This is a genomic window from Cobetia sp. 3AK (assembly GCF_029846335.1).
In the GTDB taxonomy this organism is placed as follows: Bacteria; Pseudomonadota; Gammaproteobacteria; order Pseudomonadales; family Halomonadaceae; genus Cobetia; species Cobetia marina.
Map to the genome: position 1 here is coordinate 230687 of NZ_JARWKR010000006.1, position 55089 is coordinate 285775.

The window sequence follows — 55089 nt, forward strand, 5'->3', positions numbered from 1 at the left end:
CCATTGTGCCAGCAGTGAATTGTCCGGCCCGATGGGCGTCAGGTGCTGCAGCGTCCAACCGGTAGCCGCGACCAGAAGGCCCAGCTGAATCGACAGGTGAGCGGTGACCAGCACACGGCGGGGCAGTGGGCGGCGCATCAGGAGCAGATCGCGCATCGAGACATCTCCGGAACAGAGCAAAAGAGTGAGAGGGCGAGAAAGAGGACAGAGCGGGCCCTGTGTGCAGCGGATGTTAGCACGCACTTCGCCAGCCGCGTCATGTCCGGGAGTGGCGACGGCCATGTCGTCATGTCGGCAATTCTCCTCGCTTGGGTGTGGAAAAATTACCCCCACAGTCCGGCAAGGGTTGAATGTTCACTCCGCTGCCAGCATGTCCTCTGATGAACGCAGAAGATGATCGTCAATATCTGATCAACGACGCCTCACGAGAGACAGGGAGTGTGTAAATGGTTACTTACATCGTTGCTGCTGATGCCGCCCGCGCTCGTATCTTTGCCCGTGCTGCCGGCAAGGTCACTGAAGTGGACAGCCTCGTACATCCTGAAAGCCGTCAGCATACCGGTGACTTGAGAACCGGTGGCAAGGGCGAGTCCAGTGGCGGGCACGGTAGCCTGCATCAGACGGGAGATGATGGCGCGACCTCGGACAAGCATCAGGACTTCTTCGCCAAGGAAGTGGCGCAATATCTCAAGCAGGCGGCCAACGACGGCAAGTTTGATCAGCTGATCATCGCTGCCGCACCCAAGTTCCTCGGTGCGCTGCGTGACAAGCTCGACAAGCCGGTGGCCAAGCTGGTCAGCGAGACCGTCGACAAGGATCTCTCCCATGAGAGTGCCGACGACATCAAGCAGCGCTTCACTGGCCTGAATCACTGAAGTCGGTGACATGACGGCAGGGCGTTACACGGCCTGCTGTATCTGAAAGCACCGTCAGCGGACTCGCTGGCGGTGCTTGTGCGTTGGCGTCATGCAATATGGAGGGTAAGTGAGTGCTTGCGTACCTGCGGCCATGCTGCTTCATGGTCACGGTACCTGATGCATCTCGATCTCGTCGCTGCGTGAGGCGGAGCCACTCAGGGTGCGGCAGCTCGTCACGAACTCGCGCATGGCCTGGGTAATGAAGCGGTCGCGATGATGGACGAAGCGATAGGCGCGAGTCAGTTCCAGCCATGGGGTGGGCAGCTCGACCAGGCTACCGCGCCGGAAGGCGTCTCGTAGCGCCAGTCGTGAAACGCAGCCGATTCCCAGGCCGGCCTCCACCGCGCGCTTTATCCCCTCGGTGTGCTCCAGTTCCATCATGATGTCGAGTCGCTGGGCCACGCTGTCCGAGGGGCTCTCGAGGTGTGGGCGCAGTGCCTGCTCGAAGGTGCTGCGGGTGCCAGAGCCCCGTTCACGCATGATCCAGCGCGCCTCCAGCAGGCGTGCGAGCGTCACCTCTCCTCGGGCCAGAGGATGCGAGGGAGCGCAGAAGATGCTCAGGCGATCACTTACCCAGTGCGTGGCTTCCAGTAATGGGTGCTCCACCTCGCCTTCCACCAGCCCGATATCGAGCTCGAAATGCGCCAGCTTCTCGATCAGCTGGTGGGTGTTGAGGACATGCAGCTCCACACGGCTGGCCGGATGATGCTCAAGGAAGCTGCCGACGATCTGGGGAGCCAGGTAGTTGCCGATGGTCAGGGTGGCGCCGATTTCCAGTGAACCGGTGGCATCCTGCTGGCCGAGCAGCTGCTCGAGTTCTTCCGCCTGATCCAGCAAGGCGATGGCCTTGGGAAGCAGTTCGCGGCCAAGGCCATTGAGGCGCAGGCGTTTGCCATGCCGGTCGAACAGGCGACAGTCGAACTGGCGCTCCAGTTCGGCCAAGGCCGTGCTGGCGGCGGACTGTGACATCGCGAGGCTTTCGGCTGCCAGCGAGACGTTGTCGTGGCGTGCCACGGCAACGAAGACCGCCAGTTGTCGCAGGCTGTAACGCATTCCGCCTCCTTGTGCATGCAGGCAGTGTCGAGAGGAGCTCGCTGGCCAGCGCAACACCCGGTTCGCGCTGCAATGTGAAGCAGGCCATTGCCGGGCTTGTAATGCGATTCATTCGCAATCAATATTGATAGTCTGGATAACCTATATCCAGATAAACCATTTAACGCATAACCCAACAGTGACTACAATCGCTGCATAGTTCATTGGGTCATAAGCTGTTATTTGCTTATTCCATAATAGAATGCTTGATTTCAAGGGGCGCGACCCCGGGAGGCCACCAGGTGAGCAGTCTGACCACTACCGAAGTCATCGACGTCCATCATTGGAACGACTCGCTGTTCAGCTTCCGCACCCAGCGGGAAAACAGCCTGCGCTTCAAGAATGGCCAGTTCGTGATGATCGGCCTGGAAGTCGAAGGCAAGCCGCTGATGCGCGCCTACTCGATCGCCAGCCCGAACTACGAAGAGCATCTGGAGTTCTTCTCCATCAAGGTGCAGGACGGCCCGCTGACCTCACGCCTTCAGCACCTCAAGCCGGGTGACCAGATCATGGTCTCGCGCAAGCCCACCGGAACGCTGGTGCTGGACGATCTGCTGCCGGGCGAGAATCTTTACCTGTTCTCCACCGGAACTGGCCTGGCGCCCTTCCTGAGCGTGATTCAGGACCCGGAGACCTATGAGCGCTATGACAAGATCATCCTGATGCACGGTGTGCGCCATGTCTCAGAGCTGGCCTATGCCGACATGATCGCGGAAGAGCTGCCCAAGCACGAGTATCTTGGGGAAGAGATCGCCGAGAAGCTGATCTACTACCCGACCGTGACGCGCGAGGAGTTCCGCAACCAGGGCCGCATCACGGATCTGGTCGAGAATGGCAAGCTGTTCGAGGACATCGGCCTGCCGCCGCTGGACCCGAAGCGTGACCGCGCGATGATCTGCGGCTCGCCGGCGATGCTCGACGATATCAGCGCCATGCTGGATGCCCGTGGCTTCGCCATCTCGCCGAAGATGGGTGTGCCGGGTGACTATGTGATCGAGCGTGCCTTTGTCGAGAAGTGAGCGTGTTGAGAAGTGAGCGTGTCGAGACGTAAGCATGTCGAGAAGTGATGCCCTGAGCATGAACCACGAGCATCACGCATGAACGGCACGTGCTGAAACGAAAAAACCGCAGGCCAATGGCCTGCGGTTTTTTGTGTGCTCATGTCACCCGTCGGGGCAGCACGTCATCGCCAGGGCTTGCACCAGGGGCTTAGACGGCGTCCTTGCCGGTCTCGCCGGTACGGATGCGAATGACCTGCTCCAGCGGCGAGACGAAGATCTTGCCGTCACCGATCTTGCCGGTGTTGGCGACATTGGTGATCGCCTCGATCACGGAATCGATCATGGCGTCATCCACGGCGACCTCGAGCTTCACCTTGGGAAGGAAGTCGACCACATACTCGGCACCCCGATACAGCTCCGTGTGGCCCTTCTGGCGGCCAAAACCCTTGACCTCGGTCACGGTGATACCCTGGACGCCAATCTCGGACAGGGATTCGCGTACGTCGTCGAGCTTGAATGGCTTGATGATGGCAGTGACCAGTTTCATCGTCTCTCTCCTTGGGTGATGGTGCGGGTGGCGTTGCTGCTCGCCACGCCAGCCCCTATTGCTCAAGCATACACCGCTTATCCGGTCAGGAAAAAAGACTCCCGCCAGGTGGCGGGAGTCTTTGGGTGTCGCGTGAGTCTCGATCCTTGATTACTTGCGGCTGGAGGTGAATTCCGGATACGCCTCCATGCCACATTCCGCCAGATCGACGCCTTCGTACTCTTCCTCTTCGCTGACGCGCAGTCCCATGATGGTCTTGATGACCAGCCAGACCACGAAGCTTGCGATGAATACCCAGGCGAAGATGGACACGGCGCCCAGCAGCTGTGCGGAGAAGGTGGCATCGTCATTGGTCAGCGGCACTGCCATCAGGCCCCAGAGACCGACCACACCGTGGACGGAGATGGCACCGACCGGGTCGTCGAGCTTGAGCTTGTCGAGGCCGACGATGGAGAACACCACCAGCAGGCCACCGACGGCGCCGATCAGGGTGGCAGCACCGACACTTGGTGCCAGCGGACCAGCGGTGATGGCGACCAGGCCAGCCAGGGCGCCGTTGAGGGCCATGGTCAGGTCAGCCTTGCGGAACCACAGGCGGGCGAGGATCAGGGCGGCGATGACACCCCCGCAGGCAGCGGCGTTGGTGTTGACGAAGACCTGAGCGACCGCGTTGGCTTCATCGATGTTGGACAGCACCAGCTCGGAGCCGCCGTTGAAGCCCAGCCATCCCAGCCATAGGATGAAGGTGCCCAGGGTCGCCAGCGGCAGATTGGAGCCCGGGATGGCGTTGATCTCACCGTTCTTGCCGTACTTGCCCTTGCGAGCCCCCAGCAGCAGCACGCCAGCCAGTGCGGCGGAAGCGCCTGCCATGTGCACGATGCCGGAGCCGGCGAAGTCACTGAAGCCCGCTTCGCTCAGGAAGCCGCCACCCCAGGTCCAGTAACCCTGGACCGGGTAGATGACGCCCGTCATGACCACGGCGAAGGCCAGGAAGGCCCACAGCTTCATGCGCTCGGCGACTGCACCGGAGACGATGGACATGGCGGTCGCCACGAACACCACCTGGAAGAAGAAGTCGGAACGCGCGCTGTAGTAGATGTCGCCACCGGAAGCGAGCGCTTCCTCAGCGGTATTCTCGGCGCCGATCAAGAAGCCCAGGCTCGGCAGGAAGCCGCCTTCGGCGCTTGAGTACATGATGTGGTAACCGACCACCATGTACATGGTGCAGGCGATGGCGAACAGCGCCACGTTCTTGGTCAGGATCTCGGTAGTGTTCTTGGCGCGTACCAGGCCAGCTTCCAGCATGGCAAAGCCGGCAGCCATCCACAGCACCAGGGCGCCACAGACCAGGAAATAGAAGGTATCAAGTGCGTACTTGACCTCGATGATCTCGTTCATGCGGGATTCTCCTTTATTATTGTGCGCGGGGCTCAGACAGCATCGGCGCCGCGTTCACCGGTACGGATACGGATCACGTCATCCAGCGGGGTGACGAACAGCTTGCCGTCGCCGATCTTGCCGCTGTTGGCTGCCTGGGTGATGGCGTCCAGCACCGTTTCCACACTGCTGTCATCAACAGCCACTTCAATCTTGACCTTGGGAAGGAAGTCGACGACATACTCGGCGCCGCGATACAGCTCGGTGTGGCCCTTCTGTCGCCCGAAGCCCTTCACTTCCGTGACCGTGATGCCTTGCACGCCGTTGTCGGCCAGCGCTTCACGCACGTCGTCCAGCTTGAAGGGTTTGATGATGGCGGTGATCAGTTTCATGTGCTGCCCCCGTTTGCTACCGCAATGATCTGTCATGTTGAGTGCGGCCAATCAGACACTGCTGGTGGCCTGTTCCTGACAAGTGCATCGCACGAGGTATGCCATGAGGTTAAAAAATCTTTAAATTCATCTAGTTGTGCTGAGGGAAAAAGCAGCTCCGCAGCAAGGCCAAAAATGACGGCAAGGAGAACGCCATGGCGATGCACCGCTTTGGTGCCTGAATTGCGGCTTTCGAGGTAGGAGATAGCGCTAATATGGTGCACAAGGTCCGTGCCTGCCGTCAGTGGCGAGAGATTCGGGGTCGAGACATGCGTCAGGCCAGCGGGTTGCGTATCCTTGCAACATGACATGATGTCCCCCACGTTTCGGGGAGATCCTTTTCTCTGACCGACAGCCCCATGATGGGCCCGTCGGCTTGCAATGGCTGAGGTGGAGCATGTTCAAGAACGACGTCATCGGGCGTATGGCCCAGCAGATCGGTGAGCGCCTCCAGGACGCCTCGCACGGCCCGGAAGAGCTGCAGAAGTCCGTACAGGGCGTGATGCGCAGCGCCTTTGATCGCATGGAACTGGTGTCGCGCGAGGACTTCGACATCATGATGGATGTGCTGACGCGGACTCGCGGGCGTGTGGAGTCGCTGGAGAAGCAGGTCATCGCACTTGAGGCGCTGCTGGAGAAGCAGGGACTGGTGGCGGGTGCTGCGTCGACCACCGAGCCTGCCGTGGCGGTGGACGATGAGGGAGAGACCGCGCTGGCAAAGCGGGAAGCCGCCAGCCACGCTGAGGAGATCGAGCGTCAACGCGACGCCTGAATGACATGCTGCCAAAAAAACCGCCACACCCGTCGAGGTGTGGCGGTTTTTTTGTGTCCGTCGCATGAGGCGGGTGCCGGGCAGGTCAGACCGTCTGTGGACGAGACCCCATCAACCAGCGAACCAGGCCCACCAGAGATGCCACGATCCAGAACACCTCGATCACGAAGCTGGCGAGATTGAAGTTGATGCACAGGCTGATCAACAAGAGGATCGCCCCGCTCAGATTCATGAGGTTGTAGGTCAGGCTACGTGCATCGAGTCTGCCAATCTGCAGCAGAAAGAAGGCACCGACCACCAGAGAGGTGCCGAGCATGCCGATGATGTCCGCCATGGGTGCCAGCGAGGCAAGCATGTCTTGCATGAGGTGTTACTCCTGAAACAAGCCGAAGTCGTCCTGAATGGCTGGCCCTTTCCGTGGGTTGGACGATTCTCTGCCACCCTTGGGTGGCCTCCTTGAGACAGCTTGGCGGTTGTATCAGCAGGGCCGAGACAACCGATCAAATATACCAGCAGTCCCCCTCTGAGGCACTCCTGTAGCGCCTGGAGCACCGCCTTGCATGTTCCATGAGCACTCTTCTGGTGCAGGCCCGAGGGCTTGTGATCAGCCAGGTGTTCCATGCCGCCAACTTCGTGAAATATCTGCTAGAACGCGCGTTATTTCATGGAAAAAGCCGGTTGATGGGCTATTTTCAACGTTCAGTCCGCATGAATGTCTCGAGCTGAACAGACACGGCAGCCAGTCCGGCGCATCGAAGGAGGCTGGCATTGGGTGGGGCCTGCGTGACTCTCGGGAAAGGCACTCCCTTCCCGCGCCTCTTCTCTTGAGCCCAGCCTCCTGAGTCATGCCAGGGCGTTTCTCCATTCACTTCTTCATGAACTTCTCCGTGAACTACTTCGTGAAGCTCTTCATGAAATTCATGCCGCGATGTCGACGGGAAACGCTGCCGTTGGTTCATCGTGCGGGTGTCTTGCCCGTTCCGGGTGACGATATTGCCTCTCTGCCGCCTGTTTCGCCGGTCTGGCCGGGTGCTGGAGGAGGGCTGATGTCGCCCTCAAGTGTTGATTCAGAGTGTAATGCGTCACGCTTCGATGAGGTGGTGCGGATCGGTGTCCATATCGATAGGGTTTGGCGTTGCCAGATGATGGATATTTGAGCGCTGGGAAATGCCCTGTCGAGGGGTTTATGTAATGTTATCCGCAGTCGGTATTTTCCTTACGTATCCAGTAACTATAGGGGTTGGTGGCGTAATGAAAATTATGAAACGGGTGGCTGGAATCGCTGATAATACCGTTGCGGTGCAGTGAGGACATGCCGTGTCCGGCAGCGCGAGTGACATTTGAGGAGTGCCGCATCGCCAAGCGTTGAGTCGTGTGCACGCTGGCAGGTATGAGATTTGCCATGCTGGAGGAGATGGCACCGGTATCGTGCCCTCGCGCTCATGGCAGGCGGGTGCCTGCTCCGATTGCGCCGTGCAGCAGAGAGGCGGCATCACGCAGGGAAGACTCATGTCATTGGCAATGTTGCGCACGCGCGCATCTCTTGGTCTTGAAGCTCCGGAGGTGCAGGTAGAGGTACACCTCTCCAACGGGCTGCCGGGGCTCTCCATCGTTGGCTTGCCGGAAGCGGCGGTGAAGGAAAGTCGTGAGCGAGTGCGCAGCGCATTGCTCAATGCAGGCTTCGAGTTTCCAGCGCGCCGAATCACCCTCAATCTGGCCCCGGCTGACCTGCCCAAGGAGGGTGGGCGCTTTGATCTGCCGATCGCACTGGGCATCCTGGTGGCATCCGGTCAGGTGCCGGAAGAGGCCGTGGCGCAGATCGAGTGTCTGGGCGAGTTGGCACTCGATGGCAGCATTCGCTCCGTTACTGGCGTGCTGCCTGCTGCGCTCTGCTGTCGCAAGGCCGGGCGCACCCTGGTGGTGCCGCGTGGCAATGCCGATGAGGCCGCGCTGGCGGAACAGCTGGATGTGCTGTCCGTGGGCCATCTGCTGGAGTTGGTGGCGCACCTTCTCGGGCGTGAGAGGATCACGCCGCATGTCTGTTCCGTCACTCCTCAGGCGCGACTCCCGGAGCCGGACCTGAGCGAGGTGCGTGGCCAGCATCAGGCGCGGCGTGCGCTGGAGATTGCCGCTGCGGGAGGCCACAACCTGCTGTTCGCGGGGCCGCCGGGTACGGGCAAGACGATGCTGGCCAGTCGCCTCTCCGGCATTCTGCCGCCGCTGGGGGAGGCCGAGGCCCTGGAAGTCGCGGCGGTACGCTCGGTCTGCGGGATGCCGATCATGGAGCGCTGGGGCCAGCGGCCCTTCCGGGCGCCGCATCATACCGCCAGTGGTGTCGCGCTGGTCGGGGGTGGCTCCAGACCGCGTCCGGGAGAGGTGTCGCTGGCCCATCATGGCGTGCTGTTTCTGGACGAGCTGGCGGAATTTGATCGTGGTGTGCTGGAAGTGATGCGTGAGCCGCTGGAGAGCGGCCGCATCCTCATCTCGCGTGCCAGCCACCAGCGGCGCTTTCCGGCACGTTTCCAGCTGGTGGCGGCGATGAACCCCTGCCCGTGCGGCTATCTTGGTGACAGCCGTCGCAACTGCAGTTGCACGCCGGCCCAGATCCAGCGCTATCAGGCGCGCCTGTCCGGCCCGCTGCTGGACCGTATCGATCTGCAGGTCGAGGTACCGGGACTGCCTGCCGAGGAGCTGACGTCCGCGACCCCCGGTGAGGCCTCGGACGCAGTGCGCGAACGGGTGCTGGCAGCCCGCGCTCGTCAATTGGCCCGCGGCGGGCTCAATGCCCATCTCGACACCCATGCCCTGGAAGCCGCCTGCCAGCTGGAGGACGGCGAGCGTCAGTGGCTGGCCGGCGTGCTGTCGCGTCTCAATCTTTCGGCGCGTGCCTATCACCGGGTCTTGCGTGTCGCGCTGACGTTGAGCGATCTCATTGCGCAGGATGGCGTGCAGCGGCCCCAGCTGATGGAAGCCATCGGCTATCGTCAGCTGGACCGAATGATGGGGAGAGACCCGGCCCGCCCGGGAGCGGAACAGCGCAGCGCCTGAGCACTGCCTGTCGGGCCGCGTCGCCCGTTCAGAAGGACGGGCTGTCCGCGCCGGGGATGCCCTCACGGATCAGGCGCGAGAAGTCGCCGTCCGGGTGCTCGTCGGCGGCGATGGCGGCAGGGTTGATCAGACTTCTGGCCTTGAGCTCGGCGAAGGGCGCGGCGTCACTGAGCGCATCCTGGTCCGCGACATATTCCGGCAGATAGCCGGAGAGCAGCAGTCGATAGTCCAGCGGCAGGCCGTCGGTGAGGCGCGTCATCATCGCGTAGACGAGGGTGGTGCAGTTGCTGGTGGCGGTGTTGTAGAAGCGTGGCTGAGTGCGCAATGTCTCGGCTTCGTCGACGTAGGCCAGCAGCAATTCGCGGATCAGTTCGCGCGGCATCTGCACCCGATAGAGATGCACCTGCTCCCCGCGCACGTTGCTGCGCACGCGGATGATGTCGCGCTCGTCAGCGGCGATCACCGCCAGTTCGTACTCCTTGAACATCCCGCCCAGTGTCGAGAAGGCCTCGTCACGCTCCTTGCGGATTTCCACCGAGAAGGCCAGATGGCGTCCATCGGCGAAACCGAAGCTGACCAGCGTATGAGCGATCTGCGGCCCCATCCAGTGACTGGTCAACAGATCCACCGAGGTCAGTTGATCCAGAGGATAGTCCCGCCTCTCCCAGCGCGGCGTGTAATCCTCAGGCGTGCGCCACTTGAAGTTGCGCACCTGTTCGAGGTGCAGGATGTCATCTTGGCTGAGGCTCCCCTCGACCAGATGTTCGACCTCCGGCGCCCAGTCGCGGTCCGCACGCGGGGTGATGCTGTTCCACCAGCCGAGGCTGGCGACCAACAGCATCAGGTAGCTGCCCGCCAGTCGCCAGCGAATCGCATGGAGTTGCGGCCACCACAGCGCAATGACACAGATGAGGCTCAGCGCACCCGCGAGGGCGGCCAGTGTCGTGCGAAGCCCCTCCGGTCCCGGCAGGCGGAACCACAGGGCAGGCATCAGCCACAGGCTCGCCCCCAGCAAGGCAAGGCTGGTGACGCTGCGGAGCACGATGCTGGTCAGGCTCATCGGCCGGCACTCATGCGCGATTCTCTTCGACGATGGCCTGCTCGAGGCGCGCCAGTCGACCCGGTACCAGGCTGTCCTCCAGGGTCGAGATGCGCAGGATATGGCCGAGCGCCGGGTGAGGGGAGCGGGTGATCAGCACGCCCTGCGCCATCAGTTGCTGCTGAACCTGAGCGGCCCGCTCGGCGCTCTTGAGGCGCACGCAGAGGAAGTTGGTGGCACTGGGGAGGACGTCAGCCCCCAGCGAGCGCAGGTGCTCGGCAAGCTGATCACGACACTGGATGACCGCGGCGACGTGAGTCGCGGCTTCTTCGGGATGCTCCAGCAGCAGCTCGCCGGCTGCCAGTGCCGGCGCGCTGACGGCATAGTGGATCCGAACCTTGGTCAGAAGGGCGAGATCCTCACGCTCGGCGATCATGAAGCCGAGACGCAGGCCCGCCAGTCCATAAGCCTTGGAGAAGGTGCGCAGCCGGAAGGTACGAGCCATCGGGGCATTGTCGGCCTGCGCCGCATCGGGGCGGAAGTCGTGATAGGCCTCGTCCAGCAGCAGGCTGCAGTCCGCTGGGAGCGCATCACGCAGTGCTCGGACATCCTCATCCGAGTGCAGGTGCCCGCTGGGGTTGTCCGGGTTGGCGAGATAGACGACACGGGCCGCATGCTGTCTTGCCGCCGCGGCGAGTGCGGCGAGATCCGGTGCCAGCTGGGCAGAGTGGGGGGCATCGTCAGAGGCATGGGCTTCGGTATATGGCACTTCAACGACCTCAGCACCGAGACCGCGCGCAAAGTACGCCAGTGTGGGGTAGGTGCCGGCACTGGTGATCACGCGCTCTCCCGCACAGATGGTGGCGCGCATCACCAGCGCCAGCAGGCTGTCGGCGCCGGCGTCGACCAGCAGCGTCTCGTAGGCGACGCCCAGGCGCTCGGCCAGTTGATGGCGCAGTTGCCAGGCATCGGCGTCCGCGTAGCTGCGGCTCAGGTCTGCCAGGGCATGGCCCAGCTCGCCGCCGAGTACCGCGTGGGGCATGTCGAGCCCTTCATTGGAGCCGTACTGATGCGGCAGCGCATGTCCCAGTCTGCGTTCCAGCGCCTTGATGCCGGGGAACGGGTTGTGCGGTCCCTCCTGATAAAGGTGGGCCAGGAAACGGCGGGGAGTGGCGGTAGTCATCTTGGCTCCAGAGGCGGTAACGGATGACGCCGGGAGGCAGGAGGTGGCCATGCGGCGTCAGAGAGTGAGTCGAGGAGACAGTGGGCGCTCAGGAGGCAGGTCGCGCACTGGCAAGGGCGTCAAGCGCAGCCTGATCGAAGGCGCCGCTGAGCGTGAATGTCCGGGTCTGCTGGCGCTCCGCGCTGAGACGGCGCACCAGCTCCAGTGTCAGCTGGTAGGGCTGCAGGGTGCGGTCGGAGAGCCTCAGGGGGCCACCGCTGGTATCCAGGCGTGCCACGAGGCGCCATTGCAGACTGTCGATGCCGGGGCGATCGTTGCTCCAGTTGAGCACCTGCGGGCCATCCTTGAGCGCCAGCAGGGCACGTGTCAGCGCTTCATTGAGTGCGCCGGGCTGCACCTCGAGACTGGCATCCACTTCAGGAGGTGCCAGCAGCAGGACCTGCTCGCCCAGTGGCGGGGTCCAGCTCTGCTCATCCAGCAGGCGGGCAGCACTCTGGCCCAGGCCATAGATGGGGTCGCGCTCCGCGCGTGGCACCTGATCCAGTCCCATGCAGCCGGTCAGACCGGTGATCAACATCAGGCTCGCCAGTGTTCGCAGCCCGCGACTCATTCGTGACATGCCGGGGCGCCTCCCCTGCCATCAGGGGCCTCAAGTTCCGGGCGCGGCGACAGCGCATCGAGGAAGGCATCCAGCTCGGCGAACAAGGCCGTGCGAATCGGCTCGGCCTCATTGACCAGATGATGCTGCGCCTCGGGGTGGCGATGAATCCGCGCGTTGGGGAACTTGCTGGCCAGCACGTCGAGATTCCACTGCCAGTCCACCGTGGTGTCCTGTTCGCCCTGCAGTATCAGGGTGGGTAGCGAGCAGGGCGGGAGGGCCTGCAGGCGTGGAATCCAGGCGCGCATGGCCGAGACCCACTTCACGGCGAGTCGATCCGCCTGAAGCGGGTCGTTGGTGCTCAGGAACTCGTAGAACGCCGCGTCATTGGTATTCGCGCGGTACTTGCGCGGAATGGAGTCGATGAAGGGGCGCGCCATGCTATGCAGCCAGCGGGACTGCGGCCACCCCCAGGGGCGAACCAGCGGGGCGAGCAGCGCGATTCCCTGCCAGCGCGAGTCACTGCCACGCATCAGGGCGTCGGTGGCCAGCACGGAGCCGCCGGTGCTCTGACCGATCCCGAACCAGGGGTGCGGCGCCAGGTCGTGGACTTCCAGATACTCCTGAAACGCCTGCAGGCAGCCGACATAGTCACCGAAGTCATCGATGGAAGCCGGCTCGCCGGAGGACAGGCCATGCCCCGGCAGGTCCCACAGCGCGACCTGCCAGCCCTGTTTCAGCAGGTGGGCCAGCAGGTGCCGATACAGCGCGAGGTGATCGAAATATCCATGCACCACGAAGATGGTGCCGCGCGGACTCGGCGGAGTCCACAGCTGTGCCCACAGGCGAAAATCGCCAGCATCGAGGTGTCCGGCATGTACGGTGACATGTGCGCTGCGCAGTTCATCCAGGCCATAGTGGCTCAGGTAACAGGCCAGCGGGCTGGTCGTCTGACCGGGCAGACACTCAGGCAGACGAATGAAAGGGCCATAATCGAGCAGTGCGCTGAAGTCGGGCATGGTGATCTCCATAATGCTGCCATGCTAGCGGCTGGAGCTGTCGTGAGCCATAGGAAAAAACAGTGTTTCTTCATGCAAGGGCTGCGTGTCGCGAACTGCCAGCATTCGTCATGCCATTTCCAGAACACGGTAATCCGGTTTCAGCCTCTTGTTCATTGGTCAAAGCCCCGCTTCCGCCAGCCACGGCATCGGGTATGGTGAAGTGATCCACAACCGCCCGGCAGATGATTCATTCCACGTACGGTTCGTCAGTTGATATTCGTTTCCAGGGAGAGCACACGCATGACCGATCGCATTCAACTTGAACGTCTGGCCATTGATGCCGGACTGCACCGCTTCATCGAGGAGGAAGCGTTGCCCGGTTCCGGTATCGCCTCGGCCGACTTCTGGTCCGGCGTCGATGCGTTGCTGCACGAGCTGGCGCCACGCAATCGCGAGCTGCTGGAAACGCGCGAACAGCTGCAGGCCAGCATCGACCAGTGGCACCGTGAGCATCCCGGCAAGGTCGAACTGCCCGCCTACAAGGCCTTCCTGAAGGAGATCGGCTACCTGGAAGACGAGCCGGCCAGTGTCGAGGCCACCACCGCCAACGTGGACAGCGAGATCTGCCAGCAGGCAGGACCGCAGCTGGTCGTGCCGGTGATGAATGCCCGTTACGCCCTGAACGCCGCCAATGCGCGCTGGGGCTCACTCTATGACGCCCTCTACGGCACCGACGCGATCAGTGATGACGATGGCGCCGAGCGCGGCAAGGACTACAACCCGGTGCGGGGTGCCAAGGTGGTGGCCTACGCACGTCAGGTGCTGGATACCATCGCGCCGCTGGCTGGCGGTACGCACCATGACAGCGAGGGGTACTCCATTCGTGACGGCCACCTGCTGGTGCGGGTCGGCGGACGTGACCTGAGCCTCAAGTCGCCGGAACGCTTCCTCGGCTATCGCGGCGACGAAAGCGCGCCAAGCGCGATCATCTTCGCGCACAACGGGCTGCACGCGGAGCTCGTGATCGATGCCGAGCACCCCATCGGCAAGACCGACCCCGCCAACGTCAGTGACCTGATCATGGAGGCTGCGCTCTCCACCATCATGGACTGCGAGGACTCGGTGGCCGCGGTGGATGCCGACGACAAGGTGGCCGTCTATCGCAACTGGCTGGGCCTGATGAAGGGCGATCTGACCGAGACGCTGGAGAAGAAGGGTCGCCAGATGACGCGCAGGCTGAACGCGGACCGTGAATACACCGGCGCCGATGGCACCACCCGCGTGCTGCATGGTCGCTCGTTGATGCTGATCCGCAACGTGGGCCATCTGATGACCAACCCGGCCATCCTGCTGGAAGATGGCAGCGAGGCGCCGGAAGGCATCATGGATGCCATCTTCACCAGTCTGATCGCGCTGCACGATCTCAAGGGTGACAAGGACAGCCGTGGCGGTATCTGCAACTCGCGCACCGGCTCCGTCTACATCGTCAAGCCCAAGATGCACGGTCCGTCCGAGGTCGCCTTCGCTGACGAGCTGTTCTCGCGTGTCGAGCAGCTGCTGGGCCTGCCGGACTCCACGCTCAAGATGGGCATCATGGACGAGGAGCGTCGTACCACCGTCAACCTCAAGGCCTGCATCGCCGCGGCCAGCTCCCGTGTGGCCTTCATCAATACCGGCTTCCTGGATCGCACCGGTGACGAGATGCACACCTCGATGGAAGCTGGTCCGATGCTGCGCAAGGGCGACATGAAGGGGGCGGCCTGGATTCAGGCCTACGAGAAGTGGAACGTGGATATCGGGCTGGAATGCGGTCTGCGGGGGCGCGCCCAGATCGGCAAGGGCATGTGGGCGATGCCGGACCTGATGGCGGCGATGCTGGAGCAGAAGATCGGCCATCCCCGCGCCGGTGCCAATACCGCCTGGGTCCCGTCACCGACCGCGGCCGTGCTGCATGCGCTGCATTATCACCAGGTCTCGGTGAAGGACGTGCAACATGACCTGCTCAGTCGCCCGCGCGCCAGTCTCGATGACCTGCTGACCATTCCGCTGGAGCTTGATCCCCAGTGGAGTGCCGAGGAGATCCAGGCCGAGCTGGACAACAACGCCCAGGGGATTCTCGGCTATGTGGTGCGCTGGATCGATCACGGCACCGGTTGCTCCAAGGTGCCGGACATCCACGATGTCGGCCTGATGGAAGACCGCGCCACGCTGCGCATCTCCAGTCAGCACATCGCCAACTGGCTGCATCATGGCATCGTCGACAACGCCCAGGTGCAGGACACGCTGGAGCGCATGGCGGGCGTGGTGGATCGTCAGAACGCTGCGGATCCCAGCTATCAGGCGATGACGGCGGATCTCGAGGGCTCCATCGCCTTCCAGGCTGCCTGCGAGCTGGTGTTCCAGGGACGAGTGCAGCCGAGTGGCTATACCGAGCCGGTACTGCATCGCCGCCGCCTTGAGAAGAAGCAGCAGGCTCACTGAGGCAGCGTCAGCGCTGCGCCATGAGCGTGGCACTGCGGATGCGGATCTTGGACATGCACGACGGCGGCTCTCGAGCCGTCGTCGTGCTTTCTGGCGATGCCATATTTCCCGAGGCGGCATTTGACGCTAGCCTTGCCCCCAGTAGCGCGCAACCGTACGATCAGCGCCCGCTCAGCCACTGCAGCGCCTGAAACGCGATGGTGTGGCGATCCCTGGTCACCACGCCTGTGCGTGTCGGTGCCACCAATCTGTCGTAGTCATCCTGTTGAGGAGAACGTCATGCCCGTCATGCACGCTGCTGCCATCGAGGACTTTCTCGATGATGTCTTCCCCCAGCGCCTGGGCACCATAGAAGCCGTGGGGGATGGCTGGGCCACCATGGGACTGGCCATCGAGGACGAGCATCTGCGTCCCGGAGGCAGCGTCTCCGGTCCGGCGATGATGGCGTTGGCCGATGTCTGTCTGTATGTCGCGATCCTGGGGGAGATCGGCCCGGAGCCGATGGCCGTGACCAGTGATCTCAACATCCATTTCCTGCGCCGTGCCCGCGGTGACCGGGATCTGATGGCCACCGCACGCCTCCGCAAGCTCGGGCGGCGTCTCGCCGTGGGCGAGATCGAACTGTTCAGCCATGGCGACACGGACCCGGTCGCTCTCGTGACCGCAACCTATGCCTTGCCGGATCGCGATGACTAGCGGCAGGTGGTGGGGGTGATCGCCCCGCTACAGCTTGTTGGCATCCTTTTCCTCGCTGCCGCGCTGACGCCAGCCGGTGATGGCCAGGCTCAGCCAGCCTGCGATCAGCAGCAAGCCACCGATGGGCGTGATGATGCCCAGCTGGGTGCGCGCCGTGGTGGCCAGCGCATACAGTGAACCGGAAAACAGCAGCATCCCGGCCGCCCACAGCCCCAGCGTCAGCATCTGCCCGCGCAGGGGCTGCACCGAGCGCCAGGCCAGCACGCCGACCGCCGCCAGCACGTGCCACATCTGATAGCGCACGCCGGTCTCGAAGACGCGCAGCATGTCCGCGCTCAGAGTGCCGCGCAGGCCATGACTGGCGAAGGCGCCCAGCGCGATGGTGGACATGCCGGCCAGGCCCATGGCCAGCCACCAGTGGCGGGAGTGGGAGTCGTTGTGACGCATAGAGAGAAAATTCCTTGAGGGCAGGTGGCGAGGGCATATCGTACCGACGATGTTGTGCCTACGCCTGTCCACGTAAAGCCGCTACAATGGCGGCCTCTTTTCGCGGGAGGACAGCATGCAGATACAGCTAAACGGTGAAGATCATGTGGTGGCGGATGCCATGACAGTCGCCGCTCTGGTCGAGAGTCTCGGACTTCAGGGCCGCCGCCTGGCAGTCGAGCGCAACGAGGACATCGTGCCACGTAGCGCTCACGCCGACACCCTTCTGCAGGCCGGTGATCGCATCGAGATCGTCCACGCCATCGGTGGTGGTTGAACGTCCCGCTGCCAGGGTCGATAGCTTTCACTTCACGCTCGCTCACGTCCAGCTCGATGAGGTCATCATGACAGACAGTTCTGCCCAGACGCTTAACGCCCCCGTCACCCAGGTCGCCGGTGACAGTCCGCTGGTCGTCGCCGGTCGCGAGTTCTCCTCGCGCCTGCTGGTCGGCACCGGCAAGTACAAGGACATGGATGAGACCCGTTCCGCCATCGAGACCTCCGGCGCGGAAGTGGTCACCTTCGCGGTGCGTCGCACCAATCTGGGCCAGAATGCCGATGAGCCGAATCTGCTCGACGTGCTGTCGCCCAGTCGCTATACCTTCCTGCCCAATACCGCCGGTTGCTACAACGCGCGTGACGCGGTGCGTACCTGCAAGCTGGCGCGTGAACTGCTGGATGGCCACAATCTGGTCAAGCTGGAAGTGCTGGGCGATCAGGACACGCTGTATCCCAATATCGTCGAGACCCTCAAGGCCGCCGAGGAGCTGGTGGCCGATGGCTTCGACGTGATGGTGTATACCTCCGACGACCCCATCGTCGCCCGTCAGCTCGAGGAAATCGGCTGCTGCGCCATCATGCCGCTGGGCTCGCTGATCGGCTCCGGCCTCGGCATCCTCAACCCGCATACCCTGTCGCTGATCATCGAGCGCGCCAACGTGCCGGTGCTGGTGGATGCCGGGCTGGGCACGGCGTCCGAGGCGGCCTTCGCGATGGAGCTCGGCTGTGATGGCGTGCTGATGAACAGCGCCATCGCCCATGCTCGCCAACCGCTGCTGATGGCGGACGCCATGCGCCAGGCCGTGATCTCCGGCCGTGGTGCCTTCCTGGCGGGACGCATGCCGACTCGCCTGACGGCGCGCGCTTCCTCGCCGGGGGCCGGCCTGATCACCGGCTGACCTCCTGAATCATTCGAATCCGATGCTCGCGCATCGCTCATGCAAAGACCAAGACGACCCCATGACTGACGAGACTTCCAAGCCGCAGGACGACACGTCCACTTCTGCTCCTGCTGACGATGCGCAGCAAGAGAGCGTGCAGAACGAGAGCGTGCAGAACGAAAGCGCGCAAGCGACCCCTTCCGTGGCGGATGAAGCCGTCGCCCGCAAGCGTGGCATCAAGAGCTACGTGATCCGCGGTGGGCGCATGACACAGGCCCAGACCCGCGGGCTCGAAGAGGTCTTCCCGCGCCTTGGTCTGCGTCACGAGCAGGGCGAGCTGGACCTCGAGGCGCTGTTCGGTCGCCGTGCGCCGCTGGTGATCGAGGTCGGCTTCGGCATGGGCAAGTCGCTGTGCGAGCAGGCTCAGGCCAATCCGGGCACCGACTTCATCGGGATCGAGGTGCATGCCCCGGGTGTCGGCAAGCTGCTGGATGATGTCGACAAGCTGGGTCTGACCAATCTGCGCGTCTATCGTCACGATGCATTGGAAGTGCTGGCTGACTGCGTGCCGGCAGGGTGTGCCGACACCTTCCAGCTGTTCTTCCCGGACCCGTGGCCGAAGAAGAAACACCACAAGCGTCGCATCGTGCAGCCGGCCTTCGTCGAGCTGGTGCGTCGTGTGCTCAAGCCGGGCGGTCACTTCCACATGGCCACCGACTGGGAGAACTACGCCGAGGCCATGGCCGAAGAGATGGCCGAGGCACCGGGCTTCGTCAACACGGCTCCGGCCGAGAGCGCCCCCTATGTGCCGCGTCCGGATTTCCGTCCGCTGACCAAGTTCGAGCAGCGCGGTGAGCGCCTCGGTCACGGCGTGTGGGATCTGATCTTCGTCAAGCAGGACTGATTCGCGCCTCGTGCGCAGTGGCGGCATCATCACGATGCTGCATCGCGGCCGCCTTCGGGTGGCCGCTTGCGTCTGAGACCCGCCGCTTTTGCCTTTCTCTTCCCACCTCGTCCCGAGAGCTGATGACCATGACGACGCCCACCCCTGAGCCGGCTGACCGGCCGACCATGACGCCACTGACGACCCTGACCTGCCCACTGGATGCCCAGCGGCTGATGCGAGATGGCCAGAGCTGGTGCTGCGCCGATGGTCATCGCTTCGATATCGCGCGTCAGGGGCACGTCAATCTGCTGCCGGTGCAGCGCAAGCGCAGTCTGGACCCCGGTGACAGCAAGGCGATGGTCAGCGCTCGCCAGCGGCTGTTCGCCCTCGGTGGCTATCAGCCTCTCGCCTCGGCGCTGGCACGACGAGTGCTGGCGCTGGCAGGGCAGGCAAGTGCGCTGGCCGTGCTGGATGCCGGCTGTGGGGAAGGCTTCTATCTGCGTCAGCTGGCAGGCGCTGCCGATGAGCAGCAGCTCTCGCTGACGGCGGCGGGACTGGATATCTCCAAGCACGCGGTGCTGGCGGCAGCGAAGCAGTCACGCGATGCCGCCTGGCTGGTGGGCACCAACGCGGCACTGCCGTTGGAAGACGCCTGTGTGGATGTGGTGATCTGCGCCTTCGGCTTCCCCGTCTGGCAGGAGTTCGCGCGTGTGCTCAAACCCGGGGGCCATGTGGTGCTGCTGGAGGCGGGAGCCGAGCACCTGCTGGCGTTGCGCAGAATTCTCTACCGGGAGCTGAAGCCCGCGCGTGGCGAGGCCGGGGTGATGGCCGCCGAAGCCGCAGGTTTCGTGGTGGAGGGGGAGGTCGAGCATCTGCATGCAGGGCTTTCATTGACCAGCAATGAGCAGATCCGGGATCTGCTGACCATGACCCCGCATCTGTATCGTGCCGAGCGTGATGGTCTGGCACGAGCCGAAGCCATGACGGCCTTGGCGGTCGAGCTGCACGCGGAACTGAGGGTGTTCACGCGAGAGGAGGCACAAGGCGCGGCGTAAATAGAAATTCTTCGCATTTGGCTTGCAAAAGCAAATGAGAATGATTATCTTGTCTGTGCGGTGTCCGGGCAGACATCGCAGGGCGCAAGCCCATCCGCGGCGGCGGAGTCAGGCCCCCGCTGCGGAGTTTCTCCTCATCAAGCTAGTCACGGTCTTGGGCATCCTCATCTGGGATGCCCTTTTTCTTGTGTGCGGTTCATGCCGAGAGCCCTCAGGTCGCGAGCCGCGACGGAGCCTCCGTCAGGTCGCCAGCCACAGGGGCAGGGTCAGCATCGCCAGCAGCGTCTGCGCGGTGATCAGCGCCGCCATCAGTTCGGCATTGCCACCCAGCTGGCGCGCCAGAATGTAGGCTGACGTAGCAGTGGGCAGCGCGGCAAACAGGATGGCGACATCGCGTGCCACGCCAGTCAGGCCAACGCCGGCGCACAGCCCCACCACCAATGCCGGCATCGCCAGCAGCTTCAGCAGACTCGCCAGCCATGCCACGCTGCCACTGTTCATCAGTACTCGTGGTCGCAGCGCCACGCCTACCGCCACCAACCCCAGTGGCAACGCCGCGCGCCCCAGCAATGTCAGCGCATCGCCGCTCCAGCCCGGCAGGCCGATGCCGCTGAGATTGAGCGCCGTTCCCGCCAGACAGGCCAGCACCAGAGGGTTGCGGGTCAGCGCCTTGAGTGAGCGCAGCAGTCCGCCGTCACCCAGAGTGCCGGCACCGATGAACGCCAATACGCACAGGAGGTTGGCCGCTGGCACCATCAGGGCCAGCGCCACCGCCGCGACGGTCGCACCGGCACTGCCATGCAGCGCTGCCGCGCCGGCCACGCCGACGTAGCTGTTGAAGCGGATGCTGCCCTGGAAGAGTGAGGTGAAGGACGCGGCATCGCCCAGCTGGCGGCTCAGCCAGTCGGGGGCATGACGCCACCCCAGCCACAGCGCGGCAGCGAACAGCAGCATCGAGCCCAGCATCACGCAGGCCAGAGGGATGACCGGGACGCTGGCCATGTCAGCGCGCGCCAGGGTGGACATCAGCATGGCAGGGAACAGCACGTAATAGATGAGGCGTTCCAGCTCGCTCCAGAACCCCTCGCCCGGGAAGCGCTTCCAGCCCAGCAAGGCGCCCGCGACGATGAGCAGGAAGAGAGGACCGAGCGCCTGTTGTACACTTGCCATTCTGTCTCCTGGACGTGCTCACGGTGCGGATGGGGCGTCGTGGCCAAGAACGTCTCGTGCCTCGACGTGACACGATGTCTCGGCGGCTGCGCCCGCCGGGGGGCCTGATAAGCTTGTCATGAGTGGCTCACCTGCGCATTCATTCATGTGTCTTAGCCTGTCGGCCTGTTTGCCACGCGACTGTCTCCTCCTGTTCCGGCGTGCTGCCGGATTGTCATCGGAACCGCCATGTATCGCGCCGAAGAAGAAAATGCCCGCCCGCCCTTGCTCAACCTGCTGATCATGGTGACGCTGCTCACCATCGTCGTATCGCTCTATTACCTGATCGACTACTACCTTGTACGTGACGGCAGCAACGGCAAGGTCACCTGGTTCGCCCCCAACCAGTCCTGCGAACTCAGCCATGCGCCCTGCAGTGCCGAGCTGGGGCGCTTCGGGCGTATCACGCTCGCACTCGATGGTGACATCAGCCCGCTGACGCCGCTGGGTATCCGGGTGATCACGGAAGATGTGGCACCCGAGGGCGTGGAGGTCGATTTCATCGGTCGCCACATGGACATGGGGGTCAAGCGCAGTCTGCTGACCACCCGGGATGCGCCGACGCAGGCACGTCAGCACTGGTCGGGGGAAGGACAGCTCGGTTTCTGCAGCAGTGCCACCATGGCATGGCGAGCACAGGTGATCGTGACCACTGAACGTGGCCGCCTGGGCAGCTGGTTCGACTTTGACAGCCATCCGCCTGCCTCCACGGCGGAGCAGCTCGAAAGCTCGGTCAACCAGCTGTTCTCCCCTGACGAAAGAAGCGTCCGGCGAGACAGCTAGCGCGCGGCGAGGCGTGAGGCGTCTGACCGGCAGGCCACCACTGACAAGGAGTCCAGGCATGCAGGAGGAGAACAGGCAGACCCTGCGCTGGCTGATGCTGGGCGTGGTGGGTGTCGTGGCACTGGTGGGCGCGGGGGTGACATGGCAGGCCCTTCACCGACCGTCGGCGCCGGTGTCCGGCATGCAGGCGTGGGCGAGCCTTGGCGGGCCCATCCAGTTGACATCGGCACGGGGCGACTTCCGGCTCGCCGAGGTCAGCATGGGGGAGGCCGCACCACCGGATGCCACGCCGGTGGTGGCACTCTATTTCGGCTATACCCAATGTCCGGATGTCTGCCCGATGACGCTGGCGGCCCTGCGCCAGGTGCTGACCGAGTTGCCGGCGTCGGCGGCCGCTCGCGTGGTACCGGTGCTTGTCTCTCTGGACCCTGAGCGTGATACGCCAGCACGTCTTGCCACCTATGCCGGGCACTTTGGTCCGCGTTTCATCGGGGTCACGGGCAGCGATACCGAACTGGCCGAGATCGCGCGTCGCTACGGGGTCAGTCATCGGCGTGTCGATGCCCCGGATTCCGCGCTGGGCTATACCGTGGATCATGGTGCGGCGCTGTATCTCGTCTCCGCGCAGGGGCGCATCTACGATCGCATTCCCTTCACGCCAGGCGCGGCCGGCATTCGGGCCGGCCTGACTCGCGTGCTGAGCGAGACCGCTCCCTGACGTCTCCTTGTCGTGCTGTCATGTGCGTCTCGGACACGAGGGAAATACACATTGTCCACAAGTTGGCAAGAGCCTGTGACGAGAATTGTGGATAATCATTCCGCCATCTTTCAGCAACCTGCTGTTTTTGAAGGTAGACTTTTGTATTTCAACAAAATCAACAAGTTAAGGCGTACATTGCCGATTTCGGGAGTCAGTGTTCACTTTGCCGCCACCCCTGACGGCCGCTGAGTTGCCATGTATCACGGCCGGTTGTCAACCTGTGGTCAATAGCTTTCCCACAGAATTATCCACAGGCAGATCGCTCACCTGGAGGCCCGTTTCACGCTGCCTGACCCGTCGCGGGATGCCTCCTGTACAATGAAAAAGCCGCCCCTGAGGGCGGCTTTTTTCTGGCTGACGGCGCGCATTCGCGCGTCAGGGATTACTTCGCGGCATCTGCCTTGGTCACGTCGAGCAGCTCGACCTTGAAGGTCAGCGTCTCGTTCGGGCCGATCGGGCCGCCAGTGCCAGCCTTGCCGTAGGCGAGGTCGGCCGGGATGTAGAGCATCCAGGTATCCCCGACGCTCATTTCCTGCAGCGCTTCCTGCCAGCCCTTGATGACCTGGTTGACCTTGAAGCTGACCGGCTCGCCACGCTGGTAGGAGCTGTCGAAGACGGTGCCGTCCAGCAGCTTGCCTTCATAGTTCACCTTGACGGTGTCTTCCGCGTCCGGGCTCTCGCCGTCACCGGATTTCAGCACCTTGTACTGCAGGCCGGAATCCAGGGTCTTCACGCCATCCTGCTTGGCGTTCTCGGCGAGGAACTTGTCACCGGCCGCCTTGTTGTCGGCCGCCTGCTGTTCGGCCATCTGCTGCTGCTCTTCCATCTTCTTCTGCTGGAACTTCGAGAGCGCATCGGCAATTTCCTGATCGCTCATCTTCATGTCGCCCTTGGCATAGACGTCACGCACGGCTTGCGTGAAGGCATCCAGGTCAAGATCAGTGATGTCCTGAGACAGGCTCTTGCCCAGTGTCGCACCGATGCCGTAGCTGAGCTGTGCCTGGTCGTCAGAGAGGCTGTCGTCGGCGGCAAAGCTGAACGGGGTAACCAGGAGGGCGCCGAGCGCGACGGCACTAACCAGCTGTTTCATGAAAACTCCTTCAGGATGGGATGGGCCTGAGACGGGCCCGAAACGCATATGCGGCACGCAGCGTGGCATGACCATGCTGATGCTCCGGTGCTACTGGGACTCTAACAGTCGCGTACAAGTTCCGCATCTGCCATTAGGGTTGAGACGAGCTTCGCCCGGCGCGGCTCGTGGCCAGCAGGTGCAGGGCACGTGCGATGCTGTCGTCGCCCTCGTCGAGCGACGCCTGACCGGTAAGCTGTCGCAGCGACTGCAGGAAGGCGCGTCGGGGGTCATGACATGACATGAACGGTGGCGTGGGAGCATGGGCCGGAGGGCTGAGGGCTTCCAGGCGTGCCAGCGCTTCCTGCTCCGCCGACAGTTCACAGGCCTTCAATTGCTGATACAGCGTTTCCAGCCGGCGTGTGGTGGCCGCGCTTCGCGTGTCGGTTGGCTCCGTCAGGTGCTGCTTGAGCTGTCGGCGACGCTCGCGCAGTGTCACGGTCATCCCGCGTTGCCAGTCACGCACCTCACCGAGCAGCAGGCACGGCGAGGCACCCAGCGCCACACCGCGTGCGGCCAGCCAGTGAATCCATAGAAGCTCGCAGACATCGAGACCGGCCTCGTCCTGCAACAGCAGACAGGCGCTCATCACGTCAGTCGGCCCTGCGCCATCTTCCTGGTCGTAGGGCAGGCCCTGAGGAGCAGGCTGTGCGTAGAGGGACAGCGCGTAGTCCCACAATCCGGTAGAATGTGCGCCCATCAAGTCGGCTTTCCTGTGGTTCATGGCGGTCATGCCTGTGGTTCACGGCGGTCATGCATGCTGCGCGCGGGAGCCGACGCCCCCGGATTTTCTGATCGAGGTTGTCATGATTGCACTGCGCCAGCTCGCCCTGCAACGCGGCGGAGCCCCGCTGATCGACGAAGCGGACCTGACGTTGCATGCCGGTCACAAGGCGGGCATCGTCGGCCCCAACGGAGCCGGCAAGTCCAGCCTGTTCGGGCTGATTCTCGGTGAGCTGATCCCCGACAGCGGCAGCGTCTCGCTGGCCGGTGGCGTGCGGGTCGCGCACATGGCACAGGAAATCGATGCGCTGGAGCGTCCGATCGTTGACTACGTCATGGACGGGGATCATGCGCTGCGCGAGACGGAGCGGGCTCTGGCCGCCGCCGAAGAAAGCGGCGAGCATCAGCGTCAGGCCGAGCTGCACGCTCACTTCGACACCCTCGATGGCTACACCGCGCGTGCGCGTGCCGAGCAGCTGCTGGTCGGGCTCGGTTTCCGCCAGGCCCAGCTCAGTCAGCCGCTGGCGGCCTTCTCGGGGGGCTGGCGGATGCGGGCCAATCTGGCGCGCACCCTCTTCACGCCGTCTGACCTGCTGCTGCTGGATGAGCCGACCAACCACCTGGATCTCGATGCGCTGCTGTGGCTGGAACAATGGCTGGCACGCTACCCCGGTGCGCTGCTGCTGATCTCCCATGACCGTGACTTCCTCGATGCGGTGTGTGATCACATCATCCACTTCGATCGTCGCAAGCTGGTGGTCTACAAGGGCAACTACAGCCGCTTCGAGCGAACGCGTTCCGAGCGCCTGGTGCGTGAGCAGGCCGAGCACGAGAAGACCATGGCGCGTCGCGCCGAGATCGAGGACTTCGTGCGTCGCTTCAAGGCCAAGGCCACCAAGGCACGCCAGGCCCAGAGTCGCCTGAAGATGCTGGAGCGCATGGAGGAGACGGCGGCGGTGAAGGCCGATTCGCCGTTCCACTTCACGATTCCCTGCTCCGACAAGATCTCCCATCCGCTGCTGGGACTGGACCGGGCGGTGATCGGCTATCCCGGTCAGCCGCCACAGCTGTCCGGGGTGCGCTTCTCGCTGCTGCCGGGCCAGCGCATCGGCCTGCTCGGCCCCAACGGCGCGGGCAAGTCGACCCTGATCAAGGCGCTCACCGGTGAACTGGCTCTGGTCGAAGGCCAGCGCACCGCCGGCGAGCATCTGGCCATCGGCTACTTCGCCCAGCACCAGGTCGATGGGCTCGACCTGACCTCGACTCCCTTCAATCATGTGCTGCGTCTCTCGCCGGGGGCCGGGGATCTGGAGATCCGCACCTTCCTCGGCAGCTTCGGCTTCCATGGGGATGAAGTGTACGCTTCGGTGGAATCGTTCTCCGGTGGCGAGAAGGCACGCCTGGCGCTGTCGCTGATCGCGTGGCAGAAGCCCAATCTGCTGCTGCTGGATGAGCCGACCAACCACCTGGATCTCGACATGCGCGAGGCGCTCACCGATGCGCTGGCGACCTTCGAAGGCACCGTGATTCTGGTCTCCCACGACCGCCACCTGCTGCGCGCCTGCGTGGATGAATTCTGGTGCATCGCCGATGGCCGCGTGACGCCCTTCGATGGCGATCTCGACGACTATCGTGCCTGGCTCAAGGCGCGGGTCGAGGGCGAGCGGCGTGAGGCGCGCGCCCAGAAGGATGCCGAGGCTGGCAGCGAGGGCACGCGCACGCCGGACCGCAAGGAAGCGCGTCGTCAGGCCGCCGAGCTGCGCGAGAAGCTGCGCCCGCTCAAGAAGCTCAGCGACAAGGCCGAGCAGAAGATGAGCAAGGCGCAGGGGGAGCTGGACAAGGTCGAGGAAGCGCTGGGCGATGCCACGCTCTATGAGGCGGACCGCAAGAGCGAACTGACCCGGCTGCTGGCCAGTCAGGGCGAGATCAAGGGACGTCTCGAGGACGCCGAAGCCGAATGGTTCGAGGCCCAGGAAGCGCTGGAAGAGATGGAAGCCCAGCTCAAGGCGGCGGACTGAAGCATGCGGCTGGATCGCTGGCTGACGCGCCAGCCGCAGCTCAATCGCCGCCTGGCGTTGCGTGCGCTGGCGGCGGGGCGTGTGCGGATCAATGGCCAGACGGCCCGCGATCCGCTGCACGAGGTCGGTCCCTTTGATGCCATCGCGCTGACAGCCGATACGCTGGCGGACAATGACGCGACGCCAGGCGAGATACGCCTGCAGGCGCCACGTCGTCCACGCCATGTGCTGCTCAACAAGCCTGCCGGGGTCGTGACGGCCTGTCATGACCCGGAACATCCCACCGTCATCGATGTGCTGCGTGATTCGCTTGAATCACGTGGAGAGGATGACGGCTGGCTCGAGGAAATCCATCACGTCGGACGACTGGATCGTGCCACAACCGGCGCCTTGCTGCTGACCAATGACGGTGATGTCTCGTCACGCATCAGCGATGCCGGACTGGATGGGCCCGCCAAGCGCTACCGCATGGGGCTGGAGCAACCGTTGTCGGAGGCGGCGCAGGCCGAGGCGATCTCGCGGGTGGCGCAGGGCGTCCTGCTCGCCAATGACGCTCGGCCGACGCTGCCCGCGCGGCTCGAGTTTCTGGCCGCGGACGAGGCGCGCCTGACGTTGCATGAAGGGCGCCACCATCACGTCAAGCGACTGTGGCGCACTCTGGGCAATCGCGTGGTGTGGCTGCACCGTGAGTCGGTGGCGGGGCTGAGTGTCGCCGGACTCGCGGTGGGGGACTGGCGGGAGCTGACGCGTGACGAGTGCCTGCGGCTCGGCGCGGCGCTGGCACATGAGTGAGGCCGCTGCCTCAGCGGCCGCTGGCCTGGCTCGGCAGACCCTCATCCTCCTCTTCGCTCTCCGTCGGGGGGACATCCGGGGCTGGCAGGCTGATCAGCTCACCCCGCGAGTTGCGGGTGAAGTTGCGGACGATGACCCCGATGTTGCGCGGCAGGGGATCGAACTGCTCGCAGCGGTTCAGCACCTCATGCATGTCCCCATAGCCGCTGCGACGACGTGAATCGATGGTCGCACGCGAGAAATCGATATCCTTGAGTGAGGTCTCGTCGGGGCGGGCCGCCGCCAGCAGACGCACGACATTGATGGACGGTTGCTGGGTCATGGCCAGGATGTCGTGTATTTCCTGAGACTGACGCAGGTCTTCCGGCAGCAGGTCGGCCAGGTGCTCCAGGCCCATGCGCAGTGCCTGATTCTCTTCCATCAGATGCAGATGCTCACCGGCGCGGCTGGAGTACTGGATGTCCTTTTCGCGTAGCTGGGCTTCCTGCAAGGTTTCCGGCACCTTCCCGTAGGCGCTCCACAGGTCGATGACGTAGCAGTTGACGATCGTCTCGCTGTGCGCGCGCTCCGACAGCACCCAGCTGATCGGCGTGTTGGAGTAAAGGCCGCCATCCCAGTAAGCCTGACCGTCGATCCACACCGGCGGGAATGCCGGCGGCAGGGCACCACTGGCCAGTATGTGGCGGTGATCCAGCGCCTCTTGTGACGAATCGAAGTAACGCAATGCGCCGCTGCCGATATTGACCGCCCCGACCGATAGCCGCACGTTCTCCGGGTGACGGGCGTCGAGGCGCTCGAAGTCCACCAGGCGATTGAGGGTGTCTCCCAGCGGTTCGGTGTCGTAGAGACTGGGCGGTTCGCCGAAGAAGCTCTGCCAGATGGGAACTGTCCACAGGGGGCGCGGACGGAAGAAGCCCGGGATACCCCACAGCATGGCGGAGGAGCGCGCGACGCTGCGCTCCCAGGGGTGGAAGGCCGGCCCGAGGCTGTTGGCCGGTTGCGCGATGCCATACCAGAACGCTTCGAGGGCCTTGAGGCGCTCGCCATCCGGATTGCCCGCGATCAGTGCGCCATTGATGGCACCGACCGAGGTCCCGACGACCCAATTGGGCTGGATGCCGGCCTCTGCCAGTGCCTCGAACACGCCGATCTGGTAGGCGCCAAGGGCACCGCCGCCTTGCAGGACCAGAATATTGAGCGCGTCAGCGCAGAAGTCGCAGGATGTATCACGCATGAAACCTTCTCCTTTCCGGTAGCGCCACGCTGATGGCCTGCACGGCCTCGGCTACCTGATTGGCAGGTGATCGGCTTGTGGCAATGAAAGCGAACACGAATTGTGCAGTGCAGCATAGCAGCTGTCAGCATAGCACGCTCCTGTGGCTCCTGTGGCTCCTGTGGCTCGCGCATGGGCGGCCTGCGCGCGTGGCCTGACGGGTGATTCACGTACACCAGGGGGTCAGCCAGTGGTCCGCGATCACCAGCAGCAGGGCGTAGCGGCCGCCCTTGGCGACCAGGATCAACAGTACGCTCTTCCACCAGGGCAGGCGGAAGACGCCTGCGAGCACCGTCAAGGGGTCACCGATCACGGGGGCCCAGCTGAGCAGCAGGCTCCAGGCACCGATGCGGCGATACCACAGCGTGCCGCGCGCCAGCGCTCGCCGCGAGACCGGGAACCAGCGACGAGTCCGCAGACGCCGTGCGCCGCGTCCCAGGGCGACATTGATCAGGCTGCCCAGCGTGTTGCCAAGCGTTGCGGCAAGCCATAGCGCCCATGGGGCGACCCCCTCGCACCACAGCCCCGCCAATGCGGCTTCCGACCCGCCCGGCAGCAGCGTGGCGCTGGCCAGTGCTATCAGGCCCAGCGACAGCAGGGCGACCACGTCATCCATGCCGCGATTTTCCTGATCCGCAGGGGCCGAGCCGAGGGTGAAGCAGCTGGGTGGCTTTCTTCCCCTCGCCGCTCGGGTATGCTGTTGGCAAATTCATGTCATTTTCCGGGAGTCTCGTGCATGCATATTCCGTGCGTCCTGACGATTGCCGGCTCAGACCCATCGGGCGGGGCCGGCATTCAGGCGGATCTCAAGACATTCTCCGCGCTGGGGGCGTATGGAGCCAGCGTGATTACGGCACTGACCGCCCAGAATACCTGTGGCGTGCGCAGCGTCGAGCCGGTGTCGTGCGCCTTCATCGGAGCACAGCTGGATGCCGTGCTGGATGATCTCGATATCATCGCCATCAAGATCGGCATGGTCGCGGACCCGGCTGTCGTGGAGCTGCTGGCGGACAGGCTCCGTCAGCGTCGCCCGCGCTGGATCGTGCTCGACCCGGTGCTGGTGGCCAAGAGCGGCGATGCGCTGGTCAATGACGCGGCCATCCAGGCGGTGGCAGAGCATCTGGTGCCATTGGCGGACATCATCACGCCCAATCTGCATGAAGCGGCGGTGCTGCTGGGCGAGCGTCGTCTGATCGGGCGGGAGGACATGCCTCAGGTCGCGCGTGAGTTGCGCGCACGCGGTGCCAATGCTGTCCTGATCAAGGGGGGCGCACTGGAGGGCCAGGCCTGCGATGACCTGCTGGTCAGTGATGCCGGTGAGCAATGGCTGTGCGCGCCACGGATCGAGACCGACAACCTGCACGGCACCGGCTGCTCGATGTCCTCGGCGATCACGGCGCGCCTGGCGCAGGGGCTGTCACTGACGAGAGCCGTGGAGGAATCGCGGGAATGGCTGCTGGGGGCGCTGCGTGCCTCGGATCAGCTGAATGTCGGCAAGGGGCGTGGCCCCGTGCACCACTTTCACGCACTCTGGTGAGACCGTGCGTCGCGAGAGCCTGAGCTGACCCCTCGCGCGTGAGAGGAACGCCTCCCTGTCACTTCCTTGAAGAGTCGATGCCATGTCCCGCTCCCGGATTTGCCTGCCCTTGCCAAGGGCTTTCTCGTCTCGATGGTTGCGCACCAGCCTGATGGCTGGAGTGCTTGCCATGCTTCCCTCCTGGGCGTTTGCCGCCGAGATAAAGGGAGTGACCTTCGCGGATCAGGCCGAGACGCAAGGCGGCCAGCCGCTTGAGCTGATCGGTACCGGGCTGTTTACCTATCTGGTATGGGACGCCTACGTCGGTGGCTATTATCAGGATGCCCGGCGGCCGCGGCCTGCACCACTCAGCGATGTCTCGCGACGTCTGGTGCTGGAGTATTTCCATGCCATCGAGGCGGCTGACTTCGCCAAGGCGACCACCAGGGGCGTGCGCCAGAATCTTTCCGAAGCGAATTTCGCGGCGATCGAGGCGGAGCTGTCGCGCTTCAATGCAGTCTATCGGGACGTGTCGCCGGGAGATCGCTATGCGCTGGAATGGCAGGCAGAGGAGGGTGGCAAGGGACGGCTGACGCTGGCGCTCAACGATACCTTGCTCTTCGAGAGCGCTTCGCTGGCATTGGCCAACGGGGTGTTCGCGATCTGGCTTGGCGACTCCCCCGCGCGCGACGACTTTCGTTCACAACTGCTGGGGCGTTAGCCGTCAGCCTCTGAACTTCCGGGCGGCTCGCGCCCATGGCGAGCCCTGCCTCATCAAGACGCCCCTGCCGGTTACCCGGCAGGGGCGTCTTGTCATCTGACACGGCCATCGTTGCCGTCAGGAAGGTCTCCCGTGGCAACTCGCTGGCCAATGCTGCGGCTTACTTGGCTTCTGCCGCCTTGATGTCGGCCTGCAGCGTGTCGAGGATCTTGCTGCCGCGCTCGCCGGCCTGCTCCCGGAAGACCTCCCAGCCTTTCTCGCCGACCGGACGGAAGGCTTCACGCTGCTCGTCGTTCAGCGTGATGATCTTGATGTCGCTGTCCTGCTTGATCTTCTCGAGACGGTCCGCGTTGTACTCCTCCTGCTTCTCGAAGATATACGGGCGCATCTCGTTGGTGACCTTGTCGAGCATCTGCTGCTGCTCGTCATCCAGACCGGAATAGAAATCGCTGGAGGCCACCAGCGTGGTGATGAACTGCGCCTGCTTGGCCTGGATCATGTAGTCCTGAACTTCATAGAAGCTCATTTCTTGAATGGCGAACACCGGGTTCACCTGGCCGTCTATCTGCCCCAGCTGCAGGCCGGAATAGACCTCCGAATACGGCAGCGGCGTCGGGTTGGCGCCATAGGCGCGATAGCTCTCCACCAGAATCGGTGACGTCATGGTGCGAATCTTGAAGCCTTTCATGTCCTCAGGCGTCTCGATGTCACGGTTGCCGGTCCAGACCATCCAGCCCTCCGGAATCACGCCCAGCAGCTGAAGGTTCTGCTCGGTGTAGGCCTCGGACAGCATGTCGATGGCCTTGGAGTTGCCGAGCACCTCTTCATTGACGGCGTTGTCGTCGGAGAACAGGAAGTGCAGCGTGAAGACGCCTGATTCAGGAATCACCGAGGCCAGGTGACCCGGTGACGCAAAGGTCAGCTGGATGGCGTCGCTCTGCACCAGTTCGGTGAGCTGTGAGGAGGTACCCAGCGCGCCGTAGGGGTAGATCTCGACATCGATGTCACCGCCGGAGGCCTCTTCGATGCGTTTCTTGAATTCCTGAGCGTAGGCATCCTGCACGCTGCCGGAGACTTCCTCCAGCGCGAAACGCCAGGTGTCAGCCTGTACGCCCGCGGAGGCCAGTGCCGCCATGCCGAGGCCGGCCGTGAGGGCGCCTCCCTTGAGGAGCGCGGCAAGACGAGAAAGGTGAACAGGAGTTCTGGGCGTCTCGCGATTCTGCTCGGGTGACGGGTTCCATTGCATCGTCATCTTGTTCTCCTTGTGTGATTTCCATCAGCGCCGGGTGGTATGGGGCGAACCCGGCGTGCAACTTGCATCATTTAGATAATATTGCCATTCTTAATATAATAAAAAAATTACCAAATCGGATAGTGTGATTAGAATTTATTATGAATAGGCTGAGCCTGTCCGCATGAGATTCTGGTACTCGATGACCCCTGCTCCGGGTCGGTGCCATGCCCTGCCAGATGGCTCGGTAGAGGTAGGCCGCGTGCTGGTTCGTAGTGTCGCTAATAAAGGGTGCCGTCAATAAAGCTAGATCATGACTCACCAAAGTGAAAATCACGGCGGTGTCTCGGAAAATTTCAATGGATCGTACTGGCAAATGCAGACGGCGTGGCGCAAATCGCTGTGCTTGCGTCGCCTGACAGAAAGCCTGCCTGGCAGGAAGCCACATCAACAGGAAGCCGCTTCATGAATTCGCCCCCCTCCAAGTCTCCCCCCGCTGATGAGACCCGGCCCACCCCGGCCGAGGCGCAAGGCGCTCAGGATCCCCTCGCACATCTGCCTGCACCGCTGCGCCGCCTGGCGGCGATATTCGAACGCGGTGATCAGGGCCTGGCTCACGTCGAACGCTGGCTGATCGCGCTGTGCGTGCTGGGCATGGCGACGGCCAGCATCGCCAATGTGATCGGGCGCAACGTCTTCAACTACAGCCTGCCGTTCACCGAAGAGCTGATGCAGATCCTGCAGCTGTGGCTGACCTTTCTCGGCATCAGCTATGGCGCGCGCGCCGGACGCCATATCCGCGTGACGGCACTGCTGGACTTCATGCCGCCGTGGTTGCGCAAGGTGCTGTTGATCGCCGGACAGGTCATCACCTGTGCGCTGCTGGCCTACCTGGCCTGGCTGGCGGTGGATTATCTGCAGAGCCTGGCCAGGTCAGGGCGTGTCACGCCGTCGTTGCGCTGGTCGCTGGCGGCACTCTATGCCGTGGTCCCGCTGGGGCTGGCGCTGGGCGCCCTCCAGTATCTGATGGCGATTCTGCGCAATCTGCTGGCACAAGGTGCCTGGCTGTCGTGGCGTACGGCGGAGATAGACGAGAACGAGGAAGTCGACGGCAGCGGTGCGCTCTAGCACGTCTCTTCCACTTCGGATGCGAGCCTGTAGCGCGGGAGTGAAGGCAAGAGATGCCTTGGCTGATGCGTGTTGCAGGGCTCGTGATTGATCACACTACATTGACCCAGGGACGGAAGCTGCGATGTGGATTCTGCTCGTGATGGTGGGGCTGCTGTTGCTTGGGGTACCCATGATGGTGCCATTGAGTGTCGGCACCTTCTTCTTGTTGTTCAGCGATTTCCCTTTTCTCAAGCCAGAGCTGGTGATCCAGCAGATGATCGGTGGCCTGCAACCGGTGGTACTGACGGCGGTCCCGATGTTCATTCTGGCGGCCGATATCATGCTCAAGGGCTCCACCGCCCAGCGTCTGCTGGATGTGGTCGAGCGTTTCGTCGGTCACTGGCGTGGCGGTCTGCCGGTGACCACCGCGCTGGGCTGTACCCTGTTCGGCGCGGTGTCCGGCTCCACCCAGGCCACGGTGGTGGCGATGGGGCGCCCGCTGCGTCCGCGGCTGCTGGAAGCCGGTTACAGCGACAAGTTCACCATCGCGTTGATCATCAATGCCTCTGACATCGCGCTGCTGATTCCGCCGTCCATCGGCATGATCATCTATGGCGTCGCCACCGGTACCTCGGTGGGGGATCTGTTCATCGCCGGTATCGGTCCGGGGCTGATGATCCTGGTGCTGTTCTCGCTCTACTGCATGTGGAAGTCGTGGAAGCTGGGCATCGCGCCGCAGCCCAAGGCGGACTGGCCTGCGCGCCTCAAGGCATTGAAGCGCGCCAGTCTGCCCGCCGGCTTCCCGGTGATCATCATCGGCGGCATCTACTCGGGGATGTTCTCGCCGACGGAGGCCGCCACGGTCTCGGTGATCTATGCGCTGATTCTCGAGATGCTCATCTACCGTGGCGTCACGCTCAAGGACCTGCCCGGCGTGGCCTTCTCCACCGGTCTGATCACCGCGGTGGTATTCATTCTGGTGGCGGCGGGCGCCGGCTTCTCGTGGATGATCTCGTTCGCCAAGATTCCGGATGCCATTCTCGGCGGGTACATCCCGTACCTGTCAGAACACGCCCTGGCGCTGCTGGCGGTGATCGCGGTGGCCTATTTTGTCGGTTGCATGTTCGTCGATCCCATCGTGGTGATCCTGATTCTGGCGCCGGTATTTGCCCCGGCCGTCGATGCCGCCGGACTGGACCCGGTGCTGGTCGGTACCCTCGTCACCCTGCAGGCGGCGATCGGTTCGGCGACGCCACCCTTCGGCTGTGACATCTTCACGGCGGTGGCGGTGTTCCGGAAGCCTTACATGGAGGTCATCCGTGGCACGCCACCCTTCATTGCCCTGCTGTTGCTGGCGACGGTGCTGCTGATGCTGTTCCCGCAGATCGCGCTCTTCCTGCCCGGCCTGGCCAGCTAGCCACCGATACGGCTCGTTGGACATGCGCATCACGAACGCCCCGCAGACTCGGTCTGCGGGGCGTTCGCGTCTGGTATGCTCCTGCTCATCATCATTCATCTCTTGAAGGAGCAAGTGGCATGCGAGCATTGATCCAGCGCGTCACCCAGGCACAGGTCGTGGTGGAGAACGAGACGGTCGGCGCCATCGCGGGCGGTCTGCTGGTGCTGGTGGGGGTCGAGAAGGGCGATGATGAGGCGCGCGCCGACAAGCTGCTGCACAAGCTGCTGCACTACCGTGTCTTTGGCGACGAGAACGACAAGATGAATTTCAACGTCCAGCAGGCGGGTGGCAGTCTGCTGCTGGTCTCGCAGTTCACGCTGGCGGCGGACACCGGCAGTGGCATGCGTCCCAGTTTCTCCTCGGCAGCGCCACCGGCGGAAGGCGAGCGGCTGTTCGCGTATCTGGTCGACAAGGCGCGTGAACGCGGGGAGGAGCTTGGCGTGGGAATCGAGACCGGACGCTTCGGGGCCAACATGCAGGTCTCGCTGCTCAATGATGGACCGGTGACCTTCCTGCTCGAGAGCTGATCTCGCGGCAGATAGTCGGCTCACGCACCTTGCAGGCCCAAAAAAGCCGCTCCCGAAGGAGCGGCTGCAAGCATTGGATGACAGGCCTGCGCCGTCTCGCACGGGAGAGCGGCGCAGGTAAAGCAGGGACTCGTTACTGAATGCCTTCCGGATTACGGGCGTTCAGGAAGGCCTGTTCGGAGACTTCGTGCCACTTCTCGACCTTGCCTTCGAAGGTGGTGTAGGACTCGTAGATGCGGCCTGCCAGCTCATTGGAGTCGCCGAGTTTCTTGACCACTTCGCCTGACAGTTCACGTGCCTTGTCGAGCACGTCCTGCGGGTAGCGACGCAGCTCGACCTTGTGCTCGTTGAGCAGTGTCTCGAGGGCATCGTTGTTGCGCGCGGTGTACTCGTCGAGCATGTCCTGGTTCACGTCACGTACCGCGGAGCGCAGGATGGCCTGCAGGTCCTTGGGCAGCTCGGCCATGGCGTCGTCATTGACGATGGCCTCGAAGGTGACGGTCGGCTCGTGCCAGCCCGGATAGTAGTAGTACTTGGCGGCCTGATAGAGACCGAAGGCCAGGTCGTTGTACGGCCCGATCCATTCGGTGGCATCGATGGCGCCGGACTGCAGCGAGGTGAAGATCTCGCCGCCCGGCATGCTGACGGTCGCCACGCCCATCTGCTGCATGACATCGCCACCCAGTCCCGGCATGCGCATCTTCAGGCCGTCGAGATCGGCAACCGAGTTGATCTCCTTGTTGAACCAGCCGCCCATCTGCACGCCCGAGGCACCACCGGCCATGACTTCGACACCGAACTTGTCATAGACCTCGTTCCAGAGCTCCAGACCCCCGCCGTAATGCAGCCAGGCGTTCATTTCCTGTGCGGTCATGCCGAAGGGGACGGCGGCGAAGAACTGGGCTTCCGGCGCCTTGCCTTTCCAGTAGTAGGAGGCCGAGTGGCCGATCTGCGCCGTACCGGAAGAGACGGTATCGAGCACCTCGAAGCCCGGCACCAGCTGTCCGGCGCCGTAGACCTTGATCTTGAGGCGTCCATCAGACATCTCATCGACGAGACGCGCGAGGCGCTCGGGACCCTGGCCTACGCCCGGGAAGTTCTTCGGCCACGAGGTGACCATCTTCCAGGTGTAGGTATCCGCGGCATTGGCGATGGCCGGCAGGGTGCCCATGGCGGTCATGGTGCCGACGGCGATGCCGAAGGCGAGTTTGTTGAGTTGCATGGCATGCTCCTTGAAGTGCCCGATTGTTGTTGTGCACCGGTCAGGGACTGGCGCTGGGCAAGAGGTGGGCCGCGAACGGCTCCCGTGCATCTGCATGAGCCGACTGGCGGCTCTCCCATCAGCTGGCGGGGCGAGCCCCGCCAATTCAGTTGCTGCTCTGTATTTGTTCTGTCCGTGTTCTGTTCTTGTACTGTCTCGTCAGTCGTGGCCTAGAACTGGGCCGGCAGCCAGGTGGCCAGGCCCGGGAAGGCGGCCAGTGCCCCCAGCATGCACAGCTGGATCAGGATGAACGGAATGACGCCCTTGTAGATCTGCTTGGTGCTGACTTCCTTGGGCGCGACGCCGCGCAGATAGAACAGCGCGAAACCGAAGGGCGGCGTCAGGAAGGAGGTCTGCAGGTTGATGGCGATCATGATGCCCAGCCAGATCGGGTCGAGGCCCATGGCCAGCAGCACCGGGCCGACGATCGGCACCACCACGAAGGTGATCTCGATGAAGTCGAGGATGAAGCCGAGCAGGAAGATCACCAGCATCACCACCAGGGTGGCACCGATGACGCCACCGGGCATGTTCTCGAAGATCTCGGTGACGACCTCTTCGCCGCCGAAACCACGGAACACCAGCGAGAACAGCGCCGCACCGATCAGGATCAGGAAGACCATCGTGGTGACGTTGGTGGTGGAGCGCACGACTTCCGTCAGCGTCTTGAAGCTCAGCTTGCGGTTGGCGACGGCCAGCATCAGCGCGCCGAAGGCACCCACGGCAGAGGCTTCTGTCGGCGTGGCCAGTCCGCCGAGAATCGAGCCCAGTACGCAGACGATCAGCACGATCGGCGGCACCAGTCCCTTGAGGAGCAGCCAGCCGATGCCACCGGTGTGGCCCAGCTCCTTCATCAGCGCATCACGGTCCACGGCCGGCGCCTTCTCGGGCTTGAGCCAGGCGATGATGGCGATGTAGACGATATAGGCGACCACCAGGATCAGGCCCGGCACCAGGGCGCCGATGAACAGGTCGCCCACCGAGACGGTCTTCGGGCTCCAGATGCCCATCGACAATTGCGCCTGCTGATAGGCGGAAGACAGTACGTCGCCCAGCAGAACGAGTGCGATGGACGGCGGAATGATCTGTCCCAGGGTGCCGGTGGCACAGATGGCGCCAGTGGCAAGCGACGGGTCATAGCCACGCTTGAGCATGGTGGGCAGTGACAGCAGGCCCATGGTCACGACGGTCGCGCCGACGATACCGGTGGAGGCCGCCAGCAACATGCCGACGATGGTCACGGAGATGCCCAGGCCGCCACGCAGTGAGCCGAACATCAGCGCCATGGCGTCGAGCAGCGTCTCGGCGACCTTCGATTTTTCCAGCAGCACGCCCATCAATACGAACAATGGCACGGCCAGCAACGTCTGATTGGTCATGGTGCCGTAGAGGCGATTGGGCATCGCCGACAGGAAGCTGGCATCGAATACGCCCTGGGTAATGCCCAGCGCGTCCAGCCCCATGCCCAGCCCGGCGAAGGCCAGCGCGGTACCGGCAAGCGACAGCGCCACCGGATAGCCCAGCATGAGAACGACACAGATACACACGAACAGCAGCAGCGGCATGATCTCGAGCATTACACCAGCTCCTCATCGTGATCAGGGGTGTCATCGCTCGCATGCGGCGACGGCAGCCGCCCGCACAGGAACAGGAGGTGGCGACCAGCTTCAGCGACACCTTGCAGCATCATCAGGATGGCGACCGCGGGGATCAGGCTCTTGAGCAGATAGACGCCAGGCAGGCCACCGGATTCGGGGGAGGCTTCCTTGATGCTCCATGAGTCGCCGACATAACCCAGGCTCGAGAGCAGGATGAAGATCATCACCGGGAACAGCAGGAACAGTGTGCCGCCGAGGTCGATCCACGACTTCCCGCGATGGGACATGCGCTGGTAGAAGATATCCACGCGGACATGGTTGTCATGCTTGAGCGTGTAGCTGGCAGCGAGCAGGAAGACGGTCGCGTGCATGTACATCACGGATTCCTGCATCGGAATGCTGTTGATGTTGAAGGCGTAGCGCAGCATCACGATGGCGAATTCGACCAGCATCATGATGACGACCAGCCAGGACACGCAGCGTCCCAGCCCTTCGGTCATGCGGTCGAGCCCTGTGAGCCAGCCGGGGGTAGAGGCAGTGGCAGACATGGAATCCCCTTGGCCTGCGGGTAGCAGGTGATATTTGTTGGCGTTGTTGTTGCCGAGTCTGGCGTTGCGTGTGCCGTCATCGTAGTCGGGGCGATCTCGTGTGCACGCTGACGATCGTCACATCAGTTCAGGCTTTGCTCATGTTGTAGCTTTGATGAGACGTCGGCAATCCGGCAATCGTCGTTTCAGACAACGCTATTCCACGCTGGTGGATGGCAGATACCAGTGAGGCCATGCAGGCTCTCGGCAGTCATCAGCGTTGCTTTCACGATTAATCCACGCCCTCGGACAGGCCAAGAGTAGCGAGTGGCTGGCCAGTGACAAATGGATCATTGGTCTGACAGGCGAGATATATCTTTCGATTCAGTCACTTGGATTGAAAAATCCATACAGGACGGGAACGGGAAGGTGGCAATCAAGGTGACGGACAGGCGGGTCCCGGCGGATATCGAGGGTGATATCCAGGCACCCGTGAGAGGACTGAGAATTGAGGTGAGGGCGTGTCAGGCCAGACCAAGCGCCTTCTGACAGGCCACGGGGAGGTGCACTTCCACCGCAAGAGGCAGATGGTCGGAGAAGAGGTGGGACAAGGTGCTGGGGTGCTCGATGTGCAGGGTGGAGGAGGCCAGAATATGGTCCAGACCCCGCCGTGGCTGCCAGGCAGGATAGCTGTTGATCGCCTTGCTGGGCCGCGAGTCGAGCGCCTCGCAGAATCCCTTGTGCTGGCGCAGTTGTGCCAGGGTGCAGTTCAGGTCGCCCATCACGATGACGTGCTTGAGCGGTGCGATCAGCTCTCCGAGATAATCGAGCTGCTTGCGCTGGATTCGCGCGCCAAGTGCCAGATGCGTGACGAAGACATGCAGTGCATGCTCCCCCTCGCCGAAGCGAGCATGGATGGCGCCGCGTCCCGGCAGGGTGCCGGGCAGGCTGTGCTCTTCGAGATGGCTGATCGGCAGGCGCGACAACAGGCCGTTGCTGTGCTGTGCCAGCCGGCCGAGGTTGCGATTGAGCTGCTGATAGCGATGCGGGAAGTGAGCCGTCTCGGCCAGCGCGTCCACCTGATTGACGTTGCCGGAGCGGAAGCTGCCGCCGTCGACTTCCTGCAGCCCGACGATGTCGTAAGGCGTGATGGCCCCGGCAATCAGTTCCAGGCGGCGGTGGCGCTTGGGATGCGGCAGCAGATGTTGCCAACCGCGGGTGACATAGTGATGCCACGCCGCGGTATGGATACCGACCTGCATGTTGAAGGTCAGCAGACGCAGCGGCGAACCCGACAATCCATGCCCGGTATCATCCGCTGCGTCGGCGGCCACTGGGGAGTCGTCAGCGGCCTCTGCCATCAGGCGGCGTCCTTGTCGCCAGCCTTCTCTTCACGCACCTGCTCGACCAGCTCATCGGTGATCTTGAGCATGTTCTTGAGCGAGCCAGCCGTGCTCGGAGAGACGACATAGCGACCGTCGACGATCAGTGCGGGGACACCCATGATCTTGTAGGCGCGCATCTGTGCGTGTGCCTGATTGACCTGGCTCTTCACGCCGAAGGAGGTCAGGGACTTCTCGGCGTCTTCTTCGCTGACACCGTAGTCGCTGTAGAAGGCGGCGATGTCTTCCGGGTCGGTGAGACGCTGGTGGTCCTTGTGGATGGCATCGAAGAAGGCCTTGTGGGTCTGATCGAGAATGCCCAGATCCTTGGCGGCATAGAAGGCATAGGCGTGCTTGACCCAGTCCTGCCCCATGGTGGCCGGCAGACGATGGAAGGTCACGTCACCAGGCAGTTCATCGACCCAGGGCTCGAGGCTGGATTCCAGTGCGTAGCAGTGTGGGCAGCCATACCAGAATGCCTCGACCACTTCGACGTTGCCGGCCGGTGCATCGGTCTTCACCGGTTCGTCGAGTACCTGATAGTCCTTGCCAGCTTCAGCGGCGAACACGCTTGCTGACAGGCCAAGGCCCGCCACCAGAGTCAGTAGGGGTTTCCACTTCATGGAACATCTCCATCGGGTTGAGGCATGCCCGGGCATGAGACCCGGCAACATTAGTGATGCATCGAGTATGCGTGTCAGCCACCACCGCTGTCGAGACTGCCGGGCGGGACACGGCGGATCACTGTCTGGCCAGCCTAGCGTGACAAGGTTGACCGCTGGATGAACGCCGTTCGACCACGTTGCCGTGCAGAGCACGCCACGCCGTGCCGGAGCCGGTCGCCATCGCAGATGTCATACGTGACATCAGCCTGACTGGATGCCTCAGCGCAGGCCGTGAAGATACTCGGCGACCTGCTGCATGTCGCTGTCGCTCATGCGTGCGGCGATGCTGCTCATGATGTCATTGGGGTCGTTGTCACGCGTGCCGTCACGAAAGGCCGTCAGCGAGGTGATGGTGTAGGCGGGGAATTGCCCAGCCAGCGCAGGATAGCCTGCTGAATCAATCCCCTCGCCGCGAGGGCCGTGGCAGGCGGTACAGGCCGCGATACCTCGCTCAAGCGAGCCGGCCCGGTACAGCACCTCACCTGCTTTCGCGGCGTCGGGCTCTGCCTGGCCGCGGTTGGCGGGTTGCTCGGCATAATAGGCCGCGATATCGGCAATGTCCTGATCGCTCAGGGTGTCGGTGAGGCCTGCCATCTGGGGAACCGGGCGACGACCCTCGCGGATATCCGTGATCTGCTTGCGCAGATAATGGGCCTGCTGTCCGGCGAGGTGCGGGAAGGCGGAGGCTGGGGACACGCCCTGCGCGCCATGGCAGGCAGCACAGACGGCTGCCTTGGCCTGGCCGGCGCTGGCATCCGCGGTGATCTCGTCTGCGCCAGCGCGGGGCGAGAGGCCGAGCGTCAGCAGGGCGCTCAAGGTGGCGAAAATCGTCGTGGCAAGTACGCCCCAGCTCGAGCTCTGCGGCCCTTCACGGTGCTGCGGTGATCTCATCAGCTTGTTCATGTCACTGGTCCCTGTTTGCGCAAATCCCGCAGTGGAGTCATCCCGGCGCTGGTGGCAAGCATCACCCGAGGAGAAGTACGTCAGACGCCTCGCAGCCCGTGAGAGCTGGGTGGTACACTAGCGCATCATGAGCGTGATGCTTGTCATTTCGGCAGTATAGCGAATCCCCTTCAGGGCGCGTTAATGTGCCTGCCGCCTGCCTGTCGAGCTGACAGCGCCAGTGGTGCTCTATTCCGTTTCACCGGCCGTTTCTTCTGCTCTCACGTGATGTCGCGCGGGCGAGACGTCCGCCATCAACAGGTATTCAGATTCTCATGGCCGAGTCAGCCACTCCGTCCCCCAAGCTTCACTATCGTCAGGCACGCTTCTTGATCAGCGCCGCCACCCTGGCCCAGTGCCCGACGGATGTCGGTGCCGAGGTGGCCTTTGCCGGTCGCTCCAACGCCGGAAAGTCGAGCGCCATCAATGCCCTGACGTCCCAGAAGGCGTTGGCGCGTACCTCCAAGACGCCTGGTCGCACTCAGCTGATCAACTACTTCACCATCGGTGAAACGGGCCGCCATCTGGTGGATCTGCCCGGCTATGGCTATGCCAAGGTGCCGGACAAGGTGAAGCGTGAGTGGCAGTCCCATCTGTCCAACTACCTGCGCAACCGCCAGTCGCTGCGCGGCCTGGTGCTGCTGATGGATGTGCGTCACCCGCTGTCCGAATTCGACCAGATGATGCTGGGCTGGGCCGATGAGGCACAGATGCCGGTGCATATCCTGCTGACCAAGGCGGACAAGCTGAAGCGTGGACCGGCAGCGGCGAGCCTCCAGAAGGTACGGCACGCCCTCAAGGAGTGGGAAGACCTCGTCACCGTGCAGCTGTTCTCGTCGCTCAAGTATTCGGGAGTCGAGCAGGTGCACGCCAAGCTCGATGAGTGGCTGGCGGACCCGGCGGTGATGGAAGGTGTCACGGAGGGGGAGGCCGATGAAGCCCCCCAGGACCCGTTCGACGACTGAGTCGTCCGTGTCATGACATGTGCTGCTGCACAAAAAGAGACGCCGATCACCCTTGGGTGACCGGCGTCTCTTTTGTGGGGCGTCCAGTTATGGGGCGTCCAGATCTCTGCCCTAGCGGGGTCGGTCACCGTTCATCACTGCTTACATGAACAGGCTGGGAGTGGCGTTTTCTGACAGCAGTCGCTGAGGGACCTGCGGCATCGCAGCCTGGCTCGCCCGCACCTCGAAACGTGTCAGGTGGCCACCCTGGGAGCTGTCGACAGGGGCATTCATGCTGCGTGCCCGTGGATCACCGCCCGACATGTCGATGATCGCTGCCGGTACCGAGGTCACGCCTCGCGTGGCGTTTTCCATGCTGGTTCGCGCACTGTAGACCGCCAGTACGATCAGCATGGCGCAGAGCACGACCTGTCCTGTGCCGATCAACACTCCCTGCCAGGCACTGGCATGCGGCAGGGCCAGCGGACCGGGATCCTGCTGGAATCTCTCGATGATGTCGGTGGCGTCGCGGGACTCGGCGTCGTCACTGATGGCGCGGGAATATTGCCAAGTCTGGCAGATGACACGCCGAGATGATGATTGAGTGCTCATGCTGTCCTCTCCAGTCGCGACGACATCGTACGTGAGTTCTCGGATGACCCTGGCAGGCCCGTGGAAGGCTGGGTCGTCAGGCACGAGAAACTTGTACAACAAATATGGTCTCCGCCATAAAGTTGTACAAGTTTTAATTTGTGTATCGCTTTTCTGGAACGTCAGTCCAGGTGACAGCAGGTAACCGACGGTCAGGTCTGGAGGGTCAGAAGCGCTGTCGTTTCATCGTGATGCATGCAGGTGCCGCAACAGTTCCGGAAGCTCCCGGACATGCGAGATGACATGGACTCCGGCGGGAACCGGCTCCGGCGCGCCACGCCCCTTCACGTCGATCCATGCCGCCTGCATGCCGAGACGTACTGCCGGCAGGGCATCTTCCTTCCATGAGTCGCCGACATGCAGCGTGGTGGAGGGGCGGCTGCCCAGACGTGCCATGGCGGCGAGGAAGGGGCGTGCATCCGGCTTGGGCGCCAGCCATTCGCCGGCGGCGATGCTGAACTCGAAATGATGGTCCAGCGTCAGGCGTGTCAGGTCGACATTGCCATTGGTGATGGCGCCGAGGCGGTAATGCCGGGCCAGTGAGTCGAGCAGCTCACTGGCTTCCGGAAAGGGCTGCAATTCGTGGCGCAATGCCAGGAAGCGTTCGACGGCCGCATGTGACCAGTGATGGGCCTCCTTTTCGCCATGGCCGGCATCGCGCAGCATGATGCGCATGGCTTCACGGCGCAGCCAGGTGAAGTCACCACGCCGCAAGGGGTGTTCCAGCCCGAGTGCCATGCGGCGACGGGTATATTCCTCGAGGGGAAAATCAGTGGCATGACCGATCTCACCGTCCAGCCAGGCGTAGTGTTCCGTCTCGGCGCGCTCCATGATCGGGCGATTGGCCCACAGGGTGTCATCGAGATCGAAGGTCAATGCGGTCAGCGAAGGCGTCGTTGCGGGCATCACAGGGGATCATCCTTGAGCGGAACATCAGCAGGGGAGGCGGCGTCAATGTCAGCCGGCGTTGCCTCTTCTGGCCCACGCTGGCGACGTGCACGCGGGTGAGCCTGGTCGTAGGCGCTGGCCAGCTGTTGCCAGTCGAGTCGGGTATACACCTGGGTCGTGGAGAGATGGGCATGGCCCAGCAACTCCTGCACGGCGCGCAGATCGCCACTGGATTCCAGCAGATGGCTGGCGAAGGAATGGCGGAGTCGGTGGGGGTGCAGGTGCTCCGGCAGGCCGCGTGTCTTCGCTTGCGTCACCAGACGAAGCTGCACGCCGCGTTGTCCCAGCCGCTGGCCTCGCTGGCCGACGAACAGGGCAGTCTCGTCAGCAGGCGCGAGTTGGCTACGTACCTTCAGCCAGGCATCCAGCGCCTGACGCGCCCGCGAGCCGATGGGCAGCTGGCGAGGCTTGTTGCCCTTGCCGCGCACGCGCAGGCGGCGTATCTCCAGCATGTCGAGGTCGAGACTGACCAGTTCCGAGAGTCGCAGCCCCGAGCCGTAGAGCAGCTCCAGCATGGCCTGATCGCGGATCGCCAGCGGCGTGCCGTCGTGCGGGCAGTCGAGAAAGCGTGACAGGCTGTCGATGTCCACTGGACGAGGCAGGTGGTCCGGCAGGCGCGGTGTCTGTACCAGGCCCGCCGGGTTGTGCGCCAGAATGCCGTGATCGACCAGCCAGCCACAGAAACGACTGATCGCCGCGCGACGTCGGGCCAGTGAACGGGGGGCGAGCCCACGACTGCGTTCAGCGCCCAGGAAGCGACGCAGTGTCGGCACATCCAGGGCCTGCCAGTCTGCAGGAGACCGAGCGGTGGTGCTGGTGTCGGCATCCACCGTGGTCTCGGCCGGTGAGGGGCGCAACATGAAGTGGATCAGTGCCTCGAGATCGCGCTGATAGGCGCTCACGGTCGCCGCGCTGCTGTCCTGGGCAAGATGGGCGAGAAACTGCTGGCAAGGGCGGGTCAGCGCCTGGCGTCTGGCAGTGTCGAGGGAGTCATCCGGGAGGTCAGAGGCGCTCATCGCGCGGCCTGATCATCACGCGAGGCAGCGGAGTCTGAGGTGTGACTCGTCGCATGACGCCCGAGGCAGCGCGCCAGCACATCGCCGAGATATTCGGGGAAGAGAGTGTCGAGTCCGGCACGGAACTGCTCGGCCTCGGCACTGGCGACCACCAGATAGCCCAGACATTCGCCACGGGTCAGACGCACGATGACGGCGGAGCCGCGCGTGGCATCCGCCTGGCTGGCCTCGACCAGATCGTGGCACTCCGCCCCCAGCGGCCAGCCATGGTCCGGCAGCAGGGCTTCCCAGCGCGTGCGTGGCATCGCCAGGCAACGGCTGGCGCGACCTTCGAGCAGGCGCTCGAATTGCTCGGCACGCGCATCATCGAGCACCTGACGCGGTGGCTGGGTCGCGGGGCCAGCGCCGCGTTGCCACAGGCAGACGGCGGCGATGTCGAACAGCTCGCTGAGACGGGTTGCCAGAGTCTCCGCAAGGGCATCATCCGATTCGGCATCCATCAGATCCAGCACGATCTGACGCAGTCGCTGATAGCGGCTTTCATTGTCGCGGGCGGTATTGAGCAGCTCCTCGAGACGCGCTTCGGCCTGCTCGGTACGTCCGCGCAGGTCATGCACCAGCCGCTCCAGCAGCGAGACGCTGCCACCGCGTGCCTCGGGGTGTGGCACGCGCAGCTGCTGGAGCAACCCTTCCCGACCCTCGAAGAAATCCGGATGCGTGGCCAACCACTCGGCGACCCGGTCCGGGTCCAGCGTGCGCGGGCGACGTGAGGCGGATGGCTCGGCCATATGGCTCTCCTTGCGAGGGTTGGCGACGGGACGCCGGCGCTTCGCGCAGGCGTCCCCTGTCAGCGGCGGCTTACAGGATGATGCGGCCTTCGAAGACGGTCTCGGCAGGGCCGGTCATGAAGACAGGGTGACCTTCGCCGCCCCATTCGATGCTCAGGGTGCCGCCAGGCAGCGTGACATCGACAGGACTGGCGAGCAGGCCACGACGAATGCCGGAAGCGACGGCTGCACAGGCACCGGTGCCACAGGCCAGCGTCTCGCCGACGCCACGCTCGAAGACGCGCAGGCGCGCTTCGTGGGGCGAGACGACTTCCAGGAAGCCGGCATTGACGCGCCTGGGGAAGCGCGGATGCGCTTCGATCAGCGGACCGACCTCTCGTACCGGTGCCTCGTCGACGCTGTCGACCAGCAGCACCGCATGGGGGTTGCCCATCGAGACGACACCGATCTCCAGGGACTCGCCGCCGACCTCCAGCGCATGCACCGGCAGATCCGTCTCGGCCTCGAAGGGCAGCGCGGCGGGGGCGAAGCGCGGAGCACCCATGTCGACGCGGACTCGCCCGTCATCGGCCACCACCAGTGTCAGCGGGCCACCGGCGGTCTCGACGCGGATCTCGCGCTTGGTGGTCAGGCGCTGATTGAGCACGAAGCGCGCAAAGCAGCGGGCCCCGTTGCCGCAGTTCTCGACCTCGCTGCCATCGGCATTGTAGATGCGATAGCGGAAGTCCATGTCCGGGTCACGGGGTGGCTCGACCACCAGCAGCTGGTCGAAGCCGATACCGAAATTGCGATGCGAAAGCCGTCGGATATCGGCATCGCGCAGGCGGCCACGCTGGGAGATCAGGTCAATGACCATGAAGTCATTGCCCAGACCGTGCATCTTGGTGAAGTGCACCAGCATCAGTCATCACCTTCCGGCAGCAGTTGCTCACCGGTCCACAGTTCTTCCAGACGTTCGCGGCGACGCACCAGGTGCATCTGGCCGCCATCCACCATCACCTCGGCGGGACGACAGCGGCTGTTGTAGCTGGAGGCCATCACGAAGCCATAGGCGCCGGAGGAGCGAACGGCAAGCAGGTCGCCCGGGGCGATGGCCAGTTCGCGGTCCTTGCCCAGGAAGTCGCCTGTCTCGCAGACCGGGCCGACCACGTCGTAGCTGGCGCTTGCACGTGACTCGCGCGTGTCGACGGGCACGATGTTCTGCCAGGCCTGATACAGCGACGGACGGATCAGGTCATTCATGCCGGCATCGATGATGGCGAAGTTCTTCTCTTCGCCGGGTTTGAGGTACTCGACACGCGTCAGCAGGACGCCGGCGTTGGCGGCGATGGAGCGGCCCGGCTCGAACAGCAGTGTCATCTCGTTGCCATGCTCGTAGCGCGCCAGGCGTTCCAGCAGGGCGCTTGCGTAGGCGAAGGGCTCCGGCGGCGTCTCGTTCTGGTAGGGCACGCCGAGGCCGCCGCCGAGATCCAGATGCTCGATGATGATGCCGCGCTCGCGCAGGCGATCCAGCAGCACCAGCAGGCGCTCGAGGGAGTCGAGGAACGGCGCCAGCTCGGTCAGCTGGGAGCCGATATGACAATCGACGCCTACCACCTTGACGTGCTCCATGGCGGCGGCGGTCTCGTAGACCTCCAGCGCCTGCTCGACCGGAATGCCGAACTTGTTGGCCTTGAGGCCGGTGGAGATGTACGGGTGGGTGCCGGCATCGACGTCCGGGTTGATGCGCAGCGACACCGGTGCGATACGCCCGAGGCGACCGGCGACGGCATTGAGGCGCTCAAGCTCGGGCAGCGATTCGACGTTGAAGCACTTGATGCCCAGCTCCAGCGCGCGCTGCATCTCGGCGGCCTGCTTGGCGACGCCGGAGAACACGACCTTGGCGGGGTCTCCGCCGGCCTTGAGGACGCGCTCCAGCTCACCGGCGGAGACGATGTCGAAGCCGGCACCCAGACGTGCCAGCACGTTGAGCACCGCCAGGTTGGAGTTGGCCTTCACGGCGTAACAGATCAGATGCGGGTGGTCGCCCAGCGCATCCTGATAGGCCTTGAAGTGGCGCTCCAGCGTGGCACGGCTGTAGACGTAGCAAGGCGTGCCGAACTGCTCGGCCAGCGTGGCGAGAGAGGCGTCTTCGGCGTGCAGCACGCCATCCTGATATACGAAGTGATCCATGATCCGGCCTGCAAGATGTCGCGCCGGCGGGCATCACCCGCCGGAGATGTAAGGGGGGCTCAGGCGTCGCTGCCGGAAGTCTCGGTAGCGGCGGTGCGCTCTGTCTCGGCGGCAGCCGGTGCCGGGGCGGGTGCCTCGGCACGTTGACTGCCGGCATCGGCGTCCGCCGGCAGATACAGCGGGCCCTTCTGACCGCAGCCGGTCAGAAGGCCTGCACCCAGCAGCAGGCCCGCAAGGGTACGAAGGGCGTGACGGGCGGACTGGCTCATCAGATGACGCATCGGGCGGCCTCCTGGCAGCTGACGATGAAGCGGTGAGGGCCTGACGGCAGTACACGGTCAGGCCCCGGCTTGACGGTTTCAGGCGCGGCTGGTCAGCGCCTCACGTGCACGCTGCACGGCAGCACGCACCTGATTCGGCGCGGTGCCCCCGATGTGATTGCGCGCCGCGACGGAACCTTCCAGCGTGAGCACGTCAAAGACGTCCTGTTCGATGGTGTCGGAGAACTGCTTGAGTTCATCCAGCGTCATCTCGGACAGGTCACGCTTCTGCTCGATGCCGAAGGCGACGGACTTGCCGACGATCTCGTGGGCATCCCGGAAGGCGACACCCTTGCGCACCAGGTAATCCGCCAGGTCAGTCGCGGTGGCGAAGCCCTTGCTGGCCGAGGCGTACATGTTGTCGGACTTGGCGCGGATCGCCGGAATCATGTCGGCGAAGGCGCGCAGGCTGCCGCGTACGGTATCGATGGTATCGAACAGCGGCTCCTTGTCTTCCTGATTGTCCTTGTTGTAGGCCAGCGGCTGGGACTTCATCAGGGTCAGCAGGCTCATCAGGTGGCCATAGACACGGCCGGTCTTGCCACGCACCAGTTCCGGCACGTCCGGGTTCTTCTTCTGCGGCATGATGGAGGAACCGGTGCAGAAGCGATCCGGCAGATCGATGAAGTCGAACTGGGCGCTGGTCCACAGCACCAGCTCTTCGCTCATGCGTGACAGGTGCATCATCAGCAGGCTGGCGAAGCTGGTGAATTCGATGGCGAAGTCACGGTCGCTGACGGAGTCGAGGCTGTTCTCGGTCGGACGATCGAAGCCGAGCAGCTCGGTGGTGACGTGGCGGTCGATGGGGAAGGTGGTGCCGGCCAGCGCCGCGGCGCCCAGCGGCAGCACGTTCATGCGGGCACGGCAGTCACGCAGGCGATCCTGGTCACGGGCGACCATTTCCTGCCACGCCAGCAGATGGTGGCCGAAGGTGACCGGCTGAGCGCTCTGCAGGTGAGTGAAACCCGGCATGATGGTGTCGGCTTCCTGCTCGGCCAGGCCCAGCATGCCTTCCCGCAGACGCGTCAGCTCGGCGTCGATGACGTCGATCTCGTCGCGCAGGTAAAGGCGGATGTCGGTGGCCACCTGATCATTGCGTGAGCGACCGGTGTGCAGCTTCTTGCCGGTGTTGCCGATCTTGGCGGTCAGACGTGCCTCGATGTTCATGTGCACATCTTCCAGCGCGACGGACCACTCGAATTCGCCGCGAGCGATCTCTTCGCTGATCTCCTTCAGTCCTTCGATGATGGTGTCGCGCTCTTCCTCGCTCAGCACGCCGACGCCGGCCAGCATGGTGGCGTGGGCGATGGAGCCGCGAATGTCGTGCTGCGCCATGCGCTGATCAAAATCGACGGACGCGGTGAAGCGGGCCACGAAGGCATCGGTCGGCTCGCTGAAGCGGCCGCCCCAGGACTGATTGGTAGATTCGCTCATCGGGATCTCGAATTGTGGTGACATGTCCAGAGTTCGGCGTCCGGTGCACGGTCGCGCAGCCGGTATCGTTGACCTTGGAGTGTACCAGACTCCGTCGGATGGGCGAGGGGGGCGCGCACCAAGATGCGTTGCGGCCAGGGAGGCGTGTCATCGTGACGCTTCCGGGGATTTTCCCCTTGGCCATCAGTGGCTTTATGATGACGGTATCCGGTGGCGGTCAATGTTGGCCGTCACGAACGTTTCGACTGTCGCGCCAGCGTCGCGCGTCCCAAGGAGAATGCCGTGTCCCGCCGTGAGACCCTGCGTATCGCGACCCGCAAGAGCCTGCTTGCCCTGTGGCAGGCTGAACACGTCAAGGCACGTCTGGAAGCCCTGCATCCCGGCTTGACGGTCGAGCTGGTGCCGATGTCCACGCGGGGCGACAAGATTCTCGACACGCCGTTGGCCAAGATCGGCGGCAAGGGCCTGTTCGTGAAGGAACTGGAAGAAGCCATGCTGGATGGCCGCGCCGACATCGCCGTGCACTCCATGAAGGACGTGCCGATGCATTTCCCGGAATCGCTGGGGTTGGCCGTGATTCTCGAGCGCCATGCGCCCACCGATGCGTTCGTCTCCAACGACCACGCCAACTTTGACGCGCTCCCTCAGGGGGCTCGCCTGGGCACCTCCAGCCTGCGTCGTGGCCTGCAGGCCAAGGCCGCCCGTCCGGATCTCGAGGTGCTCAGCCTGCGCGGCAATGTCCAGACGCGTCTCGGCAAGCTGGATGCCGGTGAGTTCGACGCCATCATCCTCGCCACCTCCGGCCTGCAGCGCCTCGAACTGGATGCACGCATCACCGCCGAGATGGACGCCGAGACCTGTCTGCCGGCCTGTGGACAAGGCGCGCTGGGCATCGAATGCAACCTGCAGGACGAGGAGATTCTCGCCCTGCTCGAGCCGCTGGCTCATGAAGACTCCAGTCGTTGCGTGCTGGCCGAGCGCGCCATGAATACGCATCTGGAAGGTGGCTGCCAGGTACCGATCGGTGGCTATGCCGTGCTGGAAGAGGGTGGCAGGCAGCTGTGGTTGCGGGCACTGGTCGGCAATCCCGATGGCAGCGTCATCCTGCGTGCCGAGGCGCGTGGTCCGGCCGATACGCCCGAAGCGCTGGGCATCGCCGTGGCGGAAGATCTGTTGCAGCAGGGGGCCGGCGAGATTCTGGCGGCGGTCTATGGCGATGCGCGTGACTGATGGTGCCCGCCATGCGGAGGTGGATGACCGGGCGATGCCTCGCGCGGCATCGAGTGCGCGGTCGTCTCTTGAAGTGCTGACGACGCGTCCGGGCTCGCGCGGTGCCGTGCTTGATGCGATGCTGAGAGACGTTGGCTGCGCCGTGGAGTGCCTGAAGCTGATGGCGCTCGAGCCGCTGCCGCTGGAGCCCGCCGGGCGTCAGGCGATTCTCGACATCGACCTCTATCGAGGGGTGGTGGTCATCTCGCCTCAGGCCGCCGGCTACCTGGCGGACTGGCTGGAAGACTGGTGGCCGCAATTGCCCGAGGGGCTTGCCTTCTACGCGGTGGGCTCCGCGACGGCAGAGGTACTCCACTCACGCCTCGGCGTTCGGGTGAGAGTGCCGCCACACGCCACGCGTGGCGCACATGTCGAGGTGGATGCCCCGGTCGGCACGACCAGCGAGGCCCTGCTCTCGCTGCCGTCCCTGCAGCAGCTTCAGGGGCAGCGCTGGCTGCTGGCGGCCGGAGAAGGCGGGCGCGCCCTGCTGGAGGACACCCTGGTGGCACGCGGTGCCCAGGTGACGCGTCTGGCGCTTTATCGACGCCTTCCGTTGGCTTTGTCCTCTCAACAGGCTGGCCGTCTGGCGGCGGGCGCGTATGATGCAATGGTGGTGACCAGCAATACGCTGCTTGAGGCGGTAGTGACCTCGGCAACGACGCGGACCTTGAACCAACCGCTAATCGTATCGAGCAACCGTTTGGCTACACTGGCACACGCTCATGGGTTCGAGCGCGTGACGGTCGCCGCGGATGCCTCACCCGGGGCCCTGAGGCAGGCAGTGCTGGATGCCTGCGCCCCGACTCGCCATGCGAGAGAGACCGGCGCCACTGCGCCTGGTCCGCGCGAGGCCATCGATTCCCAAGAATCCGGAAAAGGGCAAGCGTAGATGAGCAACCGAGAACACGATCAGGAAGACCACGGCTCTGCCGGCACCACGCCAGGCAAGCCGAGCGACAAGGATGCTGCCGCTCGCGCATCAGATGCCTCTTCCGCTCCCGGCGAACACGCCGAAGACACTGCCTCTGGCCGCCCTGGCGCCGAGGCCTCCCGTTCGTCCTCCTCTTCCTCGTCATCCGCCACGGCTGACGCCCCACGTGAGCGACGCTCGCGTGGCGGGCGCAACCGTCGCGGACGGGGAAAGGGACAGGGCAGCTCCTCCTCTTCATCCTCCACTGCCAGCGAGTCCACGCCCGTGAGCCAGACTTCCGACGATAACGCCTCGACGCCTTCCGGCGCGAAATCTCCCTTCCCGAAGCAGACCGATACCGCGCCTGCCGCCGAGACGACCACTGCCTCGACGGCGTCCGGCAAGGGGGCTGCCTCAGGCAAGGGAGGGGCTTCAGACAAGAGCGGCGTGACGGGCAAGAGTGCCGGTGCCGCCATGGGTGGCGCGGGAGGAGGCACGCCGCCGAGCGAGCCGCAGGGCAGCAAGAAGAGTGCTGCCGGCGGCATCGCACTGGTGCTGGTCATTCTTCTTGCCATCGTCGTCGCGGTACTGGCCTGGTTCGGCTGGCAGCGTCTGAACGCCCTGCCGGATGCCCAGGGCCTCGACAAGCAGGTCAGCGAATCCGTGACCCAGCAGGTCGGCCAGGTCGAGAGCAAGATCGCCAGCCTGTCCGGCAAGCTCGACAAGAACGCCTCGCAGGTCAGTGATCTCGACAAGCGTCTGTCCGGCGAGAGCCAGCAGACCGAGCAGGCGCTCAACAAGGTGCTCGAGGAGCTCAGCAAGACCCAGCAGACCGATGCCCGCGACTGGCATTACGCGGAGGCCGAATACCTGCTGCGTCTCGCCAATCAGCGTCTGCAGCTGGAGCGTGACGTGAACGGTGCCGACGCACTGCTCGAGAACGCCGATGCGCGTATCGCCGAGGCGGACAACCCCGCCCTGCTGCCGGTTCGCAAGGCGATCCAGTCCGAGCTGGCCAGCCTCGACAGCGTGCCGCGTGTCGACCGCAGTGGCATCTACCTGGCGCTGCTCGCCGAGCAGGAACAGCTGGCGCGTCTGCCGCTCAAGCAGGACGTGGCCGAGATCGCCGCCAAGGTCGAGAACGACGCTCCGCCCACCGGCGGCTGGCAGCAGCAGCTGGCGCGCTTCGGCAATGAGCTGAAGAATCTGGTCACCGTGCGTCGTCACGATGAGGCGCTGGAAGCCCTGATCACGCCGGAGCAGGAATCCTATCTGCGCCAGAACGTGCGTCTGGTGCTCGAGCAGGCCCAGCTGGCGCTGCTCAAGGAAGAGCCGAAGCTGTATCAGGCGGCCATCGACAAGGCGATCACGCTGGTCAACGGCTACTACGATACCAAGACCGATGGCGTGCAGAATGCCGTCGCCAAGCTGGAAGACCTCAAGGGCAAGACCATCCGCCCGGAGCTTCCGGATATCTCCGCGTCTCTCAACACGCTGCGTGAGCTGATCGAACGCCGCGCCCAGTCCGGGGGTGGTGAGGCATGAGAAAACTGATACTGCTGATCATCATCGGCCTGGCCATCGGTGCGCTGTTCGGTCAGCTGATGCAGTCGTTCCCCGGCTATTGGCTGATTCGTGTCGGTGATACCTCGGTCCAGACGTCCTTCTGGTTCGGGCTGGTGCTGTTGCTGGGCGCCTTCGTGGTGCTGCATTTCGGCCTGCGTCTGCTGTCGCGTTTCGCGCATCCGTTCTCGCGCCTCAAGGTGTGGAACAGCCGCACGCGCCATCGCAATGCCACCCGCAAGACCGTGCGTGGCCTGGTGGCACTGGCCGAAGGCCGCTGGAAGCGTGCCGAGAAGTCGCTGACCCATTCCGCGGAAGACTCCAGCACACCGCTGGTCAACTATCTGTCCGCAGCTCTCGCCGCCCACTATCAGGGGCGTTTCGAGCAGGCGGATACGTTGCTCAAGCGTGCTCATGAGTCCACTCAGGGCTCCGAGAGTGCCGTGGGGCTGGTGCAGGCGCAGCTGATGCTGGATCGCCAGCAGCACGAGCAGGCACTCGCGACGCTGACGCGTCTCGACAAGCAGCTCGGCGAGCACCCGCAGGTCCTCAAGCTGCTCAAGCAGGCGTATCTGGCGGTGAATGACTGGGATGGCCTGCGTCGCCTGATGCCGCGTCTCGACAAGCAGGACCTCATCTCGCCGGAAGAGAAGAAGGAGCTGGAACAGCGCGCCTACGTGGCACTGATCCAGCAGGCCGCGCGCAATCCGGAAGACATCGAGCGCGTGCGCAACCTGTGGGCCGACATGCCGGACCACCTGCGCAGCGACGTGAATCTGGTCGCCCTGTATGCCGAGGCATTGATCGCCGGTGGGCAGGAAGGGCTGGCAGAGCGCCTGCTGCGTCACTCGCTGAAGGAATGCTGGGATTCACGTCTGGTGCTGCGCTATGGCCTGCTGGACGTGGATGCACCGCGTCAGCTGGTGTATGCCGAGAAGTGGCTGCAGGAGCGTCCGAATGACCCGGACCTGCTGCTGTCGCTGGGTCGACTGGCATTGCGCAACGCCAACTGGGGCAAGGCGCAGGAGTATTTCGAGGCCAGTCAGCGTCAGCGTCCGAGCGGCACGGTGTGTGCCGAGCTGGCACGTCTGTTCGCCAACCTTGGCGAGCACAACAAGAGTCAGCTCTACTATCGCCAGAGCGTCGAGCTGCTGGATCGTTCACTGCCGGCGCTGCCGCAGCCCAGCAAGGACAACGCCTGATCGACGCCGCCCGTCGGGCGGCGCTGCACATTGTTTCCTCATTTCGCGAGAAGATGAAAAACTGCCGCCGGCCAGGTCTCTGGTCGGTGGACATTGGTTACTCTCCGGGTATCCGCGTTCATGCCATGGCGTGACGGGATACCCTTCTTTTTGCCTGTCAGATGGCGCTTTTCTCCCTCCGTGGTGGTGCGGGTCTGAGCCGGTAGCGGTCTCGGGCGGCCCTGCAAGACTCGGGGTTGCAGACCCTGCAACCGGCGATCCATGCCCGCCGTGGGGCGCTGGGCACCCATGGCGCTGGCTGTCGGCATTTCCTCCGTGCGATGATTCCGCGTGATGAATGATCTGCCGTCACGGCAGGCCATTCCTGAGCCTTGTTCGGCTTATCCCCAAGACATAATGGAGTCTGCATGTTGCAAAAGTCCCTGGCCCTGATGGGCGCCTCCGTACTGGCCGTGTCACTTGCCGGCTGTGCCGCT

Annotated in this window: 57 protein-coding genes (2 of these 57 only partly in view); 26 read left to right on the forward strand and 31 right to left on the reverse strand. The window is 63.8% G+C overall.

Translation table 11 applies throughout. The annotated features are described in order from the left end of the window. A protein-coding gene (locus QD228_RS10750) for a hypothetical protein (RefSeq protein WP_191236441.1) crosses the window boundary here: on the reverse strand, positions 1-156 show its beginning. 381 nt of this gene lie to the left of the window's left edge; 156 of the gene's 537 nt are visible here — the first part of the coding sequence; its start codon is at positions 154-156; its stop codon lies beyond the left edge, outside the window. Between the two features lie 290 nt (positions 157-446). Between QD228_RS10750 and QD228_RS10755 the strand changes: the two genes are divergently transcribed. Then, positions 447-875: a host attachment protein gene (locus QD228_RS10755; RefSeq protein ID WP_077379624.1), complete on the forward strand. Its 429-nt coding sequence runs from the start codon at positions 447-449 to the stop codon at positions 873-875. Between the two features lie 147 nt (positions 876-1022). Here the strand turns inward: QD228_RS10755 and QD228_RS10760 are convergent, their stop codons facing one another. Next, positions 1023-1970 (reverse strand): LysR family transcriptional regulator, encoded by a 948-nt coding sequence (locus QD228_RS10760; RefSeq protein WP_077379622.1) that lies wholly within the window; start codon positions 1968-1970, stop codon positions 1023-1025. 281 nt (positions 1971-2251) lie between these two features. On the opposite strand from QD228_RS10760, the gene QD228_RS10765 reads away from it, so the two are divergent. Beyond that, entirely contained in the window at positions 2252-3028 is a 777-nt protein-coding gene (locus tag QD228_RS10765) for a ferredoxin--NADP reductase (protein WP_279875554.1), read from the forward strand. A gap of 190 nt (positions 3029-3218) precedes the next feature. Here QD228_RS10765 and glnK read toward each other — a convergent pair whose 3' ends face one another. From glnK to QD228_RS10780, 3 genes are all read right to left on the reverse strand, one after another. Further along, the gene (gene glnK, locus QD228_RS10770; RefSeq protein ID WP_024951507.1) at positions 3219-3557 is read right to left on the reverse strand and encodes a P-II family nitrogen regulator; all 339 of its coding nucleotides are present in this window, start codon (positions 3555-3557) and stop codon (positions 3219-3221) included. Positions 3558-3707: 150 nt separating this feature from the next. Beyond that, the gene (locus tag QD228_RS10775) at positions 3708-4955 is read right to left on the reverse strand and encodes an ammonium transporter (protein ID WP_077379618.1); all 1248 of its coding nucleotides are present in this window, start codon (positions 4953-4955) and stop codon (positions 3708-3710) included. A 32-nt stretch (positions 4956-4987) separates the two neighbouring features. After that, positions 4988-5326, reverse strand: a complete 339-nt coding sequence (locus QD228_RS10780) for a P-II family nitrogen regulator (protein ID WP_065392452.1) — start codon at positions 5324-5326, stop codon at positions 4988-4990. A 436-nt stretch (positions 5327-5762) separates the two neighbouring features. On the opposite strand from QD228_RS10780, the gene QD228_RS10785 reads away from it, so the two are divergent. Further along, positions 5763-6137 carry an accessory factor UbiK family protein gene (locus QD228_RS10785; RefSeq protein ID WP_084209517.1) on the forward strand — a complete coding sequence of 125 codons (375 nt, stop codon included), beginning with the start codon at positions 5763-5765 and terminating at the stop codon, positions 6135-6137. An 85-nt stretch (positions 6138-6222) separates the two neighbouring features. Here QD228_RS10785 and QD228_RS10790 read toward each other — a convergent pair whose 3' ends face one another. Further along, the gene (locus tag QD228_RS10790; RefSeq protein WP_205632716.1) at positions 6223-6501 is read right to left on the reverse strand and encodes a hypothetical protein; all 279 of its coding nucleotides are present in this window, start codon (positions 6499-6501) and stop codon (positions 6223-6225) included. A 523-nt stretch (positions 6502-7024) separates the two neighbouring features. Between QD228_RS10790 and QD228_RS10795 the strand changes: the two genes are divergently transcribed. After that, a complete protein-coding gene (locus QD228_RS10795) occupies positions 7025-7294 on the forward strand; it encodes a hypothetical protein (protein ID WP_279875557.1) in 270 nt (89 codons plus the stop codon). Positions 7295-7646: 352 nt separating this feature from the next. Continuing rightward, positions 7647-9185, forward strand: coding sequence for a YifB family Mg chelatase-like AAA ATPase (locus QD228_RS10800; RefSeq protein WP_077379610.1), 1539 nt, complete (start codon positions 7647-7649; stop codon positions 9183-9185). 28 nt (positions 9186-9213) lie between these two features. Here the strand turns inward: QD228_RS10800 and QD228_RS10805 are convergent, their stop codons facing one another. The 4 genes from QD228_RS10805 to QD228_RS10820 form a co-directional block, all read right to left on the reverse strand. Continuing rightward, positions 9214-10245 carry a DUF4105 domain-containing protein gene (locus QD228_RS10805; RefSeq protein ID WP_279875560.1) on the reverse strand — a complete coding sequence of 344 codons (1032 nt, stop codon included), beginning with the start codon at positions 10243-10245 and terminating at the stop codon, positions 9214-9216. A 10-nt stretch (positions 10246-10255) separates the two neighbouring features. Then, on the reverse strand, positions 10256-11407 hold the full coding sequence (locus QD228_RS10810; protein WP_279875562.1) for a histidinol-phosphate transaminase: 1152 nt from the start codon (positions 11405-11407) through the stop codon (positions 10256-10258). Positions 11408-11495: 88 nt separating this feature from the next. Further along, on the reverse strand, positions 11496-12026 hold the full coding sequence (locus QD228_RS10815) for a hypothetical protein (protein WP_176503535.1): 531 nt from the start codon (positions 12024-12026) through the stop codon (positions 11496-11498). After that, on the reverse strand, positions 12014-13024 hold the full coding sequence (locus tag QD228_RS10820) for an alpha/beta hydrolase (protein ID WP_084209512.1): 1011 nt from the start codon (positions 13022-13024) through the stop codon (positions 12014-12016). Before QD228_RS10820 ends, QD228_RS10815 begins: the two co-directional genes overlap by 13 nt. Positions 13025-13306: 282 nt before the next feature. On the opposite strand from QD228_RS10820, the gene QD228_RS10825 reads away from it, so the two are divergent. After that, on the forward strand, positions 13307-15487 hold the full coding sequence (locus QD228_RS10825) for a malate synthase G (RefSeq protein WP_279855776.1): 2181 nt from the start codon (positions 13307-13309) through the stop codon (positions 15485-15487). A gap of 279 nt (positions 15488-15766) precedes the next feature. Next, complete coding sequence (locus QD228_RS10830; protein ID WP_077379595.1) at positions 15767-16183, forward strand: PaaI family thioesterase; 417 nt, start codon at positions 15767-15769, stop codon at positions 16181-16183. 27 nt (positions 16184-16210) lie between these two features. Here QD228_RS10830 and QD228_RS10835 read toward each other — a convergent pair whose 3' ends face one another. After that, complete coding sequence (locus tag QD228_RS10835; protein WP_077379593.1) at positions 16211-16630, reverse strand: DUF423 domain-containing protein; 420 nt, start codon at positions 16628-16630, stop codon at positions 16211-16213. A 115-nt stretch (positions 16631-16745) separates the two neighbouring features. On the opposite strand from QD228_RS10835, the gene thiS reads away from it, so the two are divergent. From thiS to QD228_RS10855, 4 genes are all read left to right on the forward strand, one after another. Then, the gene (thiS, locus tag QD228_RS10840; RefSeq protein ID WP_077379591.1) at positions 16746-16946 is read left to right on the forward strand and encodes a sulfur carrier protein ThiS; all 201 of its coding nucleotides are present in this window, start codon (positions 16746-16748) and stop codon (positions 16944-16946) included. A 67-nt stretch (positions 16947-17013) separates the two neighbouring features. Further along, positions 17014-17847, forward strand: coding sequence for a thiazole synthase (locus QD228_RS10845; RefSeq protein WP_077379589.1), 834 nt, complete (start codon positions 17014-17016; stop codon positions 17845-17847). A 61-nt stretch (positions 17848-17908) separates the two neighbouring features. Beyond that, positions 17909-18733 carry a tRNA (guanosine(46)-N7)-methyltransferase TrmB gene (gene trmB, locus QD228_RS10850; RefSeq protein ID WP_077379587.1) on the forward strand — a complete coding sequence of 275 codons (825 nt, stop codon included), beginning with the start codon at positions 17909-17911 and terminating at the stop codon, positions 18731-18733. Positions 18734-18861: 128 nt separating this feature from the next. After that, the gene (locus QD228_RS10855; RefSeq protein WP_255303207.1) at positions 18862-19770 is read left to right on the forward strand and encodes a putative RNA methyltransferase; all 909 of its coding nucleotides are present in this window, start codon (positions 18862-18864) and stop codon (positions 19768-19770) included. 240 nt (positions 19771-20010) lie between these two features. On the opposite strand, the gene QD228_RS10860 is transcribed toward QD228_RS10855, so the two are convergent. Then, on the reverse strand, positions 20011-20940 hold the full coding sequence (locus QD228_RS10860) for an AEC family transporter (protein ID WP_077379585.1): 930 nt from the start codon (positions 20938-20940) through the stop codon (positions 20011-20013). A 228-nt stretch (positions 20941-21168) separates the two neighbouring features. Here QD228_RS10860 and QD228_RS10865 point away from each other — a divergent pair, with 228 nt between their 5' ends. After that, a complete protein-coding gene (locus QD228_RS10865) occupies positions 21169-21762 on the forward strand; it encodes a hypothetical protein (RefSeq protein WP_077379583.1) in 594 nt (197 codons plus the stop codon). Between the two features lie 58 nt (positions 21763-21820). After that, positions 21821-22480 carry an SCO family protein gene (locus QD228_RS10870; protein WP_176493802.1) on the forward strand — a complete coding sequence of 220 codons (660 nt, stop codon included), beginning with the start codon at positions 21821-21823 and terminating at the stop codon, positions 22478-22480. Between the two features lie 424 nt (positions 22481-22904). On the opposite strand, the gene QD228_RS10875 is transcribed toward QD228_RS10870, so the two are convergent. Next, positions 22905-23612: an FKBP-type peptidyl-prolyl cis-trans isomerase gene (locus tag QD228_RS10875; RefSeq protein WP_077379579.1), complete on the reverse strand. Its 708-nt coding sequence runs from the start codon at positions 23610-23612 to the stop codon at positions 22905-22907. 133 nt (positions 23613-23745) lie between these two features. Next, positions 23746-24351 (reverse strand): TIGR02444 family protein, encoded by a 606-nt coding sequence (locus QD228_RS10880; protein WP_279875565.1) that lies wholly within the window; start codon positions 24349-24351, stop codon positions 23746-23748. A 106-nt stretch (positions 24352-24457) separates the two neighbouring features. Between QD228_RS10880 and QD228_RS10885 the strand changes: the two genes are divergently transcribed. After that, a complete protein-coding gene (locus tag QD228_RS10885) occupies positions 24458-26392 on the forward strand; it encodes an ATP-binding cassette domain-containing protein (protein WP_084209506.1) in 1935 nt (644 codons plus the stop codon). A 3-nt stretch (positions 26393-26395) separates the two neighbouring features. Further along, on the forward strand, positions 26396-27184 hold the full coding sequence (locus QD228_RS10890; protein ID WP_279875566.1) for a pseudouridine synthase: 789 nt from the start codon (positions 26396-26398) through the stop codon (positions 27182-27184). Positions 27185-27194: 10 nt separating this feature from the next. Here the strand turns inward: QD228_RS10890 and QD228_RS10895 are convergent, their stop codons facing one another. After that, positions 27195-28418 (reverse strand): patatin-like phospholipase family protein, encoded by a 1224-nt coding sequence (locus tag QD228_RS10895; protein ID WP_279875568.1) that lies wholly within the window; start codon positions 28416-28418, stop codon positions 27195-27197. Positions 28419-28623: 205 nt separating this feature from the next. Next, the gene (locus tag QD228_RS10900) at positions 28624-29055 is read right to left on the reverse strand and encodes a YqaA family protein (protein WP_136939553.1); all 432 of its coding nucleotides are present in this window, start codon (positions 29053-29055) and stop codon (positions 28624-28626) included. A gap of 138 nt (positions 29056-29193) precedes the next feature. Between QD228_RS10900 and thiD the strand changes: the two genes are divergently transcribed. Next, positions 29194-29994 carry a bifunctional hydroxymethylpyrimidine kinase/phosphomethylpyrimidine kinase gene (gene thiD, locus QD228_RS10905; RefSeq protein WP_077379570.1) on the forward strand — a complete coding sequence of 267 codons (801 nt, stop codon included), beginning with the start codon at positions 29194-29196 and terminating at the stop codon, positions 29992-29994. A 169-nt stretch (positions 29995-30163) separates the two neighbouring features. Then, complete coding sequence (locus QD228_RS10910) at positions 30164-30694, forward strand: chalcone isomerase family protein (protein WP_279875570.1); 531 nt, start codon at positions 30164-30166, stop codon at positions 30692-30694. A 160-nt stretch (positions 30695-30854) separates the two neighbouring features. Here QD228_RS10910 and dctP read toward each other — a convergent pair whose 3' ends face one another. After that, on the reverse strand, positions 30855-31946 hold the full coding sequence (dctP, locus tag QD228_RS10915; protein WP_217493015.1) for a TRAP transporter substrate-binding protein DctP: 1092 nt from the start codon (positions 31944-31946) through the stop codon (positions 30855-30857). Positions 31947-32390: 444 nt separating this feature from the next. Between dctP and QD228_RS10920 the strand changes: the two genes are divergently transcribed. The 3 genes from QD228_RS10920 to dtd all read left to right on the forward strand — a co-directional run bounded on the left by QD228_RS10920 (position 32391) and on the right by dtd (position 35021). Then, the gene (locus QD228_RS10920; protein ID WP_077379568.1) at positions 32391-33053 is read left to right on the forward strand and encodes a TRAP transporter small permease; all 663 of its coding nucleotides are present in this window, start codon (positions 32391-32393) and stop codon (positions 33051-33053) included. Between the two features lie 124 nt (positions 33054-33177). Continuing rightward, the gene (locus QD228_RS10925; RefSeq protein ID WP_077379566.1) at positions 33178-34452 is read left to right on the forward strand and encodes a TRAP transporter large permease; all 1275 of its coding nucleotides are present in this window, start codon (positions 33178-33180) and stop codon (positions 34450-34452) included. 119 nt (positions 34453-34571) lie between these two features. Beyond that, positions 34572-35021, forward strand: coding sequence for a D-aminoacyl-tRNA deacylase (dtd, locus tag QD228_RS10930; RefSeq protein ID WP_279875571.1), 450 nt, complete (start codon positions 34572-34574; stop codon positions 35019-35021). Positions 35022-35154: 133 nt separating this feature from the next. Here the strand turns inward: dtd and QD228_RS10935 are convergent, their stop codons facing one another. The 6 genes from QD228_RS10935 to QD228_RS10960 form a co-directional block, all read right to left on the reverse strand. Beyond that, positions 35155-36201, reverse strand: a complete 1047-nt coding sequence (locus tag QD228_RS10935; protein ID WP_240499768.1) for a TRAP transporter substrate-binding protein — start codon at positions 36199-36201, stop codon at positions 35155-35157. Positions 36202-36452: 251 nt separating this feature from the next. After that, a complete protein-coding gene (locus tag QD228_RS10940) occupies positions 36453-37859 on the reverse strand; it encodes a TRAP transporter large permease subunit (RefSeq protein WP_077379560.1) in 1407 nt (468 codons plus the stop codon). After that, positions 37859-38428: a TRAP transporter small permease subunit gene (locus tag QD228_RS10945; protein WP_084209503.1), complete on the reverse strand. Its 570-nt coding sequence runs from the start codon at positions 38426-38428 to the stop codon at positions 37859-37861. The genes QD228_RS10940 and QD228_RS10945 overlap by 1 nt, the downstream gene beginning before the upstream one ends. Before the next feature lie 503 nt (positions 38429-38931). Continuing rightward, positions 38932-39669 carry an endonuclease/exonuclease/phosphatase family protein gene (locus QD228_RS10950; protein WP_240499767.1) on the reverse strand — a complete coding sequence of 246 codons (738 nt, stop codon included), beginning with the start codon at positions 39667-39669 and terminating at the stop codon, positions 38932-38934. Between the two features lie 98 nt (positions 39670-39767). Next, positions 39768-40412 carry a thiol:disulfide interchange protein DsbA/DsbL gene (locus QD228_RS10955; protein ID WP_084209502.1) on the reverse strand — a complete coding sequence of 215 codons (645 nt, stop codon included), beginning with the start codon at positions 40410-40412 and terminating at the stop codon, positions 39768-39770. 261 nt (positions 40413-40673) lie between these two features. Then, positions 40674-41357, reverse strand: a complete 684-nt coding sequence (locus QD228_RS10960) for a c-type cytochrome (protein ID WP_279875572.1) — start codon at positions 41355-41357, stop codon at positions 40674-40676. Positions 41358-41671: 314 nt separating this feature from the next. On the opposite strand from QD228_RS10960, the gene yihA reads away from it, so the two are divergent. Next, positions 41672-42361 (forward strand): ribosome biogenesis GTP-binding protein YihA/YsxC, encoded by a 690-nt coding sequence (gene yihA / locus QD228_RS10965; protein WP_077379554.1) that lies wholly within the window; start codon positions 41672-41674, stop codon positions 42359-42361. 141 nt (positions 42362-42502) lie between these two features. Here the strand turns inward: yihA and QD228_RS10970 are convergent, their stop codons facing one another. From QD228_RS10970 to argH, 8 genes are all read right to left on the reverse strand, one after another. Next, positions 42503-42952 carry a hypothetical protein gene (locus QD228_RS10970; protein ID WP_279875573.1) on the reverse strand — a complete coding sequence of 150 codons (450 nt, stop codon included), beginning with the start codon at positions 42950-42952 and terminating at the stop codon, positions 42503-42505. Between the two features lie 222 nt (positions 42953-43174). After that, positions 43175-43897 carry an HAD family hydrolase gene (locus tag QD228_RS10975; protein ID WP_279875574.1) on the reverse strand — a complete coding sequence of 241 codons (723 nt, stop codon included), beginning with the start codon at positions 43895-43897 and terminating at the stop codon, positions 43175-43177. Next, positions 43897-44955 (reverse strand): tyrosine recombinase XerC, encoded by a 1059-nt coding sequence (locus QD228_RS10980; protein ID WP_279875575.1) that lies wholly within the window; start codon positions 44953-44955, stop codon positions 43897-43899. The genes QD228_RS10975 and QD228_RS10980 overlap by 1 nt, the downstream gene beginning before the upstream one ends. Further along, a complete protein-coding gene (locus QD228_RS10985) occupies positions 44952-45743 on the reverse strand; it encodes a DUF484 family protein (RefSeq protein WP_191236453.1) in 792 nt (263 codons plus the stop codon). Before QD228_RS10985 ends, QD228_RS10980 begins: the two co-directional genes overlap by 4 nt. 70 nt (positions 45744-45813) lie before the next feature. Next, entirely contained in the window at positions 45814-46644 is an 831-nt protein-coding gene (gene dapF / locus QD228_RS10990) for a diaminopimelate epimerase (RefSeq protein WP_077379544.1), read from the reverse strand. Continuing rightward, positions 46644-47915, reverse strand: coding sequence for a diaminopimelate decarboxylase (lysA, locus tag QD228_RS10995; RefSeq protein ID WP_077379542.1), 1272 nt, complete (start codon positions 47913-47915; stop codon positions 46644-46646). Before lysA ends, dapF begins: the two co-directional genes overlap by 1 nt. A gap of 59 nt (positions 47916-47974) precedes the next feature. Continuing rightward, complete coding sequence (locus tag QD228_RS11000) at positions 47975-48196, reverse strand: lipoprotein (protein ID WP_279875576.1); 222 nt, start codon at positions 48194-48196, stop codon at positions 47975-47977. Positions 48197-48274: 78 nt separating this feature from the next. Then, the gene (gene argH / locus QD228_RS11005) at positions 48275-49669 is read right to left on the reverse strand and encodes an argininosuccinate lyase (RefSeq protein WP_077379988.1); all 1395 of its coding nucleotides are present in this window, start codon (positions 49667-49669) and stop codon (positions 48275-48277) included. Between the two features lie 282 nt (positions 49670-49951). On the opposite strand from argH, the gene hemC reads away from it, so the two are divergent. From hemC to QD228_RS11030, 5 genes are all read left to right on the forward strand, one after another. Then, the gene (hemC, locus tag QD228_RS11010) at positions 49952-50899 is read left to right on the forward strand and encodes a hydroxymethylbilane synthase (protein WP_255317590.1); all 948 of its coding nucleotides are present in this window, start codon (positions 49952-49954) and stop codon (positions 50897-50899) included. Beyond that, entirely contained in the window at positions 50892-51827 is a 936-nt protein-coding gene (locus tag QD228_RS11015; RefSeq protein WP_347882130.1) for a uroporphyrinogen-III synthase, read from the forward strand. The genes hemC and QD228_RS11015 overlap by 8 nt, the downstream gene beginning before the upstream one ends. Continuing rightward, a complete protein-coding gene (locus QD228_RS11020; RefSeq protein ID WP_279875577.1) occupies positions 51828-53393 on the forward strand; it encodes a uroporphyrinogen-III C-methyltransferase in 1566 nt (521 codons plus the stop codon). After that, the gene (locus QD228_RS11025) at positions 53390-54613 is read left to right on the forward strand and encodes a heme biosynthesis HemY N-terminal domain-containing protein (RefSeq protein ID WP_077379537.1); all 1224 of its coding nucleotides are present in this window, start codon (positions 53390-53392) and stop codon (positions 54611-54613) included. The genes QD228_RS11020 and QD228_RS11025 overlap by 4 nt, the downstream gene beginning before the upstream one ends. Before the next feature lie 407 nt (positions 54614-55020). Next, positions 55021-55089 carry the start of a DUF2780 domain-containing protein gene (locus QD228_RS11030; RefSeq protein WP_077379535.1) on the forward strand. 516 nt of this gene lie beyond the right edge of the window, so the window shows 69 of its 585 coding nt (coding positions 1-69); it begins with the start codon at positions 55021-55023; its stop codon lies beyond the right edge, outside the window.

What these genes read in the sequence shown, in the direction of transcription:
- QD228_RS10855 (WP_255303207.1), top strand. Translation starts at nt 18,862, where the DNA reads ATGACGACGCCCACCCCTGAGCCGGCTGACCGGCCGACCATGACGCCA.
- QD228_RS10945 (WP_084209503.1), bottom strand. Translation starts at nt 38,428, where the DNA reads ATGTCTGCCACTGCCTCTACCCCCGGCTGGCTCACAGGGCTCGACCGC.
- QD228_RS10790 (WP_205632716.1), bottom strand. Translation starts at nt 6,501, where the DNA reads ATGCAAGACATGCTTGCCTCGCTGGCACCCATGGCGGACATCATCGGC.
- dctP (WP_217493015.1), bottom strand. Translation starts at nt 31,946, where the DNA reads ATGACGATGCAATGGAACCCGTCACCCGAGCAGAATCGCGAGACGCCC.
- thiS (WP_077379591.1), top strand. Translation starts at nt 16,746, where the DNA reads ATGCAGATACAGCTAAACGGTGAAGATCATGTGGTGGCGGATGCCATG.
- QD228_RS10800 (WP_077379610.1), top strand. Translation starts at nt 7,647, where the DNA reads ATGTCATTGGCAATGTTGCGCACGCGCGCATCTCTTGGTCTTGAAGCT.
- QD228_RS10885 (WP_084209506.1), top strand. Translation starts at nt 24,458, where the DNA reads ATGATTGCACTGCGCCAGCTCGCCCTGCAACGCGGCGGAGCCCCGCTG.
- lysA (WP_077379542.1), bottom strand. Translation starts at nt 47,915, where the DNA reads ATGGATCACTTCGTATATCAGGATGGCGTGCTGCACGCCGAAGACGCC.
- QD228_RS10880 (WP_279875565.1), bottom strand. Translation starts at nt 24,351, where the DNA reads ATGGGCGCACATTCTACCGGATTGTGGGACTACGCGCTGTCCCTCTAC.
- QD228_RS10830 (WP_077379595.1), top strand. Translation starts at nt 15,767, where the DNA reads ATGCCCGTCATGCACGCTGCTGCCATCGAGGACTTTCTCGATGATGTC.
- QD228_RS10785 (WP_084209517.1), top strand. Translation starts at nt 5,763, where the DNA reads ATGTTCAAGAACGACGTCATCGGGCGTATGGCCCAGCAGATCGGTGAG.
- QD228_RS10820 (WP_084209512.1), bottom strand. Translation starts at nt 13,024, where the DNA reads ATGCCCGACTTCAGCGCACTGCTCGATTATGGCCCTTTCATTCGTCTG.
- QD228_RS10910 (WP_279875570.1), top strand. Translation starts at nt 30,164, where the DNA reads ATGCTTCCCTCCTGGGCGTTTGCCGCCGAGATAAAGGGAGTGACCTTC.
- QD228_RS10860 (WP_077379585.1), bottom strand. Translation starts at nt 20,940, where the DNA reads ATGGCAAGTGTACAACAGGCGCTCGGTCCTCTCTTCCTGCTCATCGTC.
- QD228_RS11025 (WP_077379537.1), top strand. Translation starts at nt 53,390, where the DNA reads ATGAGAAAACTGATACTGCTGATCATCATCGGCCTGGCCATCGGTGCG.
- QD228_RS10755 (WP_077379624.1), top strand. Translation starts at nt 447, where the DNA reads ATGGTTACTTACATCGTTGCTGCTGATGCCGCCCGCGCTCGTATCTTT.
- glnK (WP_024951507.1), bottom strand. Translation starts at nt 3,557, where the DNA reads ATGAAACTGGTCACTGCCATCATCAAGCCATTCAAGCTCGACGACGTA.
- QD228_RS10985 (WP_191236453.1), bottom strand. Translation starts at nt 45,743, where the DNA reads ATGGCCGAGCCATCCGCCTCACGTCGCCCGCGCACGCTGGACCCGGAC.
- QD228_RS10920 (WP_077379568.1), top strand. Translation starts at nt 32,391, where the DNA reads ATGAATTCGCCCCCCTCCAAGTCTCCCCCCGCTGATGAGACCCGGCCC.
- QD228_RS10960 (WP_279875572.1), bottom strand. Translation starts at nt 41,357, where the DNA reads ATGAACAAGCTGATGAGATCACCGCAGCACCGTGAAGGGCCGCAGAGC.
- QD228_RS10925 (WP_077379566.1), top strand. Translation starts at nt 33,178, where the DNA reads ATGTGGATTCTGCTCGTGATGGTGGGGCTGCTGTTGCTTGGGGTACCC.
- dapF (WP_077379544.1), bottom strand. Translation starts at nt 46,644, where the DNA reads ATGCTGGTGCACTTCACCAAGATGCACGGTCTGGGCAATGACTTCATG.
- QD228_RS11020 (WP_279875577.1), top strand. Translation starts at nt 51,828, where the DNA reads ATGAGCAACCGAGAACACGATCAGGAAGACCACGGCTCTGCCGGCACC.
- trmB (WP_077379587.1), top strand. Translation starts at nt 17,909, where the DNA reads ATGACTGACGAGACTTCCAAGCCGCAGGACGACACGTCCACTTCTGCT.
- QD228_RS10835 (WP_077379593.1), bottom strand. Translation starts at nt 16,630, where the DNA reads ATGCGTCACAACGACTCCCACTCCCGCCACTGGTGGCTGGCCATGGGC.
- QD228_RS10865 (WP_077379583.1), top strand. Translation starts at nt 21,169, where the DNA reads ATGTATCGCGCCGAAGAAGAAAATGCCCGCCCGCCCTTGCTCAACCTG.
- QD228_RS10815 (WP_176503535.1), bottom strand. Translation starts at nt 12,026, where the DNA reads ATGTCACGAATGAGTCGCGGGCTGCGAACACTGGCGAGCCTGATGTTG.
- QD228_RS10955 (WP_084209502.1), bottom strand. Translation starts at nt 40,412, where the DNA reads ATGAAGTGGAAACCCCTACTGACTCTGGTGGCGGGCCTTGGCCTGTCA.
- QD228_RS10980 (WP_279875575.1), bottom strand. Translation starts at nt 44,955, where the DNA reads ATGAGCGCCTCTGACCTCCCGGATGACTCCCTCGACACTGCCAGACGC.
- QD228_RS10870 (WP_176493802.1), top strand. Translation starts at nt 21,821, where the DNA reads ATGCAGGAGGAGAACAGGCAGACCCTGCGCTGGCTGATGCTGGGCGTG.
- thiD (WP_077379570.1), top strand. Translation starts at nt 29,194, where the DNA reads ATGCATATTCCGTGCGTCCTGACGATTGCCGGCTCAGACCCATCGGGC.
- argH (WP_077379988.1), bottom strand. Translation starts at nt 49,669, where the DNA reads ATGAGCGAATCTACCAATCAGTCCTGGGGCGGCCGCTTCAGCGAGCCG.
- dtd (WP_279875571.1), top strand. Translation starts at nt 34,572, where the DNA reads ATGCGAGCATTGATCCAGCGCGTCACCCAGGCACAGGTCGTGGTGGAG.
- QD228_RS10975 (WP_279875574.1), bottom strand. Translation starts at nt 43,897, where the DNA reads ATGCCCGCAACGACGCCTTCGCTGACCGCATTGACCTTCGATCTCGAT.
- QD228_RS10845 (WP_077379589.1), top strand. Translation starts at nt 17,014, where the DNA reads ATGACAGACAGTTCTGCCCAGACGCTTAACGCCCCCGTCACCCAGGTC.
- QD228_RS10935 (WP_240499768.1), bottom strand. Translation starts at nt 36,201, where the DNA reads ATGACCGCCATGGGCACCCTGCCGGCCATCGCCAATGCCGCGGATACC.
- QD228_RS10775 (WP_077379618.1), bottom strand. Translation starts at nt 4,955, where the DNA reads ATGAACGAGATCATCGAGGTCAAGTACGCACTTGATACCTTCTATTTC.
- QD228_RS10875 (WP_077379579.1), bottom strand. Translation starts at nt 23,612, where the DNA reads ATGAAACAGCTGGTTAGTGCCGTCGCGCTCGGCGCCCTCCTGGTTACC.
- QD228_RS10895 (WP_279875568.1), bottom strand. Translation starts at nt 28,418, where the DNA reads ATGCGTGATACATCCTGCGACTTCTGCGCTGACGCGCTCAATATTCTG.
- QD228_RS10950 (WP_240499767.1), bottom strand. Translation starts at nt 39,669, where the DNA reads ATGCAGGTCGGTATCCATACCGCGGCGTGGCATCACTATGTCACCCGC.
- QD228_RS10940 (WP_077379560.1), bottom strand. Translation starts at nt 37,859, where the DNA reads ATGCTCGAGATCATGCCGCTGCTGCTGTTCGTGTGTATCTGTGTCGTT.
- QD228_RS10825 (WP_279855776.1), top strand. Translation starts at nt 13,307, where the DNA reads ATGACCGATCGCATTCAACTTGAACGTCTGGCCATTGATGCCGGACTG.
- QD228_RS10805 (WP_279875560.1), bottom strand. Translation starts at nt 10,245, where the DNA reads ATGAGCCTGACCAGCATCGTGCTCCGCAGCGTCACCAGCCTTGCCTTG.
- QD228_RS10970 (WP_279875573.1), bottom strand. Translation starts at nt 42,952, where the DNA reads ATGAGCACTCAATCATCATCTCGGCGTGTCATCTGCCAGACTTGGCAA.
- QD228_RS10760 (WP_077379622.1), bottom strand. Translation starts at nt 1,970, where the DNA reads ATGCGTTACAGCCTGCGACAACTGGCGGTCTTCGTTGCCGTGGCACGC.
- yihA (WP_077379554.1), top strand. Translation starts at nt 41,672, where the DNA reads ATGGCCGAGTCAGCCACTCCGTCCCCCAAGCTTCACTATCGTCAGGCA.
- QD228_RS10890 (WP_279875566.1), top strand. Translation starts at nt 26,396, where the DNA reads ATGCGGCTGGATCGCTGGCTGACGCGCCAGCCGCAGCTCAATCGCCGC.
- QD228_RS10810 (WP_279875562.1), bottom strand. Translation starts at nt 11,407, where the DNA reads ATGACTACCGCCACTCCCCGCCGTTTCCTGGCCCACCTTTATCAGGAG.
- QD228_RS11000 (WP_279875576.1), bottom strand. Translation starts at nt 48,196, where the DNA reads ATGCGTCATCTGATGAGCCAGTCCGCCCGTCACGCCCTTCGTACCCTT.
- QD228_RS10780 (WP_065392452.1), bottom strand. Translation starts at nt 5,326, where the DNA reads ATGAAACTGATCACCGCCATCATCAAACCCTTCAAGCTGGACGACGTG.